This is a genomic window from Streptomyces sp. NPDC006739, from assembly GCF_042869815.1.
Taxonomy (GTDB): Bacteria; Actinomycetota; Actinomycetes; order Streptomycetales; family Streptomycetaceae; genus Streptomyces.
The window spans coordinates 56,300-110,682 of sequence record NZ_JBIAGM010000014.1; the positions used below are offsets into that span (position 1 = coordinate 56,300).

General features: G+C 69.7%; 55 protein-coding genes and 1 pseudogene (2 of these 56 running past the window's edge). 28 read left to right on the plus strand and 28 right to left on the minus strand.

The genetic code is table 11. The features are described from left to right. The 3 genes in view from ACFYMM_RS26410 to ACFYMM_RS26420 are tightly spaced (at most 15 nt apart) and all read right to left on the minus strand, a layout consistent with a single transcriptional unit that may run on beyond the window. Nucleotides 1-583, minus strand: the 5' portion of a protein-coding gene (locus tag ACFYMM_RS26410; RefSeq protein WP_388390650.1) for a threonine aldolase family protein. It extends 563 nt beyond the left edge of the window; 583 of the gene's 1,146 nt are visible here — the first part of the coding sequence; its start codon is at nt 581-583; the stop codon falls past the left edge of the window. Nucleotides 584-598: 15 nt separating this feature from the next. Continuing rightward, nucleotides 599-1,171: a helix-turn-helix domain-containing protein gene (locus tag ACFYMM_RS26415; protein WP_388390652.1), complete on the minus strand. Its 573-nt coding sequence runs from the start codon at nt 1,169-1,171 to the stop codon at nt 599-601. Beyond that, the gene (locus ACFYMM_RS26420; RefSeq protein WP_388390654.1) at nt 1,168-1,353 is read right to left on the minus strand and encodes a hypothetical protein; all 186 of its coding nucleotides are present in this window, start codon (nt 1,351-1,353) and stop codon (nt 1,168-1,170) included. Before ACFYMM_RS26420 ends, ACFYMM_RS26415 begins: the two co-directional genes overlap by 4 nt. A gap of 410 nt (nt 1,354-1,763) precedes the next feature. Here ACFYMM_RS26420 and ACFYMM_RS26425 point away from each other — a divergent pair, with 410 nt between their 5' ends. Next, on the plus strand, nt 1,764-2,261 hold the full coding sequence (locus tag ACFYMM_RS26425) for an SRPBCC family protein (RefSeq protein ID WP_388390656.1): 498 nt from the start codon (nt 1,764-1,766) through the stop codon (nt 2,259-2,261). Further along, entirely contained in the window at nt 2,258-2,767 is a 510-nt protein-coding gene (locus tag ACFYMM_RS26430; protein ID WP_388390658.1) for a DinB family protein, read from the plus strand. Before ACFYMM_RS26425 ends, ACFYMM_RS26430 begins: the two co-directional genes overlap by 4 nt. A 256-nt stretch (nt 2,768-3,023) precedes the next feature. Here ACFYMM_RS26430 and ACFYMM_RS26435 read toward each other — a convergent pair whose 3' ends face one another. Beyond that, nucleotides 3,024-3,770, minus strand: coding sequence for a phosphotransferase family protein (locus ACFYMM_RS26435; protein WP_388390660.1), 747 nt, complete (start codon nt 3,768-3,770; stop codon nt 3,024-3,026). 508 nt (nt 3,771-4,278) lie between these two features. Here ACFYMM_RS26435 and ACFYMM_RS26440 point away from each other — a divergent pair. Together ACFYMM_RS26440 and ACFYMM_RS26445 are read left to right on the plus strand one after the other, a co-directional pair. Continuing rightward, nucleotides 4,279-4,677 (plus strand): YrdB family protein, encoded by a 399-nt coding sequence (locus ACFYMM_RS26440; protein WP_388390662.1) that lies wholly within the window; start codon nt 4,279-4,281, stop codon nt 4,675-4,677. After that, nucleotides 4,652-8,167 carry a trypsin-like peptidase domain-containing protein gene (locus tag ACFYMM_RS26445; protein ID WP_388390664.1) on the plus strand — a complete coding sequence of 1,172 codons (3,516 nt, stop codon included), beginning with the start codon at nt 4,652-4,654 and terminating at the stop codon, nt 8,165-8,167. Before ACFYMM_RS26440 ends, ACFYMM_RS26445 begins: the two co-directional genes overlap by 26 nt. Before the next feature lie 47 nt (nt 8,168-8,214). Here the strand turns inward: ACFYMM_RS26445 and ACFYMM_RS26450 are convergent, their stop codons facing one another. Beyond that, nucleotides 8,215-8,514: a trypco2 family protein gene (locus tag ACFYMM_RS26450; protein WP_388390665.1), complete on the minus strand. Its 300-nt coding sequence runs from the start codon at nt 8,512-8,514 to the stop codon at nt 8,215-8,217. A gap of 359 nt (nt 8,515-8,873) precedes the next feature. On the opposite strand from ACFYMM_RS26450, the gene ACFYMM_RS26455 reads away from it, so the two are divergent. After that, nucleotides 8,874-8,996, plus strand: a complete 123-nt coding sequence (locus tag ACFYMM_RS26455) for a hypothetical protein (RefSeq protein WP_388390667.1) — start codon at nt 8,874-8,876, stop codon at nt 8,994-8,996. Nucleotides 8,997-9,114: 118 nt separating this feature from the next. Further along, nucleotides 9,115-10,914 (plus strand): ABC transporter ATP-binding protein, encoded by a 1,800-nt coding sequence (locus tag ACFYMM_RS26460; RefSeq protein WP_388390669.1) that lies wholly within the window; start codon nt 9,115-9,117, stop codon nt 10,912-10,914. 27 nt (nt 10,915-10,941) lie between these two features. On the opposite strand, the gene ACFYMM_RS26465 is transcribed toward ACFYMM_RS26460, so the two are convergent. Then, the gene (locus ACFYMM_RS26465; RefSeq protein ID WP_388390671.1) at nt 10,942-11,655 is read right to left on the minus strand and encodes a hypothetical protein; all 714 of its coding nucleotides are present in this window, start codon (nt 11,653-11,655) and stop codon (nt 10,942-10,944) included. 312 nt (nt 11,656-11,967) lie between these two features. Between ACFYMM_RS26465 and ACFYMM_RS26470 the strand changes: the two genes are divergently transcribed. The 4 genes from ACFYMM_RS26470 (at nt 11,968) to ACFYMM_RS26485 (ending at nt 17,150) form a co-directional block, all read left to right on the plus strand. Then, on the plus strand, nt 11,968-12,120 hold the full coding sequence (locus ACFYMM_RS26470; RefSeq protein ID WP_388390673.1) for an FDLD family class I lanthipeptide: 153 nt from the start codon (nt 11,968-11,970) through the stop codon (nt 12,118-12,120). Between the two features lie 97 nt (nt 12,121-12,217). Continuing rightward, nucleotides 12,218-12,385, plus strand: a complete 168-nt coding sequence (locus tag ACFYMM_RS26475) for an FDLD family class I lanthipeptide (protein WP_388390675.1) — start codon at nt 12,218-12,220, stop codon at nt 12,383-12,385. A gap of 170 nt (nt 12,386-12,555) precedes the next feature. Next, the gene (locus ACFYMM_RS26480) at nt 12,556-15,798 is read left to right on the plus strand and encodes a lantibiotic dehydratase (RefSeq protein ID WP_388390677.1); all 3,243 of its coding nucleotides are present in this window, start codon (nt 12,556-12,558) and stop codon (nt 15,796-15,798) included. Further along, entirely contained in the window at nt 15,795-17,150 is a 1,356-nt protein-coding gene (locus tag ACFYMM_RS26485) for a lanthionine synthetase C family protein (RefSeq protein ID WP_388390679.1), read from the plus strand. The genes ACFYMM_RS26480 and ACFYMM_RS26485 overlap by 4 nt, the downstream gene beginning before the upstream one ends. 204 nt (nt 17,151-17,354) lie before the next feature. On the opposite strand, the gene ACFYMM_RS26490 is transcribed toward ACFYMM_RS26485, so the two are convergent. From ACFYMM_RS26490 to ACFYMM_RS26505, 4 genes are all read right to left on the minus strand, one after another. Next, nucleotides 17,355-18,122, minus strand: a complete 768-nt coding sequence (locus tag ACFYMM_RS26490) for an alpha/beta hydrolase (RefSeq protein ID WP_388390681.1) — start codon at nt 18,120-18,122, stop codon at nt 17,355-17,357. Between the two features lie 171 nt (nt 18,123-18,293). Then, nucleotides 18,294-18,497 (minus strand): hypothetical protein, encoded by a 204-nt coding sequence (locus ACFYMM_RS26495; protein ID WP_388390683.1) that lies wholly within the window; start codon nt 18,495-18,497, stop codon nt 18,294-18,296. A 187-nt stretch (nt 18,498-18,684) separates the two neighbouring features. Then, a complete protein-coding gene (locus ACFYMM_RS26500; protein WP_388390685.1) occupies nt 18,685-19,242 on the minus strand; it encodes an SMI1/KNR4 family protein in 558 nt (185 codons plus the stop codon). Between the two features lie 13 nt (nt 19,243-19,255). After that, entirely contained in the window at nt 19,256-20,782 is a 1,527-nt protein-coding gene (locus tag ACFYMM_RS26505; protein WP_388390687.1) for a ricin-type beta-trefoil lectin domain protein, read from the minus strand. 1,051 nt (nt 20,783-21,833) lie between these two features. On the opposite strand from ACFYMM_RS26505, the gene ACFYMM_RS26510 reads away from it, so the two are divergent. Both ACFYMM_RS26510 and ACFYMM_RS26515 read left to right on the plus strand, forming a co-directional pair. Further along, the gene (locus ACFYMM_RS26510) at nt 21,834-24,200 is read left to right on the plus strand and encodes a ricin-type beta-trefoil lectin domain protein (protein ID WP_388390688.1); all 2,367 of its coding nucleotides are present in this window, start codon (nt 21,834-21,836) and stop codon (nt 24,198-24,200) included. Between the two features lie 37 nt (nt 24,201-24,237). Further along, nucleotides 24,238-27,882, plus strand: coding sequence for a glycoside hydrolase family 3 C-terminal domain-containing protein (locus ACFYMM_RS26515; RefSeq protein ID WP_388390690.1), 3,645 nt, complete (start codon nt 24,238-24,240; stop codon nt 27,880-27,882). A 167-nt stretch (nt 27,883-28,049) separates the two neighbouring features. On the opposite strand, the gene ACFYMM_RS26520 is transcribed toward ACFYMM_RS26515, so the two are convergent. Beyond that, on the minus strand, nt 28,050-28,544 hold the full coding sequence (locus ACFYMM_RS26520; RefSeq protein WP_388390691.1) for a cupin domain-containing protein: 495 nt from the start codon (nt 28,542-28,544) through the stop codon (nt 28,050-28,052). An 80-nt stretch (nt 28,545-28,624) separates the two neighbouring features. On the opposite strand from ACFYMM_RS26520, the gene ACFYMM_RS26525 reads away from it, so the two are divergent. Continuing rightward, entirely contained in the window at nt 28,625-29,476 is an 852-nt protein-coding gene (locus tag ACFYMM_RS26525; RefSeq protein WP_388390693.1) for a LysR family transcriptional regulator, read from the plus strand. A 44-nt stretch (nt 29,477-29,520) separates the two neighbouring features. Here ACFYMM_RS26525 and ACFYMM_RS26530 read toward each other — a convergent pair whose 3' ends face one another. Further along, on the minus strand, nt 29,521-30,501 hold the full coding sequence (locus ACFYMM_RS26530) for a hypothetical protein (protein WP_388390695.1): 981 nt from the start codon (nt 30,499-30,501) through the stop codon (nt 29,521-29,523). 618 nt (nt 30,502-31,119) lie between these two features. On the opposite strand from ACFYMM_RS26530, the gene ACFYMM_RS26535 reads away from it, so the two are divergent. Then, the gene (locus ACFYMM_RS26535; RefSeq protein ID WP_388390697.1) at nt 31,120-31,557 is read left to right on the plus strand and encodes a glutaredoxin domain-containing protein; all 438 of its coding nucleotides are present in this window, start codon (nt 31,120-31,122) and stop codon (nt 31,555-31,557) included. A gap of 540 nt (nt 31,558-32,097) precedes the next feature. Further along, nucleotides 32,098-32,685 carry a GNAT family N-acetyltransferase gene (locus ACFYMM_RS26540; RefSeq protein WP_388390992.1) on the plus strand — a complete coding sequence of 196 codons (588 nt, stop codon included), beginning with the start codon at nt 32,098-32,100 and terminating at the stop codon, nt 32,683-32,685. Here ACFYMM_RS26540 and ACFYMM_RS26545 read toward each other — a convergent pair. The 3 genes from ACFYMM_RS26545 to ACFYMM_RS26555 are packed head-to-tail and all read right to left on the minus strand — an operon-like array spanning nt 32,624 to nt 34,266. Next, on the minus strand, nt 32,624-33,088 hold the full coding sequence (locus ACFYMM_RS26545) for a hypothetical protein (RefSeq protein WP_388390698.1): 465 nt from the start codon (nt 33,086-33,088) through the stop codon (nt 32,624-32,626). The genes ACFYMM_RS26540 and ACFYMM_RS26545 overlap by 62 nt on opposite strands. Before the next feature lie 56 nt (nt 33,089-33,144). Further along, nucleotides 33,145-33,303: a hypothetical protein gene (locus ACFYMM_RS26550; protein ID WP_388390699.1), complete on the minus strand. Its 159-nt coding sequence runs from the start codon at nt 33,301-33,303 to the stop codon at nt 33,145-33,147. Nucleotides 33,304-33,327: 24 nt separating this feature from the next. Next, a complete protein-coding gene (locus ACFYMM_RS26555; RefSeq protein WP_388390701.1) occupies nt 33,328-34,266 on the minus strand; it encodes a zinc-binding alcohol dehydrogenase family protein in 939 nt (312 codons plus the stop codon). A gap of 82 nt (nt 34,267-34,348) precedes the next feature. Here ACFYMM_RS26555 and ACFYMM_RS26560 point away from each other — a divergent pair, with 82 nt between their 5' ends. Beyond that, the gene (locus tag ACFYMM_RS26560; protein WP_388390702.1) at nt 34,349-34,822 is read left to right on the plus strand and encodes a MarR family winged helix-turn-helix transcriptional regulator; all 474 of its coding nucleotides are present in this window, start codon (nt 34,349-34,351) and stop codon (nt 34,820-34,822) included. A gap of 104 nt (nt 34,823-34,926) precedes the next feature. Here ACFYMM_RS26560 and ACFYMM_RS26565 read toward each other — a convergent pair whose 3' ends face one another. Then, nucleotides 34,927-35,838: an ADP-ribosylglycohydrolase family protein gene (locus ACFYMM_RS26565; protein WP_388390704.1), complete on the minus strand. Its 912-nt coding sequence runs from the start codon at nt 35,836-35,838 to the stop codon at nt 34,927-34,929. A gap of 237 nt (nt 35,839-36,075) precedes the next feature. Further along, nucleotides 36,076-36,723 (minus strand): NAD(P)-dependent oxidoreductase, encoded by a 648-nt coding sequence (locus ACFYMM_RS26570; protein WP_388390706.1) that lies wholly within the window; start codon nt 36,721-36,723, stop codon nt 36,076-36,078. A gap of 78 nt (nt 36,724-36,801) precedes the next feature. Here ACFYMM_RS26570 and ACFYMM_RS26575 point away from each other — a divergent pair, with 78 nt between their 5' ends. Both ACFYMM_RS26575 and ACFYMM_RS26580 read left to right on the plus strand, forming a co-directional pair. Beyond that, on the plus strand, nt 36,802-37,368 hold the full coding sequence (locus ACFYMM_RS26575) for a TetR/AcrR family transcriptional regulator (RefSeq protein ID WP_388390708.1): 567 nt from the start codon (nt 36,802-36,804) through the stop codon (nt 37,366-37,368). A 387-nt stretch (nt 37,369-37,755) separates the two neighbouring features. After that, entirely contained in the window at nt 37,756-37,869 is a 114-nt protein-coding gene (locus ACFYMM_RS26580) for a helix-turn-helix transcriptional regulator (RefSeq protein ID WP_388390710.1), read from the plus strand. 58 nt (nt 37,870-37,927) lie between these two features. Here ACFYMM_RS26580 and ACFYMM_RS26585 read toward each other — a convergent pair whose 3' ends face one another. Further along, nucleotides 37,928-38,848 (minus strand): undecaprenyl-diphosphate phosphatase, encoded by a 921-nt coding sequence (locus ACFYMM_RS26585; RefSeq protein WP_388390712.1) that lies wholly within the window; start codon nt 38,846-38,848, stop codon nt 37,928-37,930. Between the two features lie 745 nt (nt 38,849-39,593). Between ACFYMM_RS26585 and ACFYMM_RS26590 the strand changes: the two genes are divergently transcribed. Both ACFYMM_RS26590 and ACFYMM_RS26595 read left to right on the plus strand, forming a co-directional pair. Continuing rightward, nucleotides 39,594-40,778 carry a glutamate--cysteine ligase gene (locus ACFYMM_RS26590; RefSeq protein ID WP_388390714.1) on the plus strand — a complete coding sequence of 395 codons (1,185 nt, stop codon included), beginning with the start codon at nt 39,594-39,596 and terminating at the stop codon, nt 40,776-40,778. A 111-nt stretch (nt 40,779-40,889) separates the two neighbouring features. Continuing rightward, nucleotides 40,890-41,195, plus strand: a complete 306-nt coding sequence (locus ACFYMM_RS26595) for a hypothetical protein (RefSeq protein WP_388390716.1) — start codon at nt 40,890-40,892, stop codon at nt 41,193-41,195. A 123-nt stretch (nt 41,196-41,318) separates the two neighbouring features. On the opposite strand, the pseudogene ACFYMM_RS26600 reads toward ACFYMM_RS26595, so the two are convergent. Then, nucleotides 41,319-41,576 (minus strand): annotated as a pseudogene (locus ACFYMM_RS26600) (phosphotransferase); the annotation flags it as partial. Nucleotides 41,577-41,837: 261 nt separating this feature from the next. On the opposite strand from ACFYMM_RS26600, the gene ACFYMM_RS26605 reads away from it, so the two are divergent. Further along, nucleotides 41,838-42,482 (plus strand): GNAT family N-acetyltransferase, encoded by a 645-nt coding sequence (locus tag ACFYMM_RS26605; RefSeq protein ID WP_388390717.1) that lies wholly within the window; start codon nt 41,838-41,840, stop codon nt 42,480-42,482. Here ACFYMM_RS26605 and ACFYMM_RS26610 read toward each other — a convergent pair. After that, complete coding sequence (locus ACFYMM_RS26610) at nt 42,369-42,902, minus strand: AAA family ATPase (protein WP_388390994.1); 534 nt, start codon at nt 42,900-42,902, stop codon at nt 42,369-42,371. The genes ACFYMM_RS26605 and ACFYMM_RS26610 overlap by 114 nt on opposite strands. Nucleotides 42,903-43,078: 176 nt before the next feature. Here ACFYMM_RS26610 and ACFYMM_RS26615 point away from each other — a divergent pair, with 176 nt between their 5' ends. After that, on the plus strand, nt 43,079-43,630 hold the full coding sequence (locus tag ACFYMM_RS26615; RefSeq protein WP_388390719.1) for a GNAT family N-acetyltransferase: 552 nt from the start codon (nt 43,079-43,081) through the stop codon (nt 43,628-43,630). Nucleotides 43,631-43,663: 33 nt separating this feature from the next. Here ACFYMM_RS26615 and ACFYMM_RS26620 read toward each other — a convergent pair whose 3' ends face one another. Continuing rightward, a complete protein-coding gene (locus ACFYMM_RS26620) occupies nt 43,664-43,903 on the minus strand; it encodes a hypothetical protein (protein ID WP_388390721.1) in 240 nt (79 codons plus the stop codon). Nucleotides 43,904-44,160: 257 nt separating this feature from the next. Next, nucleotides 44,161-44,877: an SDR family oxidoreductase gene (locus ACFYMM_RS26625; RefSeq protein ID WP_388390722.1), complete on the minus strand. Its 717-nt coding sequence runs from the start codon at nt 44,875-44,877 to the stop codon at nt 44,161-44,163. A 72-nt stretch (nt 44,878-44,949) separates the two neighbouring features. On the opposite strand from ACFYMM_RS26625, the gene ACFYMM_RS26630 reads away from it, so the two are divergent. Then, nucleotides 44,950-45,765, plus strand: a complete 816-nt coding sequence (locus ACFYMM_RS26630; RefSeq protein WP_388390724.1) for a helix-turn-helix transcriptional regulator — start codon at nt 44,950-44,952, stop codon at nt 45,763-45,765. 480 nt (nt 45,766-46,245) lie between these two features. Here the strand turns inward: ACFYMM_RS26630 and ACFYMM_RS26635 are convergent, their stop codons facing one another. After that, complete coding sequence (locus tag ACFYMM_RS26635) at nt 46,246-46,656, minus strand: SgcJ/EcaC family oxidoreductase (protein WP_388390726.1); 411 nt, start codon at nt 46,654-46,656, stop codon at nt 46,246-46,248. 217 nt (nt 46,657-46,873) lie between these two features. Further along, nucleotides 46,874-47,863: a sigma-70 family RNA polymerase sigma factor gene (locus ACFYMM_RS26640; protein WP_388390728.1), complete on the minus strand. Its 990-nt coding sequence runs from the start codon at nt 47,861-47,863 to the stop codon at nt 46,874-46,876. A gap of 157 nt (nt 47,864-48,020) precedes the next feature. On the opposite strand from ACFYMM_RS26640, the gene ACFYMM_RS26645 reads away from it, so the two are divergent. Beyond that, nucleotides 48,021-48,659 carry a DUF6518 family protein gene (locus ACFYMM_RS26645; RefSeq protein ID WP_388390730.1) on the plus strand — a complete coding sequence of 213 codons (639 nt, stop codon included), beginning with the start codon at nt 48,021-48,023 and terminating at the stop codon, nt 48,657-48,659. Nucleotides 48,660-48,841: 182 nt separating this feature from the next. On the opposite strand, the gene ACFYMM_RS26650 is transcribed toward ACFYMM_RS26645, so the two are convergent. Both ACFYMM_RS26650 and ACFYMM_RS26655 read right to left on the minus strand, forming a co-directional pair. Further along, nucleotides 48,842-50,008 (minus strand): AI-2E family transporter, encoded by a 1,167-nt coding sequence (locus ACFYMM_RS26650; RefSeq protein ID WP_388390732.1) that lies wholly within the window; start codon nt 50,006-50,008, stop codon nt 48,842-48,844. A gap of 167 nt (nt 50,009-50,175) precedes the next feature. Beyond that, nucleotides 50,176-50,352, minus strand: a complete 177-nt coding sequence (locus ACFYMM_RS26655; protein ID WP_388390734.1) for a hypothetical protein — start codon at nt 50,350-50,352, stop codon at nt 50,176-50,178. A gap of 417 nt (nt 50,353-50,769) precedes the next feature. On the opposite strand from ACFYMM_RS26655, the gene ACFYMM_RS26660 reads away from it, so the two are divergent. Continuing rightward, the gene (locus tag ACFYMM_RS26660; protein WP_388390995.1) at nt 50,770-50,943 is read left to right on the plus strand and encodes a CsbD family protein; all 174 of its coding nucleotides are present in this window, start codon (nt 50,770-50,772) and stop codon (nt 50,941-50,943) included. Nucleotides 50,944-51,092: 149 nt separating this feature from the next. Next, a complete protein-coding gene (locus ACFYMM_RS26665) occupies nt 51,093-51,845 on the plus strand; it encodes an SDR family NAD(P)-dependent oxidoreductase (RefSeq protein ID WP_388390736.1) in 753 nt (250 codons plus the stop codon). 331 nt (nt 51,846-52,176) lie between these two features. On the opposite strand, the gene ACFYMM_RS26670 is transcribed toward ACFYMM_RS26665, so the two are convergent. Both ACFYMM_RS26670 and ACFYMM_RS26675 read right to left on the minus strand, forming a co-directional pair. Beyond that, nucleotides 52,177-52,746: a GNAT family N-acetyltransferase gene (locus ACFYMM_RS26670; RefSeq protein ID WP_324783286.1), complete on the minus strand. Its 570-nt coding sequence runs from the start codon at nt 52,744-52,746 to the stop codon at nt 52,177-52,179. Nucleotides 52,747-52,881: 135 nt separating this feature from the next. Beyond that, nucleotides 52,882-53,367, minus strand: a complete 486-nt coding sequence (locus tag ACFYMM_RS26675) for an ATP-binding protein (RefSeq protein ID WP_388390738.1) — start codon at nt 53,365-53,367, stop codon at nt 52,882-52,884. A 153-nt stretch (nt 53,368-53,520) separates the two neighbouring features. Between ACFYMM_RS26675 and ACFYMM_RS26680 the strand changes: the two genes are divergently transcribed. Together ACFYMM_RS26680 and ACFYMM_RS26685 are read left to right on the plus strand one after the other, a co-directional pair. Beyond that, nucleotides 53,521-53,898, plus strand: coding sequence for an STAS domain-containing protein (locus ACFYMM_RS26680; protein WP_388390740.1), 378 nt, complete (start codon nt 53,521-53,523; stop codon nt 53,896-53,898). Nucleotides 53,899-54,282: 384 nt separating this feature from the next. Next, nucleotides 54,283-54,383 carry the start of a hypothetical protein gene (locus tag ACFYMM_RS26685; protein WP_388390997.1) on the plus strand. Its footprint extends 223 nt past the window's final position, so the window shows 101 of its 324 coding nt (coding positions 1-101); it begins with the start codon at nt 54,283-54,285; the stop codon falls past the right edge of the window.

The window sequence follows — 54,383 nt, forward strand, 5'->3', positions numbered from 1 at the left end:
AGCCCAGCGCGGCGACCGCGTTGGCGAAGCGAGCCCCGTCCATGTGGACGCGCAGGCCCGCGTCCTTTGCGACACGGCCAAGGCTGCGGATCTCGTCAAGGTTGTAGAGGGCGCCGGTCTCGGTCGCCTGGCTGATGCTGACGACCGAGGGCTGCACGCTGTGCACATCCCCCACCTTCCGGGTGGCGGCTGCGTGCAGCCGATCAACGCCGATCTTGGCGTTGCCGCCGGGCAGAGGGACGAGCTTGGCCCCGCTGGTGAAGAACTCGGGGGCGCCGCACTCGTCGGTGTTGATGTGGCTGTCGCGGTGGCACAGCACGCCGCCCCAGGGCGGGGCGAGGGCCGCCAGGCTCAGGGCGTTTGCCGCGGACCCGGTGGAGACGGGCAGGACGTCGACGTCGCGTTCGAAGATCTCGGCGAAGCGGGCGCGCATGCTGCTCGTGTGACGGTCGGCGCCGTAGGGCAGGTCCTGGCCGACGGCCGCGGCGGTGACGGCCCGGACGATCTCGGGCGAGGCGCCGGCGGTGTTGTCACTGGTGAATATCCGCTGGGTGCCGGGCCCGGTGGAGTCGGTGACGGTCATGTTCAGGGGTGTCTTTCAGCTGATGATGGGGGAGGCGATGACGACGGTGACGTCGGCCGCCTCGTGGCCGGTGCGGTAGATGTGCGGGGCGTCTCCGGCGAAGGCGAGCAGGTCGCCGGAGTGCAGGTCGGTGGGGGCGTCGGCGGGCCCGGCGATGAGGTGGCCGGAGGAGACGAGCAGGTGCTCGATGGTGCCGGTGGCGTGCGGCACGCCGTCCAGGTGTGTTCCCGGGGGCATGCGCAGCCGCCAGATCTCCAGGCTGTTGCCGCTGCTGATGCGGCGCAGCAGCTCGCGTCCCACTTCGCCGTCGGCCAGGTCGGTGCCGGGCACGAACACTGGTCCGGGGTCGATGTCGCGGGCGAGCAGGTCGGTCAGCGGGATGCGCAGGGCGATCGCGAGCGCGTCGAGGGTCTCGATGGTCGGGTTGCCCCGCCCGGCCTCCAGCTGCGAGAGCGTCGCCTTGCTCAGACCCGCCCGGCGGGCAAGCTCGGCACTGCTCATGCCGCGCTGTTCCCGGCGCTGGCGGATCTGGGCCCCGACCGCGATCGCGGTGCTGCTGGCGGGCCGACGCTCCCCCGGCGGCGTCATGGCCGCTCCCGGTGGGCGGCGCTGTAGGAGACGCGGATCCGGCCCTTCTTGACCTTCAGTGTCGGCAGCACGACCTCGGCGAGGTCGCCGAGGCTGCGCACGTGGGTCCCCCCGCACGGAGCCGAGTGCAGATGGGCCAAGTGCACCATGCGGCGCCCCTCGGCATCGTTCTCCCAGGTCACGGGCCAATTGTGACCGGCGGGGGGCGCGACAACGGCATGACATTCCATTGCCGTTTTGAGCCGCTACCCCTGGCTTTCCCTTTGGCGGACGGTCAGGACGCCTGGCTGGATAGTCTGCAGGCATGAGCGCCGCACATCCTGCCGGGGCGGCGGCGCCCCCGTGATCGGGTCGAGGCGGCCGAAGACCTACGCCCCGGGACCCGCGTGGCGATCGTGGCCACAGCAACCAGCATGCTGACCCGCCCCGACACCCCGACTTCTGGCGGCGAGCCTCCGGAGTGTGCGTCCTCCAGTTGATCGCCGTCCGAACGACGGCGTGTGGTACATCCTCGGCGAGGCGTTGCCGTACCCCCGGTGTAGCGTCCGGACCGGAGTGGGGTTCATGCTCTGCGGTCAACGGAGGCGCGCGGATGACGAGTACGGCAGGCGAGGCCGTGGTGGTTGCGTCCCGGCGCATCGGAGCCCCGGCGGAGGCGATCTTCCGGATCCTGGCCGACCCCGGACGGCATCCGGATTTCGACGGCTCGGGGATGTTGCGCAGTGGCGCCTCCCCCGCCGTGGTCTCGGAGGTCGGGGACGTCTTCGTGATGCGGATGCACTACGAACGGTACGGCGACTATGAGATGAACAACCATGTCGTCGAGTACGAGCCGGGCCGCCGCATCGGCTGGGCGCCCAGGCCCGGTCGCGGGCACCCGGACGCCACCGCGCCCGGGGGCGCATGGGGCCATCGGTGGATCTTCGATCTGCTCCCGGACGGAGCCGAGGCGACGGTCGTGATCGAGACCTTCGACGGTTCGCGCATGCCGGAGGACAAACGCGCGGAAGTGGACAGCGGGCGCGCCTGGTGGCAGAGGCAGATGGCGAGCACCCTGGAACGCCTCGCCGCACTGTGCGCCGCCCGGTGAACGCCGAACTCGGCGCCCTCAAGAACGCCCTGGACCGTCAGCGCGAGCACGTCCTCGGAGTCCTCAAAGGACTCTCGGAGGAGGACCTGCGGCGGCCTGTGCTGCCCAGCGGCTGGAGCTGCCTGGCACTGCTGCGTCACCTCACCCTGGATGTCGAACGCTTCTGGTTCCCCGGGGTGATCGCGGGCGAACCGGATGTGGCCGGACAGCTCGTGGCCGGCGCGGAGGCGCACTGGTGCGTACCCGAGGGGATGAGCAGCGGGGAGGTCTTCGCCGACTATCGGGCGGCCATCACGCGTGCGGACGCCGTGCTCGTCGTCGCCGAGCCCGCGCAGGAGCCCGCCGCCTGGCCCGTGGAGATCTGGCCGACCTGGCGGCTGCCTGACGTCCGGCACATCCTGATCCATGTGCTCACCGAAGACGCTTGCCACAGCGGCCACTTGGACGCGGTGCGCGAACTGATCGATGGCAGCACCTGGCTCGGCGGCCATCCCTACGCCGGATAGTTCTGTCCCCCGTACGAGGTTCGTCGAGTTCCTCGGGCCGCTGTGGTGAGAGGGCATCCACTGGGGCGGACGTCCCTTCAAGATCGACCACCGCCACCTGACCGCGCTCCGGGAGTGCGGTGTATCAGTGGGAAGACCGCTGTCAGGCGACCTGCGGGCGACGGCTGCGGGACTGGAACGAGGCCGGGGGCTGGCAGCCCTGGCACGAACTGCTGCGTCAGATCGCATAACCAGCAGTCCGGTCGGCGGACCAGCCTCACATCCGGGATCTCAGCACGTCGACCTCACAGCCCGGCGCGAAGGGGTCGAAGCCGTGCTCGATCAACCAGCGAACTGCCAGCAGGCTTCGCAACGACCACCACGCGTGGATCACGTCGAGGTCGATGTCGGTGCCGTAGCCGGCGATGACGTCGTCCAGGTGCTCCTCATGGCCGAGCGTGAAGGTGGCGAGATCGTAGAGGGCATCACCCTGGCCTGCCTCGGACCAGTCGATGATGCCCGTGATCTCGTCGCCGTCGACGAAGACGTGCGCGATCTGCAGGTCGCCGTGCGTGAACGCCGCGGTCCACGGCCGGAGCGCGGCCTCGGCGACCTCGCGGTTGCGGGTGACCAGGTCGGCGGGCAGGACGCCGTTCGTCACGAGCAACTCGCACTCGTCGTCGAGTTCCGCCGCCAGCGCGGCGGTGCTCCGGCCGGCCCGGCCCGGCCAGGGTGGCAGCGGCGCGTCGTGCAGCTCCCGGATGGCGGCGCCCGCCGCGGCCCACGCCGTCGGCGAGCCGGTCGACGGGCCGCCGAGGCGCCCAAGCGTCGTGCCCGGGAGGGCGGCGATCGCGAGCACGGGCGGCTTGCGCCACAGGACCTCCGGCGTCGGGACCGGCGCGAGCGACATCGCCTCGACCTCGGCCTCGATGCGGGCCTGATCGCCGTCCACCTTCAGGAACACGTCACCGACGCGCAGAGTCGCGCGCTCGGAATGGGCGACGACGACTTTGACCTCATCCATGGGCGACCACTATCCCGGGGGTGGTCGCCGATGTCGCCGGGTTTATCACGTGCGATTACGCGGCTTCCTCCGACCAGGTCAGGCCCACTACTCTTTGAGGAGCCATTCCGAGCCGCCGCTGAGAGCGCCGACCAGCTGTGGCGCCACGTCGAACTGCTTGCCGCGCCCGCGCGGCCCGGCCCGGTCCGGCCCCAGGGCAGTTCGGGCAGTTCCTTGCCCCAGTCCTGGACCCCGTCCGCGTGGTCCATGTGGTCTCGTCAGCTCGCCGGGCTCGCCGATCATGTGCTCGCCCTCCCTCATTCGTAGCACTTGACGGTGTCTCTGATGCCGGCCGCGTCGCCGGTGCGCCCGTGCACCTTCCCGTCGCGGATCCGGTCGGATGCGCGCCGCCCAGAACGGCGTTGGCCGCGGTTCCGCGAAAGTGCACCCCAGGTGCCCCCGCGTTGGCATGCTGGATGCCCCGGCACAGCGAGAGGACTCCATGCCAACACGCCCTGACGCCGCGGTCGTGACAGACGAGCGGCTCTGGTACACCGCGAACGAACTCCTGGCGTTCCTGGTGGAGCTTGCCGCTCTGGCGTGCCTGAGCTGGTGGGGATTCACCGTCAGCCGTGACGAGGCCCTTCGTGTCCTGTTCGGTGCCGGAACGTCCCTGCTGGCGATGGTGCTGTGGTCCTTGTTCGCGGCGCCCAGGGCCCGGCTGCGACCCAGCCTGCCGCTCGTGCTCGTCGTCAAGGCGGTAGTGCTGGGCGGTGGAGCAGCGGCTTTGTACGACGTCGGGCATCCTGGTGCCGCCATGGCCATGGCGGTCGTCGTCCTCGCGAACACTGCTGTGGCCGAGTTCTTTCGCCGCAGGCCCCATTTCCCGGCCGGTGTCGTAGGTGGAGCCGGTGCAGACGAGGAGTGAACCGGACCCGGCCGAGGAACACCGGGACGTGGCGAGCAGATTCGAAGCCGGCCGGGCCGTACAGATCATCGCCCGGCCGGCTCAGAGCGTCGTCGCCGGCCGAGCGGACGGGGCGGTCTTGTCCGGGAGGCGCGGTTCGGGGTATCAAGTCGCCGAAGGCACGGTGCTGACCGCCGCGCACGTCGTACGTGACGCAGGGGAGATCGCCGTGCGCTTCGTGCTTGACGACGGCTCCGTGCGCACGTCGCACGGGACCGTGGTCTTCTGCGACCGGGAAATCGATGTGGCCGTCCTGCGTATCCCAGAGGGCGATTCCCCCGTAGGCCGGACCGCGGACCGGCTCCCACGCGCCGCGTTCGGCCGGATCGACGAGCCCGCTCCCTGCGTTGCCGTGGGTTTTCCCCGGTTCAAAATGCGCCGGACCGTGCATGCCGACGACTCGGTGACGGAGTACCGCGACAGCCGCTACGCGGACGGCACCGCCGTCCCGGGCTCCAACCTCCGCGACGGAGGACTTGAACTACGTGTGGCTGCTCCGGAGTCGGATCCCGACCCGGCGCGTTCGCCGTGGGAGGGCATGTCCGGAGCCGCGGTCTGGAGCCGTGGAAGGATCATCGGCGTGGTCAGCGAGCACCGGCGCGCCGACGGGCTGGGAACGTTGACCGCCAGCCGTGTGGACCGTTGGCAGGCGCGGTTGACGCCGCCGCAAGCCGCCATGCTCCGCACACTGATCGGCTTTCCCGATGTGACCGCCCGGCCGCTGACGCTGGGCCCTCACGCTGATGTCCTGCAGGACTATCTGGCGGCTGCCGAGCGTGCGGTCGCGGCTCAGCCCTACTTCGGCTCATCCGCCGGTTTCGCTCCGCCGTTGGCCGCCGTCTACCTGCGACAGCTCGCCCGCCGCCTCGACGACGCGGCCGCGACGGGGCCGGTTGGCCCAGAGCATGAGCTGGTTGTCCCCGGCAGGCGGCTCGAGGCAGCCGACATCCTCGGTCTGGCCGGTAGCTGTGCCGTCGTCGCGGGGCCGGGCGGGGGGAAGTCGAGCCTGTTGCGGACGGTGGCCGCCGCCTCCTTCGCCCGCTGGCGCCGTGATGCCGCGGACACCGCGGTGCCGGTCCTCGTCCGGGCCGCGGACCTGGTCGGCGGCGGGACTCTGCTCGACGCAGCAGCGCAGGCGGTCACTGCCGAACTCAGGTGGCACGGACTTGCCGCCGCTCTCCCCGCACAGTTGTTCCGGAGTCCCCCGGGGCCGCAGGTGCCCTGGCTGTTCCTGGTCGACGGCCTCGACGAGATCACCGATCCGGCTGCTCGTCGACGCTTGCTGACCGCTCTGTCCGCCCTGGCCGGAGGGCCGCAGGGGGCGCACGTGCGCTTCGCCGTGGCCACTCGGCCGCTGCCGTCGGGGGAGCTGGAACAACTCGGCCCAACCGTACCCTGGTACGGCTTGCAACCGTTCACCTCCCAGGACGTGCGGGACGTCGCCGCGTCCTGGTTCAGCGCGAACGGCCGACCTGATGCGCAGGAGGCGGCAGACCGGTTCGCGGCGGCCCTAGCCCGGCGCACTCGGCTCGCCGAAGTGGGCTCCACACCGCTGCTCACCGCGATGCTGTGCCGCCTCGCCGCAGACCAGCACGGCCTCGGCGCGCAGCAGGACATCGAACTACCGGAAAGCCGCGGCGAGATCTACGCGCGGTTCACCGACCTGCTCTTTGCGCGGCTTGCCGACGAGGGCCGATCCGGCATTCTGGCCCAGGCCGACCACAGCCTGCGGCGGCACAACCCGGCGGTGACCGACCATGTGCACAAACTCCTGCTCAGCGTGGGTCGGCTGCTCGGCGAGCTGGCCCGGCTGCGCCGAAACGGATCCTGCGGGGCTCGCACGGCCGTCGACATCATCGCAGCGCTGCCCGGTGGCGAGGGTCCGGCCAGAGTCCCCGCAGCGCACTGGCGCGACTTCCTCGACTCCTTGCTGCGGCGCAGTGGCCTGATGACCCCACGCGGTACGGATCATGATTTCCTGCACCTGACGATCCGGGACTACCTGGCCGCGCGCCAAGCTGTCACGGACCCGCAACAGCGCGTCCGCATCCTGCACCAGGCTCTGCGGGTCCGCCGCACGATCCCGTCCGTGCAAGCCCGCTGGACCGCGCCGGACGCGCAGGACCTGTCCTATTTCGGGTTCATCCTCGACCCTGGCGGGTGTGACACGGCAGACACGACGACGGATCTCCTTCGGCTCCTCGGCACCCGGCGCACTCAACTCGATACGTGTCAGATGCTGGCGGAGCTCCAGAAGTTGGGCGTCGGGCTGCCGGACGCGGTGCGGCAGGAGGCGCTCACCCGGCTGGCAGCCGCCGCCAACCAGGTCAGAAAGAACGACGAAAGCGGCCGGCAGCGGTTCGAGGCCGCGCGGATCCTGGCCAGGATGGACCGCGATACCGGACTGGCGGCGCTCGAAGCCCTCGCCACACAGCAGACATACATGGGTCACCGGTTTGAGGCCGTTCGCGAGCTGACCTCCTACGACCTGACCAGGACGGCGAACGCGCTGACCGCTATCGCCGAACAGCAGGCCATACGCGAGTACGACCGTTTCAGAGCCGCGCGACTCCTCTACCAACTGGACCCGGCGCGCGGACTGGCCTGGTTCAGTCAGCGTTTCGGTGAGCGATCCCTGGACGATCCCCTGCGAGAACGCCTCAGACACTCAGACGTCCAGAAGTCCGTCGCCCGCAACCTCGCCCTGGTGGACCGTGACGCGGCCATCGGCCTGCTCGAATCAGCTCTGCGGGCCGCAGGCACCCGGTTCACCCCTGTCGAACAGCGCCTGGCCGAGGTCCTCGGTGAAATCGACCGCGATCGGGCCCAGGCTCTGCTGCGGGAACTGCGTCAAGCAGCCGACCTGCCGGGCATCGCCCGCATCTACATCGTCAGCGCGCTCGCCGCTCTGGACGAGGTCCCCGACGCCGACACACCCGAAACCCACGTCCGCGGCGACGACGACGGCTGGCTGACAGTTCAGATCGCTCACCTGCTGCCTGAGATGACGAGTGACACATGGTCGATCGCCTCCGCACCTGAACCTGCCGTCCGGCTGAACGACGCGCCCGGAACGACGCTGCCCGAGGGGCTCATCAACAGTCTGGACGATCCAGCCGCAGCGAACCTCCTGTTCGAGGTCGCCAGCGGCGCGCGACATCGACGTGAGTACCGTGACCTGTGGCGGGTCACCGCGGCCTGGCAGCTCGCGCGGCTGGGCGTCCCACGCGCAGAGGAGATCCTCGAGAGGTTCGCCACGGACCCGGCGGTGGACTTCCGCTATCGACGCTACGCTGTCAGGGCTCTGACGCTCGTCGACTGCGACCGCGCGCTCACCCTCGTGGACCAGATGACCCTCGAACCCGGGCGGAGCCGCTCCGAACGCCGGAACCTGGCCAGAGTGCGTGCCTGGGTCCACAGGCGTTCGCTCGAACAGGACACTCGTCCCTGACCGGCGGTGATCAACTGCCGCTGTGCAGGGCCGGCCCGGCGGACGGGCTACTCCTCGTCGGCTCCGGCGTGGCCCGAGATCTGCGGTGCCTGGTGAGTTCCGGCCAGTCTCGGGGTGAGGGAGAGCTTGATCCTCTGGGTGTTCGACACGCCCTTCTTGTGCTCGCCCCCCAGATCGACCACCCAGAAGCGGACCCTGCCCGCGCCGCTGTCAGACCGTTCCACAGCGACTGAAGCCTCGAGCTCGATCGGCCCGAGCTCGAAGCGAAGGTTCTCGTCCTTGCCCGCCTCGATCGCGGCCTGCAACTCCGAGCGCAGGTCCTTGATGACGCTTCCCAATTCGATCACGAGTCGTCCCCCTCTGGAACCGCTGGCGCAACTGCCGTCAAGCGTAGGGCTCGCCACCTGACGGCCGGGGGCAAATCGGGTCGCGGTCTTCGAACACCCCTGCTGTTCGCCCAAGAGGCGAGAAGGTCGAGCCTCCCTGGCTGCCGTGCGACCGGGCCGACCTGCCAAGAACAGCGGGCAGGAAACCTGGCAACCGCTTCGCCCGCATTCCCCACGTGGATTTGGTAAGGGAATATAGGCCAACGCTCACCTTCCGAATTGAATGGGGGAGCGGCCGCCCCTCGTATTCACAGGCGTACCTCAGGATGAAGTCAGCGACGGGCAACGATGATTGACTGTCCGTCAGGAAGGGAGCCACGATGTCCTTCGCCAAGATCATGCTGGCCAAGAAGGCCAAGAAGAAGGAAGCCGGTGCCGGCGTCAAGGCCAAGCACCACAAGAAGAAGCACCACCGCAAGCACAAGAAGGCCGCCGCCAAGTAGTACGGGCCGCAAGAGAACCCGTCAACACAGGCAGGGCGCCGGGGTCCGTTCGCGCAGCACGATACGCGACGGGCCCCGGCACTTCGTCGGATCGGGCAGTGCCCAGGAAGCGTCGGCCATGTACCCCGCGACACCGATCACCATGTCCGTCGCCGGATCCGATGCGGGAGCCCCGGCCGGTACCAGCTCCCGGATGCGCCACGCGCGCATCTCGCCGCTTGCCGCGTTCCGCACGTTCTGGCCGCTGGTCAGCGTCAACCGTGCGGTCGTGCTGATGTCCGCTGTGCTGCTGGTGGTCTCCGCCGGGTGCGACGCGGGCGCGATCGGCATCGTCGGCGTCCTCACCGACGACGTGCTCACACCCGGGGACCTCGGCGCGTTTTGGGGGCCCGCCGCCCTCTGGCTGGGGCTCGCCTCGGCGGGCGCGGTCGCCTCGGCGACAGGCGGCTATCTCGCCGGCTGGACCAGCGAGCACTTCCTGCTCGGCCTGCGCGACCGGATCTTCGACCATGTGCAACGGGTGCCTCCGGACACCCTCGACCGCTTCGGAACCGGCGACCTGGTCTCCCGGCTGACCGGCGACATCGAAACCGTCGAATCGCTGGTGGCCTCCGCGCCCGTGGAACTGATCACCTCCGCCGTCGGGGCGCTGGTGTTCGCCATCGCGGCCTTCTGGACCAGCTGGCAACTGGCCCTGATCACCCTCGCCGTTGCCCCGTTGATCTGGTTCGGCGCCCGGTGGTTCGGCACCCTGATGCGCTCCGCCACCCGCGCCGAGCGCGACAGCAACGGACGGATCGCCTCCTTGCTGGAAGAGAGCCTGGCCAACATGCCCCTGGTGCAGGCCTACGGCCGACAGCAGGCCGAACACACCAAGGTCCACCGCGAAGGTCGCAACTGGATGCGCGCGGGACTGCGACAGATCCGGCTGTCGTCGCTGTACGGGCCGACAGGCGAGCTGCTGGAGACGCTCAGCGTGCTGGCCGTGATCGGCGCCGGCGCCTGGCAGATCTCCCAGCACCATCTCAGCGTCGGCGGCCTGCTCTCCTTCGCCGCCTTCCTCGGCTACCTCCACCCCAAACTGGAGGAACTCGGCGAACTCGTCGTCAACGCCTCCTCCGCAACGGCCGCCTGCGAACGCCTCATCGAGGTGCTACGCACCGGCACGGTCCCCGAGACCGCCCCGCGGCCCGACGTCCCACCACTCGCCGAGCCGGTGCGCGGCGCCATCACCCTCGAGGACGTCAGCTTCTCCTACCCCGGCAACGGCCACCCCGTCCTGCACCGCGTGCACGTGGACGTCGTCCCCGGTCAGCTGGTCGCGGTCACTGGCCCGAGCGGCACCGGCAAGTCCACCCTCGGCAAGCTGCTGTTGCGCTTCAACGAGCCGTCGCACGGCCGCATCCTGCTCGACGGCCGCGACATCGCCGAACTCCCCGTCGACGAGGTGCGCCGACACATCACCCTGCTCCCCCAGGACAGCATGCTCTTCGACGGCACCGTCCGCGACAACATCACCTACGGCCGACCCGACGCCGCCGAAGCCGAGATACTCGCCGCCGCAATCGCCGCCGACGCCCACGATTTCGTCAGTGCGCTGCCCGACGCCTACGACAGCCCCGTCGGCAAACGAGGCAACAACCTCTCCGGCGGTCAGCGCCGCAGAATTGCCCTCGCGCGGGCCATGCTCCGCACCGCGCCCGTGCTGATCCTCGACGAACCCACCGCCGGACTCGACGACGAATCGACACAACGCATCATGGCCCCACTTCGCAGCCTCACCGCCGGCCGCACCACCTTCCTCATCACCCACGACCTACGCCTGACCGCCCAGGCCGACCTCGTACTCCACCTCACCGACGGCACCGCACTCACCACGGCCCCCACCCGGTCACCGACAACGGCAGCGCAGATCTGACGGCGGACTCCAGCACCCACCGACGGGTCAAGGCAGTGGAGATTCGACGGGCACCGATCGATCGGGCCGGTCCTCCCTGACGGCGGTTTCGTCCGCGTACAGATGCAGCTGATCGCTCTCCAGCCGCACGAACGGATTCGTCCATGTCTCCGAGGCATCCGGGACGAATACGCGTGTCGTCCCCCGCCAGGCGTCGTGGATCACGAGCGAGAGAATCGTGTAGCCGAGCAGACCAAGCGCGATCTGCTGGTCGGGATGGTCTTCCGGGCCCGCCGCCTGCAGCACGTAAAACCGATCGCCCACCCAGTAGCCGGACTGATCCAGCCAGGCATCCGCCATCAGCCGCACGCCGTCCACCCACACGCCGACCTCGTCCCAGCGGTTCCGGTCCGTCATGTGCACGGCTCGGTGGCGGTCGTCGGCGGTGAATTCCACTCGCAGTTTCACATCGCTCCAGCAGTCCACGAATGAACCGCAGGCCCCCGGCACGGGGCCCACACGATGCGCAGCGGCACCGTGGGGGCTGAGACCGATGGGGTCCTGGCCGCAGGTCTCCGGCTCCCGGCACGACCGGTCGACACGGCGAGTGCAGCCCAGGCCCATCGCGGCGCAGTCCCGAGGCGAGGCCCGGGACAGCAGGTCGACAAGGCGCTCCTGATACGGCAGGTCACCGATACGGCTGCGTATGTCACCGCCGTCCCACCACGCGACCAGGTCGACGCCGACCCGTGAACGCCGCAACCACTCACGCCAGCGCTCATCCCGGACACCCCACGCATGCGAGACCGTCTGCGAAGAGGACGCCCCCTCATAGGGCCCACGGCCGTCCCCGTTCCCGTCCCGGCGACGGCCTGCCTTCCTGCCAGGTCTCCAACGCACGCTGGACCTCCCTCAGCCAACTGGATGATCTGTTCCAAGGTGGCACGTTCTGAAGGGCCACCGGTTCCTTCGGCTTCCGCACGCGGCCAGGCAGCTCAAGCGCCGCTCAGGCCGCCGTGACTAGCCTCCCACAGCACGGCTCACCGCCCCGACAACCAGTCCGAGGAGATCGACATGAGCACTGCCACCCTTCCCGCCCCCGCCGACACCCAGCTCGAAGACCTCTTCGACCTGGACGTCCGCATCGAGCTGGACGACACCCACTCGGCGGAGGCCGCGTTCACCTCCATCACCTGCTCCTCCTGCTGGGCCACCTGGTGCTGCTGAGCACGGCTGCCGACCGGCGCCCGCACCGCTCCCGGCGCTCCCGTAAGACCGACAGCGCACGGCTCACCGCCCCAACAACCAGTCCGAGGAGACAGGCATGAGCACTGCCACCCTTCCCGCCCCCGCCGACATGCAGCTCGAAGACCTCTTCGACCTGGACGTCCGTATCGAGCTGGACGAGGCCGACTCCGTCGAGGCCGCGTTCACCTCCGTCACCTGCAGCTTCACCTGTTGGTCCACCTTCCCCACCCAGTGCGGCTGCTGAACAAGGCCGCGGGCCGGCTCCGTCCAGGGCGTACGCCCGGCAGAGCCGGCAGCTGAGGGCCCACGGACCGGCGCCCCGAAGCTGTCGGCCCCGGCCCACCCGCGCGTCCGGCCACCACCGCGCCCGACGCGCCGACCACGCCAGGGACCGCCACCGAGGGACTGCCACCGATGCCGTTGCCGCCCGCCCCCCAGCCGCTCTTCCGCACCGCCCCGGTCGCCCTCCTGCGAGCCCCGAGCCGCAGCTACGAGCACCGCGCCGCCTGGGCCGCCGCCTCCCCCACCGACCGTGCGGCCTGCGAGCGACTCCTGAGCGGTGCGGCCGGCGACGGCGTCTTCATGGACGCCCTACGGGTCGCCAGCCCCAGCCTGGCGAACCTCGTGGCCGCGAGCACCGACCCCACCTGGCTCGCCGGTCGCACCGACGCCCAGCTGCGCCGGGCCGTGGTCTCCGTGCTGCGTTACGAGATCCGGCTGCGCTCCCGCTGTACCCCGTTCGGACGCTTCGCCGGCGTCGCCCCGGTCCGCTTCGCCGCCGTTGCGGACGGCCCGGCGGCGAAGGTGTCCTGGTCCGGCCCGGCCCGCAGCCGTACCCGGGTCGATCTGGACTGGCTGCTGCGCGTGGTCCAGCAGCTTGAGCAGGACCGCGACCTGCTCCCGCACCTGAGCCTGCACGTCCATGCCGGGACCATCCCGCGCGGCGGCCGGCTGGTGGCGGCCGCGCCCTCCAACCCCGGTGCCACGGCGGGCGACAGCACCCGCAGCGAGGTCTCGGTCAGGCTCACGCCGGTGGTCGCCGCCGCGCTGGAACTGGCCGCCGTCGGCACGACCGGCAAGGAGGCCGCCGCCGAGCTGGAGCGGCGCTACCCCACCGCGCCACCCGGCGCGGCCGCCGCCCTGCTGGCCACGCTGGTCCGCCAGGAGTTCCTGATCACCGGGCTGCGTCCGGTGCTGGACGGCGGTGACCCGCTCAGCCGGGTGATCGACGTACTGACCGCCGCGGAGCGGTCCGCCGGCCGGCCGCTGCCGCTGCTGGCGGCCCTGCGCGCGATATCCGCCGACCGCGACCGCTACGACGCCGCCGTCACCCCGGGCGAGCGCGGCGCGGTGCTGGCCGCGCTGGAGGAGAGGATGCGTCAGCTGGCCGACGCCGACCGGCTGGTCCACGTCGATCTGGCGCTGGATGCCGAGGTGCGGCTGCCGCACACGGTCGCCGAGGAGGCGGCCCGCGGGCTCGGCGTGCTGTGGCGGCTGTCCGTGCCCGCCCCGGCGCCGCTGCGCGGGTACCACCGGGACTTCCTGGAGCGCTACGGCCCCGATCGGGTCGTTCCGGTGCTGGAGGTCCTGGACGACACGGTCGGCCTCGGCGCGCCGGCCGGCTACACCTGGCCGCCCTCGTCCCGCACCGAGGACCCGGCACCGCGGCCGGCCCGTGAGCTGGAGTTGCTGCTGGGCCGACTGGCCGCCGAGGCGATGCGCGACGGCGCCCGGGAGGTGGTGCTGGACGACGACCTGGTGGCGCGACTGGCCCCCGGGGAGCCGGACCGCGAGCTGCTGCAGCGCTCCTGCGAGCTGTTCTGCACGCTGGTCGCTGCCGACGGACAGGCGCTGGCCGAGGGGGACTTCCTGCTGGTCGGCGGTGGCGGACCGGGTGCGCTGGAGGCCGGCGCCACCTACGGCCGGTTCGCCGGACTGGCCGGCTCGGTCAACGAGGAGCTGGCCGCCTTCGCCTTCCCCGAGCAGCCGGACGCGATCCACCTCGCTGTCGCCTACCAGCCACGGCTCACCCGGGCGCTGAACGTCGCCAACAGCCCGCGCACCGCGGAGCACGAGGTGACCATCGGGCTGCCGCCGGACCCCGCCGCGACCGCCGTACGGCTGGACGAGATCGGCGTGGCCGCCACCTTCGAACACCTGTATTTGGTGCACCTGCCGACCGGGCGCCGGCTGCTGCCGCACGCCCACCACGCGATGGACGTGCGCGGCCAGGCCCCGAACGCCGCCCGCTTCCTGATCGAGGTCGGCCGGGACGCTCACCGCTCGTACGCACCCTGGAACTGGGGACCGGCCACCAGCGCGCCGTTCCTGCCCCGGGTGCGCTACGGCCGGGTGGTGCTCGCCCCCGCCACCTGGCGCCTGGACGAGCTGCGCGAGCACACCGGGCTCGATCCGGCCGGCTGGGCCGAGGCGGTTCGGCACTGGCGGGAACGCTGGCGGGCGCCGCAGCAGTTGGTGCTGACCCGCGCCGACCTCCGGCTGCCGGTGGACCTGTCCGAGTCCTGGCACCGCGAGCTGCTGCGCGACGCGCTCTCGAAGGACCCCCATCTGCTCGCCGTCGAGCTGCCCGGCGGGGAGGAGCGGGCCGACGGCTGGCTGCGGGACGCCCAGGACGGGGCGCACCACTGCGAACTGGCGCTGGCCTTCGTCCGGGAGCCGACGGCCGCGGCGCCCGCCCCCGCCGCACCCAGGGTCCCGGCGGTGCGCCCGGCCGAGCCGCGGCTGGCCGAGCCGCGGCTGGCCGAGCCCGGCGGCGAATGGCTGTACGCCAAGCTCTACCTCGCGGGCCGGCAGGCGGACTCCTTCCTGACCGAGCGACTCGACCCGTTCTTGGCCGAACTCCCGGAATCAGCACGTGAGTTGATCGACCGGTGGTTCTTCATCCGGTACCGGGATCCCGACGACCACCTCCGGCTGCGGTTCCACGGGCCCGCCGACGGCCTGTGGCGGGAACTGCTGCCGCCGCTGCGCACCGCGGTCAGGCAGTGGACGGCCCAGGGACTCGTCGGACGGTTCACGCTGGACGGCTACGACCCCGAGTGGGAGCGCTACGGCGGCCCCGAGGCCCAGGCGGCCGCCGAGCGCTTCTTCGCCGCCGACAGCCGAACCGCGCTCACCTTGCTGGGGATCGCCCGCCAGGCCGAGGGCGGGAGCGGTGACGTGCCGTGGAACAAGGAGACGCTGGCCGCGCTGTCCCTCGCCGCCATCGCGCACGCCTTCGGCCCGCCGCCCGCGGTGGACGCGCCGACCCGCTACCGGGAGCCGGGCGCGGCCTGGCTGGTGGGCAGCGCCGCCGGCGAACAGCCGCCCGCAGGATTCCGGACCCACCGGGCTCAGTGGCTGCGACTGATCGACCCGGCCGGCGGCTGGCCCGCTCTGGCCGAGCATCCGCTGGGCGACCGGCTGACGCAGGCCCTGGCCGACCAGGCCGGACATCTGCGCGCCTACCGCGAGCAGTTGGACGCGCTCGCCGCCCGCGGCGCCGACTGGTCGCCGCTGCCCGGGGTGCTGGCGAGCCTGCTCCACATGTCCTGCAACCGGCTGCTCGGACCCGACCGGAAGGCCGAGCTGCGCGTACACGCCCTCGCCCGCGCCTGCGTGACCGGAAACGCCGACCGAAGGAAGCACCAGCGGTGACCACAGCAGCAGTGCCCGGCAGCACCGAGCGGATCGCGGCGGTCGTCGACCGGGTGGCCGCCGCCCTCACCGACGAGCCGCGCCCGACCGGCCCCGCGGTCGCACTGGAGGGCGGTTCCGGCGTCGCCCTGCTCCTCGCCGAGCTGGCCCGCCGCGATCCGGGCCGGCTGCCCGCCGCGCACAGCCGGCTGGCGGTGGCGGCCAAAGCCCTGACCCGGACGGCCTCGTTCGGCGTGCATCACGGGCCGGCCGCGGTACTGACGGCCGTTCAGGCGGCTGCCCGGGTCGGCGGTCACTATCCGGGCCTGCGCCACACCCTGACGGCACACGTCGCGGCCGAGCAACTCGCCCGCCTCGCGGCCGAGCCCGACGGACCAGGGGTGTCCTGGTCCAGTTACGACGCCATCACCGGCACCGCCGGCGTCGGCCGGGTGCTGCTCGGTGCGGTCACCGACGGCGACGCCGAGGAGCGGGCCGCGGCCGAGCCCGCGCTGCGCGCCACCCTCGCCCACCTCGTCGCGATCAGCCGGCCTGTGCTGGTGGACGGCCGTGAGGTGCCCGGCTGGTGGGTGCCCGGGCACCGCCAGGTGACCGAGGCGGACCGGGCCCGCTTCCCCCGGGGTGACCTCAACCTCGGGACGGCGCACGGCATCGCGGGCCCGCTGGCGCTGCTCGCCCGCAGTGCCGAGCTCGGCGTGGCGGTCGACGGGCAGTCGGAGGCCCTGCGGCGGATCGGCGGCTGGCTGGCCGAGCGGGCCGACCGGGACGCCTACGGGCCGTACTGGGAGCGGCGGCTCCCGCTGGACGAGGAGTTGGCCCGGACCCGAGGCGAGCGCCCCGTGCCCTCCTCGCCCCGCTCGGCCGCGGGGGCGGCCTGGTGCTACGGCACGGTCGGCATCGCCAACGGCCTGCTGCGCGCGGCCCGGGTGACCGGCGAGGAGACCTGGAGCCGGCTCGCGCTGGCGAGTACCCACGCGGTGCTGGCCCGGCCCGGGAGCCTGGACGATTTGAGGGGCCCCACCGTCTGCCACGGCGAGGCGGGCTTCCTGCAGACCTTGTGGAGACTCGGGCAGCAGGCCGCCGACCAGGCGCTGCTCGACCACTGCGACCGGCTGGCCGACCGGCTGGCCGCGGCCTGGGACGAGCGGGCCGACTACGGCTACCGGCACCTGGCGGGGCCCCGCGACGCCACGGGCCCGCGGCACGGCCGGCCACCGACCGAGGACAACCCCGGGATTCTGGAAGGGGCGGCGGGTGTGGCCGCCGCACTGCTCTCGGTGCTGCCGGGTCGGGGCGGGCCGGGAGGCGAACAGCACGAGCCCGTCTGGGACCGCGTGCTGCTCCTGTCCTGATCGTGGACCGCGCCGTGCGGGCACCCCGGGGCGCCTGCGCCGCTCGTCCGGGATACGGGTACGGCTCCGCACCGGGTGATCCGTCGGCGGGCTGAAGAACGACTCTCGAAGTGCTGGAGGAGTTCAGGCATCTGAATGCGCAGCCTCACGCCGGGACGCGGTCGCGGCGCCCGTCCGACGAGCCGGACGCCGCAACCGCGCACGTCAGGCCGGCGAGACGATCGGCCGGCCGAAGTGCCGGGCGAAGAACCGGACGGCGCTGTCGGCCTCGAACCTGGGCAGTTCCTTGTGCTTGCCCGAGTTCACATGCAACGACTTCTCCTTTGAGGCGAAGGCGTCGAACAGCGCGAGACCCTCCTCGCGCGAGATGTGCTCGTCGTCCCACTGCAGGGCGAACTCGATCGGGATGGTGATCTGCTTCGCCTTCTCGGCCAGGACCTCGGGCCAGTGCTGGCCGAAGACCGCGGCGGTGATCCTGGGTTCGTCGGCCACGAACGGTATGCCGATCGCGGTGCCCATGTTGAGGCCCCAGAAGCCGACCGGCCCGTCCGTGCCGATCTCCGGGAGTTCCTGGAGGGCGTCCAGGGTCGCCTGATACTCGGGCACGGCGATGTCCGCCAGGTGCGCGTTGTAGCGGACGACGATCGGGCCTTCCGGCTCACCGGCCGCCCGCGCCCGGAACAGCTCGGCGATTTCCGCCTCGTCGTGCGTGGTGCGCGGACGGTCGCCGTGACCAGGCGCGTCGATGACGGCGACGTGCAAGCCGCAGCCGGTCACGAGGAGACGGGCGCGGCCGGACATCGCCGGATGCTTCTTGTGGTTGCCGCCGCCATGGGCCATCAGGACCAGCGGTGCGCGGTCGGCTGCGCCGGAGACCGGCGACCAGAGAACGCCGGGGACGCCGCCCACGATGAAATCGCGTTCGACCATGCCGTTCGACGACGACTCGTCCGTGAATCGCAGAGAGCGCATAGGTGTTGCCTTTCGGGAGTGCCTTGTTGTCGAGGCGCTCCCGGCGACATCTACGTCAGTCGCCGGCCGTGAGGTAAAGGGGGAGCACCCACGTTGATACAGCGTTCATGGGTCTCACCTCCTTGGGCGGTGTCACGGTCGACTGAAAGCTATCAGCCGGGTGGTCACCACTCAACCCATCAGGAACGCCCAGTCGCCTGCCTGCCCGAAGCAGACGCTCTCCCAGGCGATGTCCCAGGAGTCGCGGCCGGCTGCGTCCATGTCGCGCTGGTCCAACAGGCGTGTCCCAGTGGCGACCTGGTCGGGGTCGGTCCCGTGGAGCAGGGCGATTTGTTCGGCGCTGACGCCCCCGCCGCGTGGTCCTGCTCGCGCCATTCGCCAACTGTCCAGGCGAGGCGTTCCAGGGGGTCGCGTCCGCACGGTTGTGCGGTCTGTGCAGGGTCCGTGCCGCCGTTGCGGAACCGGTCGGCTTCCTGGAACGGGTGCGTCGCCGGCATGCCGGCGACGCACCGGTGGGGCTGGTGCCTTGTGCACGTGAGATTCGACGCCGCGTGACGCGTGGTCAGGGGCTCTCCAACCAATCGGTGTACCAGGTGCGAAAATCGGGGCTCGCCGGTACGAAGCCGCCCCAGTCCGGATCGATCTGCCAGATCTGGCCGGCTCGCGGGCCGTTCAGGACCAGCCGGGTGAAGATGCCGCAGCCCTGTTCAGCCAGCATGAGCGTGCCTCGGGTCAGCACGTCGACCGCTGCGCCTGCGCCGATCCGGCCGGGCAGTGCTTCGGTGAGAGGGAACGGCTCGGCGAGCCGGCCCGGCAGTCGGTCTTCCCGCCACTCGCCGTCCACGGCCCACTCCTCATCGGCCTCCGGGCGAGCGACGGTCAACGGCATCAAGCCGTGGGAGGGCCCGGCGGGGCCGTTGCCCACTTCCGCGACGAAAGACCGGTATTCCACCGGCACATGGATACCATGCGATTCCTCGAAGGCTCGGATCTCCGCCTCCGGCAGCCGCGGTGCCAACACATACCCGTGCGTGTCCGCCCCGAAGCGCTCCCGCCCCGGGTCCCGTGCTGCCATCTCAAGTATCCGTGCGCGTACGCCGTACCCCTCCCAGCTCTCCACCTAGCGACCCTAACTACCGGCGGGCCCACTTCTGGTTGGCGCCGCCGGTGCAGGTCCACAACTCGACGAGGGCACCGTCGGCGGTGGAGGCGCCTGTCACGTCCAAGCACAGGCCGGACTGGGCGCTGGTGACAGTGCCGTCGTCATTGACGTTCCACTTCTGGTTGGCGCCGCCGTTGCAGTCCCAGATGACGGCCTTGGTGCCCGGCGAGTTCCCGGAGCCGTACGCGTCCAGGCATTTGCTTCCGTAGACGCGCAGTTCCTTGGCGGAGGTGAGCGTCCATTGCTGGTTGGCGCCGCCGTTGCAGTCCCATATCTCGGTCTGCGTGCCGTTGGCGGTACTGGCGTTGGGTACGTCCAGACAGCGGTTGGAGCCGGCACCGCGCACTACCGCGCCGTTGCCCGCGCCACCTCCGCCGCCCGGATTGCTACCGGTGCCCCATCCCCACTGGAGGCGGTCGAGGCCGGACTGGTTGGTGACGGCCAGGGACAGATCGGTGCCGCTGCCCTTCAGGGTCGTGATGGCGCAGGAGGCGTTCTCGCACGGGCCCGGACCCTGCGTCTGGGCCGTCTCCTTGACACCTGTCCACAGTACGGAGCCCATGCCGAGGCTGCGTACGGTGTCGGTGATGGCGTAGAGGTAGGACAGGTCGTTGTTGCCGTCCTTGGGGCCGTTGTAGTCGGCCCCGGTGTTCATGGGCACGCCGAACTCGGTCAGTACGGCGCGGTCGGCGTAGCCGCACAGAGCGCCGGTGAAGTCGTTGACCCAGGCGGCTTCGGTGGTGTGGGAGTCGCCGAACATGCCGTAGATGTGGATCGACAGGAGGGTGCCGGACAGCCGGGAGTCGGCGCCGACGGAGCAGAGATTGGTGTCGGACCACAGGCCCGGCACGATCACGTGACCACGGGGCAGGCTGGGGTAGCGTGCCAGCCAGGAGGCCTCGAAATTGGTCAGGTCGGTGGCGCTGTAGCCGTACGGCTCGTTCATGATGTCGAAGTAGAAGTTGCTCTTCGTACCGTACTTGTTGATCATCGTGTCCCACATCCGGTTGAACGATGCGGTGTCACTGACTTTCCCGTTCTGCAGCCACGGTGCGACGATGACGTTCATGCCCAGCGCGGTGGCGGAGTCCAGTGCCGCGGTATAGCTGTTCCACCAGGTTCCGGACGTGGTCGCCGCGTTGAAGCCGAGGCGGACGGTGTTGGCGCCGAGCGCCTGGAACCCCTTGAGGATCGCCGTGGACTTCGTGTAGGTCGTCGCGTAGTTGTCCGATGTCGACAGGCCCACCGGCACGTTCGGGCCGGTGATGAAGTTGTCGTTGGGGTCGGCCCAGTTCACACCGTGGAACTGACTGGTGGCCGATGCTGCCAGGGCTGTCCGCACCGGCGAGGCGGCCCGCGCCGTGCCGGCGGTCAGCAGCCCGGACAGGGCCAGGGCCGAGACCGCCAGGCCGGAGATCAGGCGCCGGAGGGTACGCGGGCGGCTGCGTCCTGCCGGCTCGTACGGGTGAGGTAACAGGCGCGATGTCGTGCTGTCCATGCGGTCTCCTTGCCAGAGTCGGCGGAAGAGGCGATCCAGCTGCTTGTGAGCGCTAACAACACCGGATACGAATACCCGTCAGAGCACGGTGGCGAGCGGGATTCCGGAGGCGGCAGCAGCGTGCCCCCCTCCATGCGAGGTGTCAACACCACCTAACGCGATCATCGGTACATAGCGGGATGAACGCGGATGATCCGCAACTCGGCAACTCTGTCCGCGCACGCTTCTTGAGCATGCACCGCAAGATGTGACAGTCTTATTACGACTGATGGTCGGCACATATGTCGACGAGATGTCATGCACCCGTCCACCCCTAGTCGTGATGTGAGCGCTCACCGCAGCTTTCTGCGATCACGTCTCCCTCCCAGGAGTGCCATCGTGCAGCCATCAACGCCCCGCGCCACTCCGGGCTGACCCAAGTCCCCGCCGTCGCGAAATCGGGGAGATGTGTATGAGTACTACTCATCAAGCAGTCAGAGCCACCCCGCTCGGATGACCCGCACTGACCGAGGCGGTTCCCGGCACCGCTCCCGGTGCTGGTCGCCGTCCGCTGCTCGCGCCCAGTCCCCCGCCCCCTTTTCCCAAGGGCCTTCGACGATTACCTCGCCGAGGAGTCAGATATGCCCACCTTCTTAGCCAAGGTGCGCCATGCAAGACCATTCGCGAAGCTGATGCTCACGCCGGTCGCGGTCGCCTCCGAAAGCCAGGGAGCAGACGGCCCAGCGCCGGTAGCTCCTCCCGCCGGCACCGGCCACCGGCCACCGCGCCGGCCGGGCCCCACCGCGTCGCCACCCTGCGAGACCCGCGAGATCTGCCACGAGCTGACCGTCCACTCGGGCAGCTCCCAGCTGCGCCTGGACGGCTTCGACGCCCAGACCACCGCGGGCACCAAGGTGCCGGCCCGGCCCGGCCCGGCGACTGCGACGCCAACCATCAGTGGAACCTCCACCGACCGCACCCTTCCCCAGGGCGGTCCTGCCGGAATCCCCGCCTCCCGAAGAAGGCAGACGATGACCTCCTCCCCTCCCCCGCACACCGGCGGTGGCCGGCCATGAGAGCAGCTCTCACAGCCGCCTTGGCCCTCGGCGCCGTCCTGGCCGTGCCGGCCGCGGCCTCGCAGGCAGCGACAACAACCACCTTGTACGTCTCCCCGAACGGGAGCGGCACGGCCTGCTCGGTGTCGCAACCGTGCTCCGTCGCTCAGGCCAAATCCTCGGTGGAAACCCTGAACAGCGGTATGAGCGGCGACATCGTCGTCCAGTTGAGCGGCGGCACGTACCGGATGTCGGCACCACTGGTGCTCGGCGCCGCGGACTCGGGCAGCAACGGCCACAGCGTGATCTGGCAGGCCGCGCCCGGCCAGAGCCCGGTCCTGTCCGGCGGGCAGCAGGTGACCGGTTGGTCGCCGTACGACCAGGCGGCGAACATCTACGCCGCGGCGATCCCCGCCGGCACCGACTCCCGGCAGTTGTACGTCGACGGCGCGCTCGCTCCCCGGGCCTCGATCACCATTTCGCGCGGCGACGTCAAGGTCACCCCCAACGGGATGACCATCGTGAACTCCGGGCTGAACTACTTGGCGACCCTGCCACAGCAGAACCGCATCGAGCTGGAGAGCCAGAACTCCTGGACCGACCGGTATGCACCGGTGCAGAGCATCAATGGCACCAGCATCACGATGCAGCAGCCCGCCTGGCAGAACAACAACTGGGGCTACGACACGATCGCCAGCCCCTTCGCCGGGGGACAACTGCTGCTGGAGAACTCGTACGCGTTCCTGAAGACCACCGGGCAGTGGTACATCGACCCGCAGGCCGGCCGGATCTACTACAAGGCACCCGCGGGCTGGAACCCCGCGGGTCACGACATCGAACTGCCGCGCCTGACGTCCCTGCTCCAGATCGGCGGCAGCTACAGCAGCCCCGCACACGACATCGCGTTCCAGGGCATCGGCTTCCAGCACACCACCTGGCTGACCCCGGGCACGTCGATCGGTTACGCCGACCAGCAGAGCGGCGCGTTCATCCCCCGCGTCTACACCCAGCCGACGGACTATCCGAGCTCCTGTCAGTCGGGCTGCCAGCTCTTCGAGGCGACACGCAACGGCTGGAACCAGGCCCCGGCCGCCGTCCAGGTCTCCGCCGCCCACCGCATCTCGTTCACCGCGGACACCTTCACCCATCTCGGGCAGGTCGCGCTCGGCATCGGCAACGACGCCGACGCGAACGCCTCCGGCACGGGGCTCGGCGCCTCCGACGTCACCGTCTCCGACAACACCTTCGCCGACGACTCCGGTTCCGGCATCGTCGTCGGCGGTGTGCAGCCCGACGCCCACCATCCGTCCGATCCGGCGATGGTCGACCAGAACATCACCATCCAGAACAACCTGATCACCGGCGTCGCCGAGGACTACAAGGACATGGCCGGGATTCTGTCCACCTACGTCACACACGCCGTCATCACCCACAACGAGGTGACCAACCTCGCCTACGACGGTATCGACGTCGGCTGGGGCTGGGGCGCCAACGACCCCGGCGGCAGTCAGGACTACCGCAACCGCGGGCTCTACAACTACCAACCGGTCTACTCCACACCGACCACTCTCAAGAACACGGTCGTCAGCTACAACCGGGTGCACGGCACCAAGAAGGTGTTCCACGACGGCGGGAGCATCTACCACCTGTCCTCGGACCCCGGCGCCAGCGTCGACCACAACTACGTGTACGACAACCAGCACACGGTGGGCCTCTACCTGGATGAAGGTTCCCGTTACCTGACGCTCGGCGACAACGTGGTCCAGGACAGCGGCGTCTGGGCCTTCACCAACGCGAACTCCACCAACAACACCAACGACAGCACTTTCTCCCACAACTGGTACAACTCGGGGGCCACCAACGTCGCCACCGGTTCCCCGCACAACAACGTCCTGACCGGCAACGTCCAGGTGTCCAACACCAACTGGCCGTCCGACGCCCAGCAGGTCATCGCCCAGGCCGGCGTGACGACCGGCGGCGGCAGCAACACCGGCACCGCCCTTCGCGCGGTGGGCGCGGGCAAGTGCCTGGACGTTCCCAACGCGTCGAGCACGGCGGGCACCCAACTGCAGATCTGGGACTGCTCGGGCGGCTCCGGCCAAACGTTCACCCGGACCGCCGATGGGCGGTTGACGGTGTTCGACGGCAACAGCCAACTGTGCCTCGACGCCGCCAACCAGGGCACCAGTCCGGGTACCAAGGTCATCGTCTGGTCCTGCAACGGCGCCGCCAACCAGCGGTGGAACGTCAATGCCGACGGCACGGTGACCGGCGTGCAGTCCGGACTGTGCCTGGACGTGACCGGCGCCTCCACCGCCGACGGCGCCCTGGTGGAGCTGTGGACCTGCAACGGCGGCAGCAACCAGAAGTGGGCCCTCGGATGAAGACCCCACTCCACCCCGTGACGCGCAAGGAGCCGTGATGCCCAGAACCACCCCTCCATTACTGCGCGCGGCCGTGGCGGCCGTGTGTTCACTCGGCCTGCTCGGTACGGTCGGCGGCACGGCTCATGCCGCACCCCGGTCCCCGGTCAGGGCGTCCCCGCCCATCTATCTCGACACCTCCTATTCGTTCCCCGAGCGGGCCGCGGACCTGATCTCGCGGATGTCGCTGGACGAGAAGATCCAGCAGCTGCACACCAACAGCGCGCCGGCCATTCCGCGCCTGGGCGTGCAGCAGTACACCTACTGGAGCGAGGGACAGCACGGCATCAACACGCTGTTCGCCGACACCAACCCGGGCTCGGTGACCGGTGGCGTCCACGCCACCAGCTTCCCCACCAACTTCGCCGCGTCCATGTCCTGGGACAAGGACCTGATGTACAAGGAGACGACGGCGATCTCCGACGAGGCCCGAGGGCTGCTGGACAAGTCGCTGTGGGGCACCGGGCAGAACAACCTCGGGCCCTCGAAGGACGACTACGGGATGCTCACCTACTGGGCGCCGACGGTCAACCTGGACCGTGACCCGCGGTGGGGGCGCACCGACGAGGCGTTCGGCGAAGACCCCTATTTCACCGGGCAGATGGCGGGCGCGTTCGTCAACGGCTACCAGGGCCAGAATCCCGACGGCAGCCGGCAGGGCAAGTACCTGAAGGTCGCCTCGACCGCCAAGCACTACGCGCTCAACAACGTCGAGCAGGACCGCACCGGCATCAGTTCGAACGTCTCGGACGACGACCTGTACGACTACTACACCGCGCAGTTCAAGAGCCTGATCGAGAAGGCCCATGTCGCGGGCCTGATGACGTCGTACAACGCGATCAACGGCACACCGTCGGCGGCCAACACGTACACCACCAACCAGATCGCGCAGCGCACCTACGGATTCGGCGGATACATCACCTCGGACTGCGGCGCGGTCGGCACCACTTACCAGTCCTTCCCGGCCGGCCACGACTGGGCGCCACCCGGCTGGACCACCGACCACAAGGGCGCCAACGCGACCTGGACCAACACCGCCACGGGCCAGAAGGTGTCCGGGGCCGGCGGCGGTCAGGCCTATGCACTGCGCGCGGGCACCAACGTCAACTGCACGGGTGCGGAAGCCACTTCACCCAACCTCGAGCAGGCGATCAAGGCCGGCGCCCTCAGCGAAGGCGTCATCGACAACGCGCTGGTGCACCTGTTCACCATCCGGATGCGGACCGGTGAGTTCGACCCGGTGAACCAGCAGCCGTACACGAAGATCACCAAGGATGTCATCGAGTCCCCGGCGCACCAGGACCTGGCCCGCACCGTCGCCGACAACGCGCTCGTCCTGCTCCAGAACAACAAAGTGACGGGCACCGGCAGGCCACTGCTGCCGGCCGACCCGGCCAAGCTCGGCAAGGTCGTCATCGTCGGCGACCAGGCCGGGAAGGTCACGCTCGGCGGCTACTCGGGCGACCCCACCAAGAAGGTGGACGCCGTCCAGGGCATCACCGCCCAGGTCAAGGCGGCCAACCCCGACGCGAAGGTCATCCACGACGCGGCCGGCACCTCCAGCACCGCGACCGGCGAGGCGACGCTGAGCGCCCAGACCCAGGCCGACATCAAAAGCGCGGACCTGGTGGTCGTCGCGGTCGGCACCGACGATGCCACGGCAGGCGAGGGCAAGGACCGCAGCGGGCTGGCCCTGCCCGGCAACTACGGCAGCCTCATCGACCAGGTCACCGCCCTGGGCAACCCCAGGACGGTGCTGGACATCCAGTCCGACGGACCTGTCGCCGTCGAGCCCTACCGCACCAAGGTGGCCTCGATCGTCTTCGCCGGCTACAACGGCGAAAGCCAGGGCGACGCCGTCGCCGACGTCCTGTTCGGCAAGCAGAACCCCGGCGGGCACCTCAACTTCACCTGGTACAAGGACGACTCCCAGCTGCCCGCCATCTCCGACTACGGCCTCGCACCCAGCGCGACCGGCGGTCTGGGCCGCACCTACCAGTACTTCACCGGTACACCGACCTACCCCTTCGGCTACGGTCTGAGCTACACCACCTTCGCCTACTCCCACGTCCGCGCCGACCGCTCCTCGGTGCAGGCCGACGGCACGGTGAACGTCCGCTTCGACGTCACCAACACCGGCACCGCGCCCGGAACCACCGTCGCCCAGCTCTATGCGGCCACCGACTTCACGGCCAAGGACCGCGCGCTGCCGAAGAAGCGGCTCGTCGGCTTCCAGAAGACCCGGGTCCTGAAGCCCGGCACCACACAGCACATCGCCCTGCGCGTCCGGATCCCCGACCTCGCCTTCCACGACGGACAGAAGGCCAGGCAGGTCGTCCACGACGGCACGTACCGCTTCCAGGTCGGGCCCGACTCCGCCACCACCGCCGGATCCGCCCGGGTCAGCGTGCACGGCAGCCTCACCCCGCACGTGAAATACGTGACCGTACAGCCCGAAGCCGTGGTCTACCGCGCGGGCGACACCGTCGACCTCACCGCCCGCAACCAGTGGATCAAGGACGACACCGATCCCACGGCCCAGCCCGGCCGCAACCTGAACGTCACCGCCGACCACGTCGTGGAGGCGGTCAACGACGACGGCTCCTTCGTGAACCTGTCCAAGGCCCAGGTCCGTTACCGCAGCAGCGACCCCTCCGTCGCCACTGTCAGCAGCAAGGGGCTGGTCACCGCGGTGGGCAACGGCGTGACCACCATCAGCGCGACCGTGCGCGGCGTCACCGGCTCCGCGGCCATCCGCGTCCACCACCCCCTGACCCTGTCCGCCGACCCGATCGTCAAGCCCGGTTCCCCCGTCACAGCGACCACCACCTACACCAACACCGGCCACAACGCCCTGCCGAACGCCTCGGTCACTCTCGGCGTGCCCGAGGGCTGGAAGGCCACCGCGACCACGCCGGCCACCTTCCCGCGCATCCCGGCCGGCGCCTCGGTGAAGACCACGTGGACGGTCACTCCCCCGGCCGGCGTCAAGCCCGGCACCTACGCCCTCGCCGCCTCGGCCACCTACCGGGCCGCACGGGCCAGCGACGACGCGGCAGGCCAACTGTTGGTCCCGTACGGCTCCATCAAGGACATCACCACCAACACCGGCATCAGCGATGACGCCACTCCCGGCACCGGCAATCTCGACGGCGGCGGTCAGAGCCTGTCCCAGCAAGCCCTCGCCGCCCGGGGGATCACTTCCGGCGGCACCGTCACCCACGACGGACTGGCCTTCACCTGGCCCACCACCGGCACCGGCAAACCCGACAACATCGTGGCCGGCGGCCAGACCGTACCGTTCACCGGAAGCGGCACCAAGCTCGGCTTCCTCGGCACCGCCGACTACGGCAACGCCTCCGGCACCGGTCTGATCACCTACACCGACGGCACCACCCAGAGTTACACCCTGTCCTTCGCCGACTGGTGGAGCAACAGTGCCGTGGACGGCAGCGACATCCTCGCCACGACCGACTACATCAACGGCGGCAGCGGCAAGGTCCAGCAGAAGGTCAGCGTGTACGGCGCCACCGTGCCGCTCCAGGCAGGCAAGACCGTCGCCTACCTGACCCTGCCGAACGTCGGCTCCGGCGCGGTGTCAGGCCAAGTGGCCCTGCACATCTTCGCCACAGCGATCGGCTGACCACCCGCCCGGGCGCCGCACCCAGCGGCGCCCGCCGCGCGATCCGGCGGCGCGCGGCGCTCGTACGGCCGTTCAGCGGTAAATGTACGGCTGCTTCGCGCGTCCTGGCTTCGCCGATCCTCATCCGCGCCGTCGAAGCTCGGCATCGTCCTGGTGGGCCGTCGGCTTCAGGCGAGGCCGGTGGCGGGCTCGGTCGCGTAGCGGCTCATCGCGTCGACGTTGGCCTGTGGCGTCAGCGGCCGGCCGCCGGCGAGTACTTCCTGGAGGTCCCGGAAGTACTGCACGTACAGGTCGGGGGTGAATGTGCTGAGCATGACGGCGGGTTGGTCGGTGAGGTTGGCGAAGGTGTGCGGGGTACCGGGCGGAACCATCACGAGCGTGCCCGTGGCGGCGTCGTAGTCCTCGTCCCCGACGGTGAACCGCACGGTGCCGGACAGGACGTAGAAGCCTTCGTCGTGTCGGGCGTGGCGGTGCTGCGGCGGTCCCTGGGTGTGCGGAGCGAGGACGGACTCCGCGATCGCGAGGCGGTGCCCGGTGTGGCTGCCGTCCTCCAGGACGCGCATGTGGGTGGCGCCGAGAACGATCGTCTCGCCGTCGCCGGGACCCACCACCGATACAGCGGGGTCGGTCTGCGGCTCGCTGGTCTTCGCTTCTTCGGTCATGCTCACGAGTTCACCGCCGGGCGCCGGCGCTGTCCAAGACCTGTTCCGCGGCGCCGATACCTCGTGGGTATCGTGGCAGCGTGGAGCTACGGACCTTGCGCTACTTCGTGGCGGTCGCCGAGGAACTCCACTTCGGCCGGGCCGCCACCCGACTGCACATGAGTCAGCCGCCGTTGAGCCGGGCGATCAAGCGGTTGGAGGCGGATGTCGGAGCCCGGCTCTTCGCCCGCTCGCCTGCCGGCGTCACCCTCACTCCGGTGGGCACGGTGCTGCTCGACGAGGCGCGGGCCCTGCTCGACCATTTCGATCGCGTCCGGGTACGCGTGAGCGCGGCGGCCGGCGTCGCGACCCTCACCATCGGCATCCTGGGCGACGGCACCGACCCGGGAGTGGTCAAGCTGGCCGCCGCCTACCGCCGACACCACCCCGGCATCGACATACGCGTCCGCGACACCGATCTGACCGACCCGACCTGCGGGCTGCGCACAGGACTGGTCGACGTCGCGCTGACTCGGGCGCCGTTCGACGAGACTGCCCTGGCGGTGCGTGCGCTGCGGACCGATCCGGTCGGCGTGGTCCTGCGGGCCGACGATCCGCTGGCCCGCCGCGAAGGGCTGCGGCTGGCCGAGCTGAGCGACCGCCGCTGGTTCCAGTTCCCGCAGGGCACCGACCCGATCTGGCAGTCGTACTGGAACGGTGGCAGTCCGCGCGAGGGCCCAGTGGTGCGCGTCGTCCAGGAATGCCTGCAGGCCGTGCTGTGGAACGGCACGGTCGGCCTGGCCCCGCTCGGACACGACCTGCCCGCGGAGCTGGCCGTGGTGCCGCTGATCGACATGCCGCCGAGCCGAATGGTGGCGGTGTGGAACGAGGGTGACACCAACCCGCTGGTCCGGTCCTTCATCGACATCGCGGCAAGCGCGTACCGCCACTGAGCACCGGCAACAGGTGCTGCCGCAACTCGTGAACAGTTCGAACATCACGTTCCAGGGACTGTTTTCCCCACTGATGGGGCAGGTGGCTTTGCGCTGGAGGCCCTGCCGGCGAGGAGGGCGCGCAGGGGGGCGGTGTCGGGTGTGTCGGCGACGGCCGCGTCGAGCGCGTCGTCCATGGCCTTTTCCCACTCCTCGGGCAGGGCGAGTCCGGGGTGCCCCGACCACGCCATGTCGGGAGCGGCGTGTCCGGCCTCGGCGAGGCGCAGATGGATCATGCCCGCGAGCCCATCGAAGACCTTGGGCCGGATGAAATTGCGGGCCGACTGCCCAACCAGCCGCGCCGCTTGCGGGGGTTTGGGTAGACGGTCGGCCACCGCCATCCACAACAGGCCCCGGTCGAATGCGTCGAGCACCTCCTCCAGACCGGGCGATTCGGCGTGCTCCTTCTCGCCCGGAGTGCCTTGGCCCGCGGGCGCCGTCTCGCCGGCGCCACGTGCCTCGGAACGCAGCGCTCTGGCCACGGCGAGCCGCAGTGGCCGGGACCAGCCCTCGGCATCGAGGACGGCACGGGCCATGACGAGGTCGTCCCAGCTCAGGCGACGCAGCTGTGCCGCCTCGTGCGGCAACGTGCGCGCCTCCAGCGCGGTGAACAGCCGGGCAGGATCGCGCAGCAGGGTGAGCGCAGGCGGGCCCTCGGCCGACGTGTCGGCCGGCTTCTCAGCGGGGAGTTTCTCGATCAGGGCGATCGGTTCCGCAGTCGGCGGGTGCGAGTCGTACCGGTGCGGCCTCGACGGACGCTGCCCGGCGGAGAGGGCGGCGAGGCACTCCCCCGGCCGGGCGGCGAGCAGCCGCAAGAAACCGCCGTGCACTTCGCCGACCGGCGGCAAAGCCCCCAGCGGCCTTCCCATCTCGGCGTACGTCCGCACGTAGTGGTCATGAGCGGCGTCGAGGACCCGGAAATGCGCGCAGCGCTGCGATCGTCGCGTCGCGGCCCGCGTACCGGGCGGCCATCCGGTCGGCAGCACGTTCCTGGTGGCGGGCCAGGGACTGCGAGGTCCGCATGAACATGCGGGCGTGGGCCACAGTGGTGGGAGCTGGGGGCCAGATGGCCTCGTCGAGAAGCTGGTTGCGGCGCGACCCTTGTGCCAGCGACCTTCGGTCGCCTTCAGCGGCGTTCCCCCGAGGTGGCATGAGCCGGCGTTTCCCGGACACGTCAACGGGTGGATGCTCGGCGCCGACGGCTGCGGTACATCTGCGGTGCACCTGGGCGCGACACCCGTACGCTTCGACATGCCGATCCCCCGTGATCTCCTGGCCAGGTCGGGGTGCCGGTAAGCGCCGTACCATCAGCCGCAATCCAACCGCCGTCGGTATGCGCGGCCTCCTGTTCGGCTTGTGTTTTGTTCAGGCAGTCCAGCGCACCACGGAGCAATTCGTAGTCATTCTCGCAAAGGCGTGGACCAGTTGCACCTCGACCGATTCTTGCGACAACGCATTACTTGCATACGGGACTTGAACTGATTCAAAGCCAGGAGAAGATCGCCGGTTGCGGCTGGTGGCACGATTCTTGGGCAGCACCCCGGGTCGGCGACTGAGCGGCCTGGTTCGCGGAGCATTTCGAGCTCTCGATAGCCTGCGTCACCATGATGCGTGTTTGGATCTTGCCAATGCTGTTCGTGTTCTGCGGCTCAGCCATCGCGATCGGGCTGCTCTTCGAGGGGAGCCCGGGCAGAGCCGCAACACTCCTGCTGGCGTTCCTGGCTCTCGCGGGCCTGAACTCGCCGCTGATCTTTCCGAAGTCGATCGGTGCGGGGGAGGCCCAACACCGCAGCACGATCGACGGCCGACCAGTCGTCTTCTGGCGTCCCGGCTGCACGTACTGCATACGCCTGCGCATCCGACTGGGCCGCAGCGCCGGCCAGTTGTACTGGGTCAACATCTGGCGTGACCCGGCAGGAGCTGCAAGGGTCAGGGAAGCCAACGACGGTAACGAGACCGTGCCGACCGTCGTCGTGGCAGGCCAGCCGCACACCAACCCCGATCCCCGTTGGGTGCGCGAACAACTCTCCCCTTCCGCCTGATCAGAAAGCGCGCCCTACGGAGAGGCGCGCGCAGAACCGAGCGGGCTGAGCGGGGTGGCCGGCTCGCGCCGTTCAGATGACTCCGAGCAGTCGGTTGCCGCCCAGGAGGGTGCGGTCCTTCTGCGGGAAGGCGACGAACGGGGCGGTGATCATGCTGCTGCCCTTGGCGGTGACGCCGTCGCTGCGCGTCCTCGGCCTCGCCTGCTCCGAGGATCACCGCCACCGGCCCGGCGTCGCGCTTGTCCGTGTCCTCCAGCGACGAGCCGACCACGATGTCCGCCAGACCGTCAGGTTCGGGTCTGCCACCGCGAGGACACCACCGAACCGCCACGGTGTGCTTCGTCATAGCCAAGCCCGCTGCCTGCTCAGCCCAACCGAAGGCCAAGCCGGGCCTCGCCTCGGGTGCCGCCCTCCGGGAGCGCTCGGTCGCGCCGGTGGGCGGACACCTCGTAGTGCCAGCCCACCGAGAAAACCCGTTGCGACTGACCCGCATCGGATGTCTGATTGGTCGGCCACCGATCGAGGAAGGGAAACATGAGGATGCCGCTCCCCACCCCCTCCTTGCACACCGCTCGCCTTCGGCTGCGTGCCTTCGAAGACGCGGATGCCAACGACCTCTTCGCGCTGCACACTAATGCCTACGTGCTGCGCTACTGGGACTCGCCACCCTGGAGCGAACGCGTGCGGGCCGAGAAGTTCATCACGGACTGCCGGCAGATGGCACAGGAGGGCACCGGGGCGCGGCTGGCCGTAGCTCGTGTCTCCGACGGGGCGTTCATCGGCTGGTGCAGCCTGAACAGGTGGAATCCGGACTACCGCAGCGCGTCTCTTGGCTATTGTTTCGACGATGCAGCGTGGGGCCACGGCTACGCGACCGAGGCCGCGCGCGCTCTGCTGCGGTGGGCATTCGACGCACTGGACCTGAATCGCGTTCAAGCCGAGACCGATACGCGCAACCTGGCTTCTGCCCGCGTGCTGGAGAAGCTCGGCTTCGTGCGTGAAGGCACGTTGCGGGAGGACTGTGTCGTCAACGGCGAGGTCTCTGACTCGTGGGTGTACGGGCTGGTCAGACGGGAGTGGCAGCCGTCGTCGCCCGGGACCGGGAGCAGGAGAAGGAGTCGGGCATGAGGGTCGGTGACACCGACGACGCCGGCCGGTGCCTCCAGGAGGGCGGCGAGCTCGGCCGGCACAGGCCCGGGCCGATGCGGTCCTGATCGTCGCCGGCCAGGGCGAGATCCCTGCTCCAGTCGGGGTGGGTGAGGACATAGTCCGTGCTCGTGAACTCCTCACCACTGTTGTAGTGCACGACGATCGTGAAGCCGCCGGCCGACACCGTGAACACGGGCCACGCCGACGGGTCGTGGAGCTTGTCCAGCATGGCGTTCGCGTCGCCCGCGTCGGCACCGAACGCCTCCGGCGGGAAGCCCTCAATCAGGTCCGCCAAGTGCGCGGGCCAGAAACCTGGCTCGTACAGGAGCGGAACCCCGTCCACGACGGGCGACGAGGAGTACCAGTGCCGTGCCATCACCATGGGTGGATTCTCCCCCTGCCCAGTCATGGCGGTCGCAGACGTCACCGAGGCGGCGTTCAGACCTCGTTGAAGACGTGCTCCGCAGCACCTGGATCGGCGAGGTCCGCGTCCACGGCCGCCGTCTCGGCGCCCCGTTCCGCCAGGGTCTTGGCGATGGTGTTCGCCGCATACGCCTCGATGCCCCAAGCCGATCGGCGCTCCGTCCGGCTGGGCAACACGCCTCCCGATGCGACTCGGCTTCACGGCAGCAGGACGACCTTGCCGAGGTTGGCACGGGCTTCGATGATCTCGTGCGCGCGTGCCGCCTCGGCAAGCGGGATCCGGGCGTGGACGACCGGCTGCAACTGTCCGGACATGGTCAGCTTCCACAGCTCGTCACGGTGCTGGTCGTAGAGTTCGCGCTGGGTGTTCGCAAACCTCGCCATGGTGAGCCCGGTGATGGTTTTCGATCCTGCCAGGAGCTCGAAGGCGGGGACAGTGCCGCCGCCCGAGTTGAAGAAGACGAGCCGCCCGCCGGGTGCAAGGGCCGAGACGGCGCGCGGGAGTAGGTCTCCGCCGACTCCGTCCAGGACGACGTCGACTGGTTCCCCCCAGTCCTCGCTGTCATAGGTCACGATCTCGTCGGCGCCCAGACCGCGGAGGAACTCGGCTTTGGTGGGCGAACTCACGGCCGCGACGACCCGTCCAATTCCCTGAAGCTTGGCCAATTGGACCGCGAGATGCCCCACTCCGCTCGCGGCGCCTGTAATCAGGACGGACTCGCTCACGAGGGGACGGGCCGTGGCGAGGGCGGCGAGGGCGACGTGTCCGCTGCGCACCAGCGCGACGGCCTGGCCGGCGCTCGCTCCGTCCGGTATGCGGCTCGCCATGAAGCCGGGGGCGATTGCCAGTTCGGAATAGGAGCCGCCACGGAAAGTGAGCGACGTGATGCGGTCACCGACCTCGAAATCCACTACGTCCGGACCGAGTGCGATCACCGTTCCGGCGACCTCCCCTCCAAGGACCCCTGGTAGCGGTGTCCTGCCACCTTCTCCGCGAACCTTGCGCACGGAGGGAAGGGTCACGCCGATGGCTTCCGTGCGAACCAGCAGTTCCCCAGGGCCGGGCTGGGGGTCCTCCGCGTCTTCGACACGGAGCACTTCCGGACCGCCGTACTCATGGAAACGAACGCGCCGCATGCACACCTCCAGGTCATTGGGATCCCCAACGATAACGAAAGGTCGTAGGGAATCCCAATGATTTTGTGGTTAGTCTGGCCCCATGTCCGAGACCACCCGCGCTCCCGCCCGTATTCGCTCTCTCCCCAGCTGGCTCCTGGGCCGTGCCGCGGCTCGGGGGCACCGGCTCGTCGCCGAGGCCCTCGCTCAGGTGGGCATGCGGATGATGCACCACGCCGTCCTGTCGGCCGTCGCCGAACTGGGCCCCGTCTCGCAGGCCGAGCTGGGCCGCAGCCTGAGCATCGACCCCAAGGACATGGTCGCGATCCTCAACGACCTCCAGGACGACGGCCTCGTGACCCGCACGCCGGACGCCAGGGACCGTCGCAAGAACGCCATCGCCCTTTCGCCGAGCGGGAAACGTCGCCTGCTCCAGACGGAGAAACTGGGTCGTGAGGCGAACGATGAGCTGACCGCAGTCCTGACGCCGGACGAGCGGGCCCAGCTGATGGGTCTCCTCGCGCGCATAGTCCAGCAGGAAGAGCCCTGCGCCGAGACCGGTCCAGGTGGCGTATAGCGGCTCGTACGCATAGAGCACGCAGCCTTGCGCCGCGGCCAGTGTGGATGGCGCAGGACGCCGGCCAGCCCCCTGGAGCCGCCTTCCTCACGGATCGGGAGTTCTTACCCCGTCACGACCTGGGGCAGCGGTTCGCAGGCTGCGTGCCAGGCGGGAGGGAGGGCAGCCACACCCGTGCGCGCGGCGATCACCCCGCCCGCAATGGCGCAGGTGGTGTCGATGTCGCCGCGCCCAGCGACCGTGAACCACAAACCCTCGTGCAGATCGTCGAGGTGCCCCGCCGCGCACCACAGGGCGTACGGGACGGTGTCGGGCCCCGACATCCGGTAGCCGGAGCCCAGGACCTCCGCCGCGTGCCGAACCGAGGTGCGCTCCGGCATCCGGGCCGCGACCCGCACTCCCGACCGGACGTCGCTGTCGGGGAGTCGTTCGGCGACTGCCTGAAGGAAGTCCGACCTGGCCGGGGCGTGCCCGCCCCGGCTGCGGGTGGCCAGCGCCGCGGCAAGAGCGACCGCCACCGCTGCGGTGATCGCCTCCGGGTGATGATGGGAGACGGCGCCCTGGCGGGCGGCCTGCTCTGCGACCGCGTCGAGGTCGCCGGCGTGCCAGGCGCCGAGCGGGGCGGCGCGCATGGCTGCGCCGTTGCCCCAGGAGCCCTGGCCACCGAACTGTCCGACGACCACTTCCTGCCAGGGCTCGCCCGCGCCGATCCGGCGGAGCACGTCGTGCATCGAGGCTCCGTACCCGCGGTGCGTGTCGTCGGCGTAGGCCGCCGCGAAGCGTAGGGCGAGGCGGTCCTGGTCGACGGTGCCGCCGCCCTCGGCGAGTTCCCGGACGAGAACGAGCGCTTGGGCGGTGTCGTCACTCCACCGCCACAGCGGCTCCGGGGGCAGCGTCCGCGCCTCCAGGCCTGCCGGACCGTCCCGGCGCAGGATGCCGAACCATCGGTCACCGAAGGCGTCGCCGAAGGCGAGCCCGGACAACGAATCCAGAACGGCAGTAGGCACGTTGATCATCGGGACAGTTTCGCAGCGCGACGGCGCTTCCACGCACCGTTTTTGGAGCGGACAGGCTTCTGATCCGCGCTGGGAGATTCCCGTCGGCTGGCCGGGCGGGTTCCCGACCAGGCGTGGAACGGCCGGCCGGAACGTGGTTCCAGCCATGAACGCATGACCAGAACTCATTGCCGTCGGGATCGTGCATCGGTGATGAGGAGGAGCCTGCGCGACCGTGCTCCACGGGCATCGCCGGGGTCAGTTGCCGACGGAGACGACGTGTCCGGCGCAACCGGGGTCGGCGGCGGCGTCCAGCATCGCCGTGGCGAAGTCGGCCCTGGTTATCTGGAAGCCGCCGAGGACATTGCGGTCGACTCCGCGACGGTAACCGCCCTTGCTCTCGCGGTCGGTCAGCCGTCCGGCCCTGACGATCGTCCAAGGTACGCCGGAGGCGCGGACGATCTGTTCCGCCTGGTGCATGTCTTCGATCATGTGCCGGAGCAAGGGGGCCAGGACGACCGGCTTGACGAAGAAGCGGGTGAGCGGGTCGTCGCCGGGGCCTGGGGCCATCGCGCTGTTGCTCGCGAGGACGAGCCGCGGTCCGTGGTGACCACTGGACCGGATCGCAGCGGTGAGGAGGCCTGCCGTGTCGGCGCACACGCGGGTGGGGTGCTTGAGATCGCGGGTGCCGATCGCGCTGATGACGGCGTCGCGTCCAGCGATGGCCGCCTTGACGGCGGTGTCGTCCGCCGAGTTCGTCTCGACAATGGCGATTTGTTCCCGCAGGTCGGGGGGCAACCTGGCCGCGTCACGTACAGCGGCGGTCACCTCGTGTCCCGCGTCGAGGGCCTGGCGGACGATCTGGCGGCCGGTTCCGCCGGTCCCGCCGAAGACGGTGAGTTTCATTGAGAACCCCCTGGGGTTAGTAAATATTCACTCACCCATAGAGTGGGTAAGCACTCACTCACCTGTCAAGGGGGAATCATGAACGCGCGGGAGCGGATCCTGGACGCGGCTGCCTCGGTGATGCGGGAACATGGCGTCGCCCACGCGACGACCAAGCAGATCGCGCGTGCGGCGGGTTACTCCGAGGCGCTGCTGTACAAGCACTTCCGCGACAAGGAGGAGATCCTCCTGCACGTCCTGCAGGAACGGATGCCCACTTTCCCTGGCGGGGCCGTTCCCGGCGAGGAGACCGTGGAGGCCAACCTGGTCGCGGTGGCCCACGGCGCGCTGCGGTTCTACCTCCACGCATTCCCGATGATGGCGTCCATGGTGGCTCAGCCCCGACTGATGGCGGCGGCCCGCGAAACCCTGACCCGTTACGGCGCCGGCCCACAACGCCCGGTCCGCATGCTGGCCGACTACCTCCAGGCCGAGCAGAACCTTGGCCGCGTCTCGACTGACAGCACTCCCGAGGCCGCCGCGGCACTCCTCATGGGCGCCTGCTTCCAACAGGCCTTCCTGCGCTACTTCGGCGGCGGGCCCGACTTCACCGAATCCGCCGCCGCCGACCTCGTACGCGGCCTGCTCCCCGCCCTGCTGCCCTGACCGACCAACCCCGCACCAACAGGATCGCCACCTGACCACTCAAAACGAAGCCAAGACTCGGCGGACTGCCCATCCTGCCCGCAGCGACTCACAGCGCTTCACCACCCGCGCTGGGTCCTCGCCGAGTCCTGGCTGAGTCCTGGCTGAGTCCTGCGGTCTCACCGATGAGCACGCCCATCTCTCCCGGGGCGACAGCGCCCGGCTCGGCGCCACCTCGGTCGATCTCGCAGCGGGCCGCCTCGCACGGCATGCCGACCGGCAGACCCTACGCGTGGCCACCTCACGGCAGCACGCGCGGTTCCACCAGATCGCGACGTCGTCCGGCAGCAGCGCCCCGCCCGCTGCCGACGGGACCCGGCCGACCCCGCTCAGCGCACGATCCCCATCGTGCGCCATCGGAAATGCGCTGGGCGTACCCGAGGCCATCCATCCCACTTCACCCGCGCCTTCCGCGCCTCCACAGGCATGAGTCCCAGCGAGTACCGCGCCGCCGAAGGCTGAACACCGCAACGACGGGGCCGGCGCTCATGCAGCATCGCTGCGATGCCGCACAGCGAAGTCAGGCGATGGTGAAGTAGGCCAGGCTGCCGAGCCCGGCCAGCGTGCAGTAGACGGCGAACGGGATCAGGGTTCGGTTCTCGAAGTACCGGACCAGGAAGCGGGTGGCGAGGTAGGCCGCGACGAAGGCCGCGACACTGCCCGCCAGCAGCGGACCGCGCAGGCCGTTGCCCTGGGGACCGAGGAGCGGGGGCAGCTTGAGCAGCGCCGCTCCGCCGATCACGGGGGTGGCGAGCAGGAACGCGAAACGGGCGGAGTCCTCGTGGTTGAGGCCCTTGAAGATGCCCGCGCTGATGGTCGAGCCGGAGCGGCTGATGCCAGGGAGGAGGGCGAGGATCTGGGCCGCGCCGATCGCCACGGCCTGGCGCATGGTCATCCGGGTGATCCGACGGTCCGACAGCTCGTCCGGCGCCAGGTGTTCCTCGTCCGCGGAGACGGCGTCCTCCGCCCGCCGCCGGCCGGTGCCGCCGCGCCGCAGTTGTTCGGTGACGAAGAGGACGATGCCGTTGAGGGCCAGGAAGATCGCGGTCGGAACAGGCCGCCCCAGTGTCGTACGGAAGACCTTGTCGAGGGCGACGCCGGCGATGCCCACGGGAATGCAGGCAGTGATGATCAGCCAGGCGAGTCGCTGGTCCACGGTCTGGATGCGGCGTTGCGTGATCGACGTCGTCAGCCCGCGGATGATTCGGACCCAGTCGCGCCAGAAGAAGACCACCAGCGCCAGTGCGGTGGTCAGGTGGAGGCCCACGAGTTCATTGAGGTACAGGGATCCGTCGGCGGAGACGTCCAAGTCGTGCTTCCAGTGTCCGCCCAGTAGAGCGGGTATCAGGATGCTGTGCCCGAGGCTGGAGACCGGGAACAGCTCGGTGACGCCTTGCAGCAGGCCGACGCCAATGGCTTCGGGGTAGGTCAGGAGGGACATGGATGGCTTTCGGCTCGGAATGCAGGGGTGAGGTTTGGGGCAACGCTCGCGGCGGCTCCGACCAGCCAGAAAGCTACTACATCTTGTAAAATTTGATGTCCTGAGTGCGAGGTGTTCATGTCGGCGCCCCGCAAGGTTCACCTTCACCGGTCGACTGTGGCTTCGGCAGCTGTGACCAGCGCGTGTGCCTGTCGCCGGTTCGGCGGCCCTGGTCGGGGAGGGGATCAACCCGGTGCGCCCGACGGCGTACTACGGCGCCGGCCACCGGCGCCGTTCTGCTGCAGCCGCCCGCCCGCCCACAGATCCGCGTCTTGATCGTCAGACAGCAAACCTTCGGCTCCCCCAGGACTTGAGACCGGCCCGCGCCAAGATGCCCCGTCGCGCCAGCGCGACCGACGCCTCCGGCTGACCGGCCAGGGAGACGAGCCCTCGCGAAGTTCCCACAGGCGGCGCGAGTACCGCGACCGGAAGACCGATGAGGAACTGGCGGTCGGCGTGCCGTCGGCTGCCCTCCCGCTGTGCCAGGTGCCCTGCGAAATCCGACGTCCGGCCGGTCGAGTTGTGCCTCCGGGAGAGATCGGGCCTGAAACTCGCGGCCCCGTGGCTCGCGGCGGCGCGGCAGGTTTCACTTCCACAACCAGCATGCTCATGGTGCGCACTCGTGGGCGTTCGCATGGTTGTGAATCGGACGAGTACACCTTTTTACCGCGTGCCCGGCAGAGTCCTCTGTCACAGTGCACAGACCATGACAAGTCAGCCGGAGCAGCAGTCACCGCCGGACGACGCCCCCGCCATCGGCCCCGGCGCCCCTGTGGGGGTGACCGCTCCGCTGACGGTGGGGGTGGAGGAGGAGTTCCTCCTCGTCGATCCCATCACCAGGGCCGTCAGCCCTCACGGCCCGCAAGTGGCCACCACGGCTGCCGGTGAACTCGGCCACCGCGTCGGCACTGAACTGACCCGCTACCAGGTCGAAGGACGCACCGAGCCGCACACCCGCCTGGCCGAGGCAGCCGAAGAACTCCGCGCCACCCGAGCGGCTCTGTCACGCGCGGCCGCCGGGCGTGGTCTTCGCATCGCCTCCAGCGGATCCCCGATCATCGGCCTGGCCACCCCCGTACCCCTCACGCCAGGCCCGCGGTACGCGGAGAGCCTGTCCCTCTTCCGCGCGCTGGACGACGAGCAGAGCGCGTGCGCGTGTCACGTGCACGTTGGCGTGGCCGATCCCCGTGAGGCGATCGAAGTGAGCAACCACCTTCGTCCCTGGCTGCCCACACTGACCACGCTCACGGCGAACTCGCCGTACTGGGCTGGCCGCGACACCGGTTATGCCAGCTGGCGCACCATCAACTGGGGGCGATGGCCGGTAGCCGGACCACCGCCCTACTTCGAGTCCCCCGCCCATTTCCAGGACCTGGTAGAAGAACTCATCCTCACCCGCACCGTAATGGACCGCGGAGGCCTCTACTGGGACATCCGCCCCTCCCACCACCTGCCCACCGTCGAGGTGCGCGTCGCCGACGCAGGACTCACCACCGAGGACACCATCCTGCTCGCCGCCGTCATCCGCGCCCTCGTCACCACCGCCCTCGCCGCCGTCCGCGCCGGCGAGGAGGCACCCCGCCCCGCCCCCGAGCTGCTGCGCGCGGCCTGCTGGCGGGCAGCGCGCGACGGTCTCACCGGGCACGCCCTCGACCCCATCACCCGCCGACTGATCCCTCAGACCACGCAGGCCGAACGCATGCTGCGTATCCTCTCCCCCGCGCTGCGCCGCAACGGCGATCTCGACCTCGTACGCACCCAATGGGGCCGCCTGCGCACCCACGGAAGCGGAGCTGACCGGCAGCGCGCCGCCTACCGCCGCCGCTCCAGCCTCCACGACGTCGTGGACCATGTCATCGACGCCACCTACACCCCGCCAACCCCCTGGTGAATGCATCCCTACGGGCCCCGCGAGCGGTCCGACGACTTGCCGTCGCTTCCGCTCGCAGTCGAACCTCAGCACCTCCCGCTGCTGAACCGTCGCGGCGCCTGAAGGAGTCGGATGGGGCATGCGCTGCTCATGCAGACGGGTCAGCCAGAGGCTTCATCAAAGAACTCCGCTCCGAACGCGGTCAGCTTCGAGCCGCTATGCGGTAGCACCTCGGGCATCGGCTCGACCGGATCAGCAACCGGAGCCCTGACCGAGCGAATCTATGAACTCACCGGAGTCAGCAGGAAGTTCGAACCCGAGATGGCCCAGCTCCGGCCACTCGCAGATCACGTCCAAGAACTTCAGCAGGACCTGGCAGCGGCTCGCACAGGCCTGCGTCAGATGATCCGGGACGGCAATCAGCGCGACTTCACCTGAAGGAGACCGCTTGCCTCTGTCACGACGCGGAGGCGCTGTGGAAACTCCCCAGGGCCTGCTCGATTCCCCGCTTGGTTGAGCAGTAAGCGATGAAGTCGAGGTCGCGCCCCGGACCGCCTTGGCTCAGCCCAGCGCGTCCATCAGGGCGGTGACATAGGCATCCAGCCGCTCGGCCGCGGCCGCGGCCGGCGTCCCGCCGGCCTCCTGGTACGCCTCGGTGAAGCGCAGGCCCCAAGCCGGGCCGTGCAGCAGCGCGAGACTGGTGGAGCAGTGCGCCACGTCGAGGTCCGCCGGGCCCCACGAGGCCGCGGCCCAGTCGACGACGCCGGTGATCCGGGCACCGACGGCACCGGCCGGGTTCCCGGGCGGCAGGTCGCCGTGGTCGTGACTGCCCACAACGGCGCGCTCGCGGGCCGCATCGGCGACCTTCACATCGACGCGCTCCACGTCGGCCAGGGACACGAACAGACCGCCCGTGACTGGGCAGAGGCGTGGTGCGCACAGCGCGGTGCGCGCCGACTGGACGTACGACTCACCGAGCCCGCCGGTGAACTGTTCAACGGTTACGACGTCCGGGGCCAACTCAGGGCACGGCGCGCCAGTTCCCCGCCGGAACCACTCGACGGCGTCACCGCACGACCGATGACACCCGCCGAATATCCCGAGTGGCTCACCTCCAAGAAGGCGGCATACGTCGGCGACATCGTCCGGGCAGGAGCCCTGAGCCCGGAGGAGGCCGTACGCAAGTCCGACCAGGACTTCGCGAAGCTGATCCCCAACGGCCTGGCGACGCCCGGCAACACGTTCCTGGTGCTCGAAGCGGCGGGCGAACAGATCGGCACCGGCTGGCTGAAGCACGGGTACCTTCCGGAGGTCACCTACGGCTACTCGCTGTACATCGAGGACCAGCACCGCGGCAAAGGCTACGGGCGGGCCGCGATGACGGTCGGCGAACAGGCAACGCTCGCAGCCGGCGACTCGACGCTGATGGTCACCGTGGGGCGGCAACGAGGTGGCGATGAACCTCTACACGAGCGCCGGCTACCGAGTCGTGGTGGACAACCGGTCCGTCGACCTTCCCCGCTCCGTGGCCTGACACGACTCACCACGGACGGCAGAACCGCCGTGCGGCCGGCTTGTCATGCGCAAGAGACAGGCGCAACGGCGCCCCGCTCAGCAGTCCAGTGGGGGCAGGTGGGCCAGGCCGGTGTCGAGCATGATCCGGTCGATGGTCTCGTGCAAGGCGCTCTGGGCGCCGATGACGGTTTCGATGCCGCCGGGCAGTAGATCGCGCGGCCCGTACCAGTCGCGCAGTTGCGCCTCGTTGACGTCGTCGCCGATCGGCTTGGTGGCGTGCCGGGCGAGGGTTTCGCCGAACGGCACGTCCAGGTAGTAGCCGTGGGTCGGGCCCCGGTGGTCGACACGCAGCCGGGTGAGCATGTCGCCGTAGTGGTCGGCGTGGAGGATGCCTTCGACCACGACGTGATAGCCGGCGTTCAGGGCGTAGCGGGCCGTCAGGTCGATCAGTCCGATGTTCGCCGCCCGGGGCCGGTCGTGCTCGCGCAGCACGATGCGGCGGAGGTTGTCCTGGCTGACCAGGGCGAGGCCGCGGCCGAACCTCTCACGGAGACCGGCCGCGACCGAGGATTTCCCTGAGGCGCTGTTGCCGCGCAGCACGACCAGCCGGGTTTCGTCAGTGCCCACCATCACGACGGTCACGTTATCGACCACCGGTGACAGCGCCTGGGGCTGCGGGGCACCGTCGACACCTACGCCCGGACAAGCGCAGGCCGGGGCACCGCACGATCCGGTTGCCTCGGGCCGGTGGCTTGATCGGTTCGCGCGTCTTGATCGCTGTGAACCTGCTGGCTAGGTTGGCCGACATGACCGATCCGAGACCCCTCGCCTGGCCACCTGCCCCGATCAAGACCGAGCGGCTCGTACTGCGCGATTTCGAGGCCCGGGACCGCGCGACGGTCATCGAGCTGAACGCCTCGCCAGAGGTGGGCACCTACCTCGGCGGCCCCCGACCGCGCGACGAGCTCGAACGCACGGTGCCTCAAGTACCCGGTAGGCGCCCTGGCTGGTTCGCGGTCGAGCTCGACGGAGCGATGATCGGCACGATCCAGCTCAAACCGCATGCCCCTGAGCTGCCCGGCAGCAACCACCGTCGGGAGGCCGCGGGAACCGAGCTCGGCTACTTGTTCCTGCCGGAGGCGTGGGGGCACGGGTACGCCGCGGAGGCGTGCACAGCGGCACTCGGCTGGTTCGCCGGCGCGCTGCCCGATGAGCCGGTGGTGCTCTACACCCAGACCGCCAACGTCCGCTCGATGCGCCTCGCGGCGAAGCTCGGATTCGTCGAGCTGGAACGCTTCGAGGCGTACGACGCCGAGCAGTGGCTCGGCTTGTGGTCTTCGGTCACTCAGCCCGCTTGAGCTCGTGCTCGACCGAAGCATCGGCACGGGCCCCTACTCCGCCGGATCCTCCTCGGCGTGCCGAACCGCCTTCTTCACCGCCTGCTCCAGCTCGTACCGATCACTCCCGGTCTCCTCGGCATGAGCGGTGATCGCAGCCTGCACCGCTTGCGACGCCGTACGCCAGCGCCGCCACTGCGCGTCGTACTCCTCACCCGACAGGCCGGCCAGGCGGGCACGCTCCGTCTCGGCGACGCGTTCCAGCTCGATCAGATTTTCGGGGACGTCTGCCACGTGCACGGATCCTAAGCGGCTCGTGCGGTATGCCGACCTTCAGACTTGCCGCCCAAACGGGTACAACCACCGTCGGATCCGGCAGGTCATGGGGCAGCCACAAACCGCAGCTCCGGAGGTTGATGGCTCGGCCAGGATGACGACGGTGGCCGACTGCTCGCCGGCTGATCGACCCACTGCGCAGCCTCATCCGCAGAGCCTGGACCACCGACCGTGTGCGACACACGTCCCCGGCGCCGCCCATGACTGATGACCGATCACCAGGGCACGGGCGTTCCGTCCCAGGAGAAGAAACCGCCGGTGGGACCGTCGTCCGGCAGCAGGGCCAGGTGGAGGGCACCCTGCGCGGCCTCGGCCGGGTCGCCGCCGGCAGCGGCGGCCCGGGGGTTCAGATCGGTGGCCCGCAGGCCCGGGGCGAGCGCGTTGACCTTGAAGCCGTCCTCGGCCAGCGTCTGGGCGTAGAAAACGGTGAGTGCGTTCAGGGCGGCTTTGGACGACCGGTAGGCGGCGGCGCCACCGCTTCCCGGGGTGAATTGCGGGTTGGGGCTTGTGCTCCAGGCCAGCGACGCGGTGCCACTGGAGACGTTGACGATGCGCGGGTGCGGGGACCGGCGCAGGGCGGGCAGGAAGGCATTGGTCACCGCTACCACCCCGAACACGTTGGTCTCGTACGTGCGCCGGTACGCCTCGAGGGAGGTGTCGGCCGGCGGGGCCAGTGACGGTGAGATGCCGGCGTTGTTGACCAGCACGTCCAGGCGGTTCACCTGAGTCGCGGCTCGTGCGATGCCGTCGGGATCCGTCACGTCGAGGACCAGCAGCCGGGCTCCGGCACCGATCTCCTCGACAGCCCGCTGTCCGCGCCCCGGGTCGCGGGCGCCCACGTACACGGTGAGGCCCTCGGCCGCGAGCAGCCGGGCGATGTGCTTGCCGATGCCCTTGCTGGCACCGGTGACCAAAGCTGTGCGATCGTTCATGGAGACCACGATCCCCTGGCGGTGGGTGCCCTGCCAGGGACAGCCTGTACCAGGCAAGAGCCAGGAGGTGGCATGGCGAGGCAGGAGTTGGCCCGCTTCCTTCGGGACCGTCGGGCGGGCCTGCGTCCGCACGAGGTCGGGCTGACGACGACGGGGACCGCCCGCCGTACGCCGGGCCTGCGCCGCGAGGAGGTGGCGGAGCTCGCCCACATGTCGGTCGACTACTACACGCGGCTGGAGCAGGCCCGGGGAGCGCGGCCATCGGCCCGGATCCTGGACGCGCTGGCCCAGGCGCTGCGGCTCACGACGGCCGAGCGCAGCCACCTGTTCCGCCTCGCGGGATCGCACCCGCCGCCCGGCAGCAACGCCGTGCGACGGGTACGCCCGCATGTGGCCCGGATGCTGGAGCGGCTGCCGGAGACCGCTGCCATCGTCACTGACGCGGCGTACGGCGTCGTCGCCTGGAACCCCCTGGCCCACATGCTGCTCGGCGGCGACCCCGGAGGCGGGACGACAAACCTGGCCCGGCGCCGCTTCCTGGGCGAGGGACGGACGTACGAGAGTTCCAGCGCCGAGGAGTTCGGTCACATCGTGGTGGCGCGGCTGCGCCGGGCCGCTGACCGCTACCCGCACGACCCCCAGCTCACCGCTCTGCTGGCCGAACTGCACGCCGGCAGCGAGGAGTTCCGGCAGATCTGGCAGACGCGTCCGGTCCACGCTCCCGGGCACCGCAGCAAAATCCTGGACCACCCGGAAGCCGGCACGCTGCGGTTGAACTGTGACGTCCTGCTCGTGCCAGAGGACGACCAGGAGGTTGTTCTGATCACGGCCGACCCCGGATCCCCTGCCATGCGGGCCCTGCACGAGCTGGCCAGGCAGGTGACCTGAAACGTCGCGGAGGACTCCGGAAACTGCTCACTGGGTCAGTGGTTCCCCCGAGGGGTGCCGGGGAGGAGGGGTGTGGGGTCGGCCCGCTCCTCCCCGGGGATCCGGGTCTCGTCGCCCCGCTCCATTCGGTGCTCGCGACGGCGAGCGGCGGCATCGCCTCGGCGCCGCGCTCGGAGCAGGTCCGGGGCATGGGATCGGTGAGGCCCCAGCGGGTCCAGCCCCCGCACGGTCTGCGGCGTACTGGGCACGCGCCTGAAGTTCCTCGTCGCCGAGCGGAGGGGGCACGGGGTCTGTGGCCGGCGCGCGCCAGAGCTGGACCAGGTGGCGTTCTCCGTGATCGCCGATGCCGGGGGTTTCGTCGTCGGCATGGCGGTACAGGCGCATGCGTACTCACTCGCCGCCCGCGCCGGGAGACGGCACCTCCAGAGGTGCTTCCTCGTCCCGGCACCGCGCTCCATCACTGCCGGCGCGGGGAAGGGCTTACCGCACAGGCGCCAGCACGGGGCTGTTGTGATAGGCGGCTATCAGCCATCGGCCGTCCCGCTTCTCGAAAACCCAGGTCGCGTTCACTTTGCCTGTGTCCGGGACCTCGGCCTGGCCGGTGAACAGGATGCCGGATTCGCTGACGACGATCGCGGCGTCCCTGCCGACGAAGCGGAGGCTGAGCTGCTTGTTGTAGGTCGAGCTGCCCTTGAGTGGCCCCGCGAAGGCCAGGGCCATGTTCTCGCGGATGACGTCACGGCTGTCGCGGAGCGAGCCCGTCATGATGGCGGTCGCATCCGCGGTGTAGTTGGCGACCATGCCCTCGGCGTCGCCGGCCTCCCACGCCTTGTAGGAGTCGACCAGCACGGCCTGGATGGCGGCCTCGTCTTCCGCACGACTGTCTGACATCGGGTTCTCCCTGGTGATCGGTTCGCCGGGTATTCCGGCGAAGTCGTGACTACATACCGGCGGTGAGGTCGGAACTCATCGCGCCCGAGGCAGAGAGTCGCTGCGAAGTGCTCGACAGGGCTGCGGTCGGCCGGTCGATCCGGTCCGGATGTGGCCGGACGGGGAACGCGTCATGACCGGTGAACCGCCCGGTCAGTGCGTCCGGCAAAGCGCCGGATCAGCCGACGACGTCGACAAGTCCCTGGGCGTCGAGTCTCGGCGCCAGACCGAAGGACGAGAAGACGTCGGGATCCTGGAATACGGAATTACGGCTGGTGCCCTCGGCGGAGACGGTGAAGATCTGGAGTGTGTGCAGCTCGTATCCGGTACCGACACGTCGATAGGCGGCGAACCCGGGCTGGCCGCCGTTGGCCGCGACCGACTTCAGACACCAGTGCGTTCCCGCATGCTCGAAGACCCACTCCATGAACAGGGCGTAGTTGTCGGGGCCGGTGAACCAGTTGAGCATCGGCGGCATCTCCATCAGCACGTCCTCGGTGAGGAGTCGCTTGAGACCCTCGACGTCGGCACGCTCGAACGCCTGCATGTAGCGATCGACCCAGGCTCGCTGCTCGCCTGCGGACGGCTCGCTGAGACGTTCCTGCCGCAGCCCGACTTCCTTCATACGGCTACGCGCCCGCTGCAGGGAACTGTTCACCGATACGACGGTGGTGCCGAGGATTTCCGCTGCCTCTGACGCGGAGAAGCTGAGCACGTCACGCAGGATCAGCGCACCACGCTGACGCGCCGACAGGTGCTGCAGGGCGCCGACGAACGCCAAGCGCAGACTGCTGCGATCCACCACGGCTCTGCCCGGATCGCCCGCCTCCAGCAACGAGTCCGGCAACGGCTGGAGCCAGGAGACGTTCTCACCCCGGGCGAACGGGTCGAGCGGGCCGGACTCGGCCACCAGCCCCGACGGCAGCGGCCGGCGGGCGCGCACCTCCAAGGCGGTCAGACAGGTGTTCGTCGCGATCCGGTAGAGCCAGGTGCGCAGTGAGCTGCGAGTACCGTCGTACTGCTCACGGGCCCGCCACGCCCTCAGGTACGTGTCCTGGACCAGGTCCTCTGCGTCGTGAGCCGAGCCGAGCATGCGGTAGCAGTGCGCCAGCAACTCCGTCCGGAACGGCTCGATCAGGCGATCGAAACCCTCTGCCTTCGTCGTCACGCCCCGCCCCTTCTCTCATCGAGAGCACCGTATCCGAGGGGAGCGACATCCATGGCGATTCCCCGCCGACGGCGGTGGAGGATGCCGGTTGACCGGTGACCGATGTGACTCGGGGCGGCTATACATCACATGTATACACTCTGTGTATAGTACGGGAATGGCTATCGGAACCACATCCCGTCGCGACACCCCCGCCACCGTCCTCGCCGCGATCGCGACCTTCGGGCTGCTGCTCGGCTGGGCCACGTACGGCCTGCACGGGACGACACCCCTGGTGGAGCGAGCGACCAACTCGGTGTCCGCCTGGATCATCTGGACTGCCGTTGCCGGTGCGCTGATACGTGTCCGGCAGCTCGCCGTTCGGGGCGGGGCATTGATGATGCTCGCTGCCTGCGGTGCCTACTACGTGACGTCCGCACTCGGGGACACATTCGGGGCCGGAGGGCTCGGAACCGCCGCCGTATGGTCGGTGGCGGGGCTGGCGGGAGGTCCGCTGCTGGGGTGGGCCGGTTGGACGGTACGGCGCGGGCGGGGGGACGTGCGGGCGGCGGCCGGGGCGGCCATCGCGACGGTGGTGCTGGGGGAGGCACTCTGGCTGGGCCTGACGCTCCACTACAGGGGTGAGGCGGTCGCCTTCCTGGCCGTCGGCGCGCTGCTCACCGCTCTCCTGACCGTCTACCTGGCGCGCGCCGGGGTGCATCGTTACTGGCTGTGCACCGCACTCGCCCCCGTGGGCGGCTTCGCCTTCTACCTCGCCGAGGAGGGCATCCTCGACGGCCTGCTCGGATCGCTGTAACGGTCCAACTCGTCACTCGATCCAGTGTGTTGTTCACGGCCATTCGTCGACGGCCGGGGTCGCACGTCACACCGGTCACGGGCACGTCCGGCAGTGGACGCCGTCGCCGGGCTCGTCCAGGTCGCACAGCGCGTCGTCGTCGCAGTCGAGGTCGAGGAGCGTCCGCGGTCCGGGGCAGCCCGTCACGCGGCGTCGGTGCTGGGGAAGACGTACTCGTCGAGCAGGATGCCGATGGCCACGGCGGCCGGTACGGCGACCAAGGCACCGATGATTCCCAGCAGCGCGCCCCCGACGAGGACGCCCACGACGGTGACCACGGGGTGTACGTCGACGGCGTACTTCATCGCGCGAGGCATGATCAGGTAGTCCTCTGCGAGGCGGAAGCCCACATAGAAGCCGGCCGTGGCACCCGCGATCGCCAGGGAGACCGACAGGGCGACCAGGCTCACGGCCACTCCGGCGACCGTTGAGCCGACGACCGGGATCAGATCCATCAGCGCGACGAAGAAGCCCAGGGCAGCCGGGTACGGTACGCCGATGGCCGCGCACCAGGCGAAGGTCGCGAGCCCCGCGATGCCCGACGTCGCGAGGTTGGCCAGCATGAACCGGCCCGTCCGGGTCAGGATCTCGTCCGTCACCGCCTCGACCCGCGCGCGCTTGCTCGCGGCGACGAAGCGGAACCCGAACTGCTTGATCTCGGGCAGGGCGACCATCAGGTAAATGGTCACGACTACGACGATGACCGCCGACGTAACCAGGTTCAGCACCATCTTTCCCGCTCCCAGCAGCCCGCCCAGGACACCCGAGCCGCCGGAGGCAAGAGTGCCGCGGACCTTGGAAATCAGGTGATAGCGGTCTTCCAGGTGGCCGAGGTAGGTGTGCCGGTCGTGAAGCTGGGTGAGCCACTTCGGAATCGCCTTGGCCAAGGAGTCGACCTCGTCCGTGACCGGCTGGGCGATCAGCGCGACGAATCCCGCCATACACAGCACGAACACGAGAAGCACGATCAGAACCGCCCAGCCACGACGTACGCGGTGTCTGGTCAAGAGGGCGACCAGCGGCTCCAGGCCGATCGCAATGAAGACGGCCGCCAAGAACAGTGACAGCAGTTGCCCGATCTGCAGAACGGTGTGCACCAGCACCCAGGCCACAGTCGCACCGAGTCCCAGGGCGAAGCCGGCCCGCAGCCACGACCCTCTGCGTTCAACGGGTCGTGGCGGGATGAATCCGGGTTCTCTCCTCCCCCGCCCGCCGCTTCTTGGCCCCCCGGCCGCAGCCTGGGTTCCCCGCACCGCTCCATTCGCCGCCCGCGCACGCCGACGTGCGCGGGCGGCGTAGCCGCGTGCCATGAGCAGCCCTCCTCGGGGCGGGTCGGGTGGTTGTCCAGACCGAAGTGGCGAGCCGCTGTCCGTGCCAGGCAGTGTTCCCCCCTTCCCGATCTTCTGTCCCTCAGTTCTTGCAGGTGCTGCCACATCCGCAGCAAGCCGACGGAGATGCCGAGGTCCCCGAAACGCCTTCAGCGTCTGCGGCCGCGGACGGTCCAGCCGCCTCCCAGGCCCGCGAGGTGCAGGGCCAGAGCCGTGAGACCGAGAAGCATGACGTTGGTCGAGGTGAAGGTGTGGTTGGTCGCGATATCTGCCGCGTTGATCAAAAAGGCGATGAAGAACAGGACAGCGGAAACGATCGCCAGCATGGTTTTCGGCCTCCTCGTCGGGTGACGTCCGTGTTGCACTCCCCTGCGAATTCCCGCCGCCCGGCAACTCACACCGGCAGCGTCACGCAGGTCGGCCGAGTCTCGCCGACCGATGTCGGCCGGGAGGACAGAGGACATTCAGGGCGGGCACTCGCCAACGGCTGCTGCCCGTGCGCCGTGGAGGAATGGCGGAAAAGGCTGATATCGATTTCCTTCTCCCCGGCTCGCAGTATTTTCGTACGCACCGGCGCCACGGGGCCTGGTGTGCCTCCAGGCATCCCCCAGACCGGGTGATCGGCCGACTTCCCGGAGAGCCGTGGTCGCCGTACCGCTGTTTGCGAGAGGCGGTCTCGGGCATATCAGACTTATCCTGTCAACTAGGACAGCTAGGTGACCACGGCAGGAGGCGTATCTGTCATGTCGGCTGGTGAGAAGGCCAGGGCCAAGGCCGAACAGGCCAAGGGGAAGCTCAAGAGGGCTACGGGACGAGCCGCCGTCGATGACCCGATGGTCGCCGAGGGCCAGGCGGAAAAGTCCAAGGGCGATGCACGTCAGGCCAAGGAGAAAATCAAGGACATGTTCAAGCGCTGACCGCTGAAGCGCTCACGAGTACGGGCCTTCACCTCCCACCAAGGGGGTGAAGGCCTTCCTGCTACGGGAGCCGAGCCCCCTTTTGGTGCTTCGGGCGCGAGCCGAAAGCCAGGTCGGATTCTCGCCAGCTTCCGGCGCTGGTGCCCGCAATGCTCGACGTCATGAACCGACTTGAAGGAAACGTGGCCTTGATCACGGGCGGCAGCCGGGGCATCGGTGCCGCTGTGGCGTTACGGCTGGCCGAAGAAGGCGCCGACGTCGTCCTGACCTATGAGAACAGTACGGAACGCGCCGCCCAGGTGGTGGAGCAGATCAAGGCCAGTGGGCGCCGGGCGCTGGCAGTCCAGGCCGACAGCGCCATCCCGGAGGCGCTCACCGCCGCGGTGGACGAGGCCGTCGCGACGTTCGGCAGACTCGACATCCTGGTCAACAACGCCGGTGTCTTCCTCGTCGGCCCACTCGAAGACCTGGGGCCGGCAGAGATCGATCGGACCCTGGCGGTGAACGTCCGGGCGCCGTTCGCAGCGACCCAGGCGGCCGTACGTCACATGGGCCGGGGCGGCCGCATCATCAGCATCGGCAGCAATGTCGCCGAGCGTGCGGTCTTCCCGGGACTGGCGCTGTACTCGATGAGCAAGACGGCTCTGATCGGAATGACGAAGGGACTGGCCCGAGAACTCGGTCCGCGTGGAATCACCGTCAACTTGGTTCATCCCGGCCCCACCGACACGGATACCAACCCCGCTGACGGGCCGAACGCCGAGGTGATCGCCGGCTTCACGGCTGTGGGCCGCTATGCGGAAGCGGCCGAGATCGCGGCCACCGTCGCCCACCTGGCGAGTGTGGACGGCGCGTACATCACAGGAGCCTCGATCCACGTCGACGGCGGCTTCACCGCCTGACGAGCGAGCTGTGTTCGATCAGGTCACGGGACGAATCGCGGGCAGGTTCGGGCGGGTTGAACTCCGGGCCGCAGCCCGCGGCCCGCGCTTACCTGCTCGGGCTGTTATCGAGCGTCGGACGAGACCGGCTTCCTGCAGCCCTGGCCACCAGCCGGCGACGGACCCTGATCGACCGGCGGCTCTACCTCCCGGAACACTCCTGATCCGATGATCCCGAACGCCGTGACACAGCCGGGATACCCGAGACGGTGCGCTTCGCCACCACGTCCCGTCTGGCCCAGGAGATGATCGGGGCCGTGTGGAAGATCACGGACAGGAGGCGGCGTCGGGCTCAATCGCCTGATCGACTGCCTAGATCCGCGGACAGCGCCGCGTAGATGTACTCGCTGCCCCAGCGATCCCCGTCAAGGTCGTTCTCGACCAGGTGCGCCTCCCGGCGCATCCCGAGGCGCTCACAGACTCGTACAGACCCGGTGTTCTCGACATCCAGCCGTGCGTAGAGCCGGTGCACGCCCAGCGTGTCGAAGGCAAACCCGGCCAGCGCCGCGGCCGCCTCGGTCGCGTAGCCGTGCCCCTGGTGGCCTGGGTCGAGAGTCCAGCCGATCTCGGCCTGGGCGGCGCGGGCATCGGCCAGGGCTAGGCTCACCTCGCCCAGGACACCGGGCTCATCGCGTCGGCAGACAGCGAGCGCCAGCTTGTCCCCGTCGGCGCGCCAGGCCGTCTGCGCCGCGCGCTCGGCGGCAACCTGCTCGCTGCGCTCACGCGTGTGCGCCGGCCGGTACAAGTAACGCGCCACGCTCGGCAGGCTCTGGTAGGCGTACAGGTCGTCGGCGTCGCCGGGAGTGAACAGACGCAGCGATAACCGGGCCGTGGTCAACGGCAGCAGTGAGGCAACGTCCATGCAGACCTCCGGGACACGGATGTGGATCAAGTTGCGGACCGATTTTCGCATCACGACTGCCCGCCAGCCACGCCTTTTCACGAGCAGCCCTCGGCAGCCGCCCTTCACCACGAGGCGCGGCATTCCAGGAGTTGTTCACTGACCCACGCTTCTCGTGCGCGGCGCTGCCCGATGTTCGTCGTCCAGGAGGGCGATGCGAGCGGTGATGCGCTTACCGACCGGCTCCCGCTGCGCCTCGAAGCCCTGGGCGACGGCCAGGACGATCTCCAGGCCGTGCTGGCCCACCCGTCCGACGTCCGCGGCCCGGGCCACCGGCAGCACCGGATCACAGTCCCAGACCGCGATCTCGACCATGCCGCCGGTGATGCGCAGGTCCATCAGCACCGGCCCCGGCGCGTACTTGAGGGCGTTGGTGACCAGCTCGCTGACCACCAGCTGGGTGAGGTCCATGGCGCGCTGCGAGACAGGCAGGCCATGCTCGGTCTGGGCGCGCGTGACGAAGCCGGCGGCGAGGTGGCGGGCGCGGGCGATGGACGTTCCGTCGCCTCCCAGCGCCACCGTGGTCTGCACGGCCTGCTCCTCCGGTACCGCACTGTCCTCACCCACCGGGGCTGGTTCCATCGCGGATCGCGGCTCGCTTCTCCTCCCCGTTCACACCCCCGCGCGTACCCGCGCATGCCGGGTACACGCTTTACGCCTTCGACAGGAAGGCATTACCCGCACTGTGCAGGGAAGCACTGCAGGTGAGGGTCTTGGCATGCCAGTATCACCGACATGGCTGAGGGAGAGATGGCGGACACCGAACAGACAGCGCAGCCGGGCCCGCTGACGGTCGTCTCCACCACCACCGACGGCATACGGGTAGTGACCGTCGCGGGAGAGATCGACCATCACACCGGCCAGGCGCTCGGCCAAGCCCTGGACGTCTCCGGCACTCCCCGCCCCCGCATCGTGGTCGACCTGAGCCAGGTCACCTTCCTGGACTCAAGCGGCATCAACCTCTTCATCGCCGCCCACCACGCCGTCGCCGAGGCCGACGGCTGGATCCGCCTGGCCGCACCGACCGAGGCCGTGATGCGCACCCTGCGGATCGTCGGCGTCGATGCCGTCATCGACTGCCGCGAGAGCCTCCGCCAAGCCCTCGGCAACTGACTGATCCACCTGCCCGCCATGCGCTGACCCAGTCGCCTTGAGTAGCCGTACACAAGGTCTTCGGCCTCCCGCACCGCGCTGAGCACATGGCGCGTCCGCCGGCGGGCGCTGCCCGGCCCGGGCCGCGACGGAGCCCGTACACCCGGCGGAGCGCCTCCTGCGGCACACTGCGTGCGACGGACCGTCAGTACGGTAAGGGCTTGCCAAACTTGCCCCGAAGGACTGTCGGTCACGGCCGTGCATACAGCATGCCGGGGAGGGGGTTTCTTGACGCGGTCGGGGAGATGAACGTCGCGGCGGCCGGGGCACAGGGAAGCTCCGTCCGGTTCACCATCGCAGGAGTCTGGGCGGAATACGGCCGGGATCGCCGTCTTCCTCGTGCTGATGGTCGACTCGGTGGTGAACGGTCTCTTCGTCCCGTTGTCCATGCTCTATCTGTCGGCGAGTTCGGGCACCTCCCTGGTACAGGTCGGGACCCTGCTGAG

Excerpts from the sequence above, each read along its gene's own strand:
- ACFYMM_RS26415 (WP_388390652.1), bottom strand. The coding sequence starts at position 1,171 with ATGACGCCGCCGGGGGAGCGTCGGCCCGCCAGCAGCACCGCGATCGCG.
- ACFYMM_RS26425 (WP_388390656.1), top strand. The coding sequence starts at position 1,764 with ATGACGAGTACGGCAGGCGAGGCCGTGGTGGTTGCGTCCCGGCGCATC.
- ACFYMM_RS26435 (WP_388390660.1), bottom strand. The coding sequence starts at position 3,770 with ATGGATGAGGTCAAAGTCGTCGTCGCCCATTCCGAGCGCGCGACTCTG.
- ACFYMM_RS26455 (WP_388390667.1), top strand. The coding sequence starts at position 8,874 with ATGTCCTTCGCCAAGATCATGCTGGCCAAGAAGGCCAAGAAGAAGGAA.
- ACFYMM_RS26460 (WP_388390669.1), top strand. The coding sequence starts at position 9,115 with ATGTACCCCGCGACACCGATCACCATGTCCGTCGCCGGATCCGATGCG.
- ACFYMM_RS26470 (WP_388390673.1), top strand. The coding sequence starts at position 11,968 with ATGAGCACTGCCACCCTTCCCGCCCCCGCCGACACCCAGCTCGAAGAC.
- ACFYMM_RS26475 (WP_388390675.1), top strand. The coding sequence starts at position 12,218 with ATGAGCACTGCCACCCTTCCCGCCCCCGCCGACATGCAGCTCGAAGAC.
- ACFYMM_RS26480 (WP_388390677.1), top strand. The coding sequence starts at position 12,556 with ATGCCGTTGCCGCCCGCCCCCCAGCCGCTCTTCCGCACCGCCCCGGTC.
- ACFYMM_RS26490 (WP_388390681.1), bottom strand. The coding sequence starts at position 18,122 with ATGCGCTCTCTGCGATTCACGGACGAGTCGTCGTCGAACGGCATGGTC.
- ACFYMM_RS26495 (WP_388390683.1), bottom strand. The coding sequence starts at position 18,497 with ATGGCGCGAGCAGGACCACGCGGCGGGGGCGTCAGCGCCGAACAAATC.
- ACFYMM_RS26505 (WP_388390687.1), bottom strand. The coding sequence starts at position 20,782 with ATGGACAGCACGACATCGCGCCTGTTACCTCACCCGTACGAGCCGGCA.
- ACFYMM_RS26510 (WP_388390688.1), top strand. The coding sequence starts at position 21,834 with ATGAGAGCAGCTCTCACAGCCGCCTTGGCCCTCGGCGCCGTCCTGGCC.
- ACFYMM_RS26515 (WP_388390690.1), top strand. The coding sequence starts at position 24,238 with ATGCCCAGAACCACCCCTCCATTACTGCGCGCGGCCGTGGCGGCCGTG.
- ACFYMM_RS26520 (WP_388390691.1), bottom strand. The coding sequence starts at position 28,544 with ATGACCGAAGAAGCGAAGACCAGCGAGCCGCAGACCGACCCCGCTGTA.
- ACFYMM_RS26535 (WP_388390697.1), top strand. The coding sequence starts at position 31,120 with ATGATGCGTGTTTGGATCTTGCCAATGCTGTTCGTGTTCTGCGGCTCA.
- ACFYMM_RS26540 (WP_388390992.1), top strand. The coding sequence starts at position 32,098 with ATGCCGCTCCCCACCCCCTCCTTGCACACCGCTCGCCTTCGGCTGCGT.
- ACFYMM_RS26545 (WP_388390698.1), bottom strand. The coding sequence starts at position 33,088 with ATGGTGATGGCACGGCACTGGTACTCCTCGTCGCCCGTCGTGGACGGG.
- ACFYMM_RS26555 (WP_388390701.1), bottom strand. The coding sequence starts at position 34,266 with ATGCGGCGCGTTCGTTTCCATGAGTACGGCGGTCCGGAAGTGCTCCGT.
- ACFYMM_RS26560 (WP_388390702.1), top strand. The coding sequence starts at position 34,349 with ATGTCCGAGACCACCCGCGCTCCCGCCCGTATTCGCTCTCTCCCCAGC.
- ACFYMM_RS26565 (WP_388390704.1), bottom strand. The coding sequence starts at position 35,838 with ATGATCAACGTGCCTACTGCCGTTCTGGATTCGTTGTCCGGGCTCGCC.
- ACFYMM_RS26570 (WP_388390706.1), bottom strand. The coding sequence starts at position 36,723 with ATGAAACTCACCGTCTTCGGCGGGACCGGCGGAACCGGCCGCCAGATC.
- ACFYMM_RS26575 (WP_388390708.1), top strand. The coding sequence starts at position 36,802 with ATGAACGCGCGGGAGCGGATCCTGGACGCGGCTGCCTCGGTGATGCGG.
- ACFYMM_RS26585 (WP_388390712.1), bottom strand. The coding sequence starts at position 38,848 with ATGTCCCTCCTGACCTACCCCGAAGCCATTGGCGTCGGCCTGCTGCAA.
- ACFYMM_RS26590 (WP_388390714.1), top strand. The coding sequence starts at position 39,594 with ATGACAAGTCAGCCGGAGCAGCAGTCACCGCCGGACGACGCCCCCGCC.
- ACFYMM_RS26595 (WP_388390716.1), top strand. The coding sequence starts at position 40,890 with ATGGGGCATGCGCTGCTCATGCAGACGGGTCAGCCAGAGGCTTCATCA.
- ACFYMM_RS26605 (WP_388390717.1), top strand. The coding sequence starts at position 41,838 with ATGACACCCGCCGAATATCCCGAGTGGCTCACCTCCAAGAAGGCGGCA.
- ACFYMM_RS26610 (WP_388390994.1), bottom strand. The coding sequence starts at position 42,902 with ATGGTGGGCACTGACGAAACCCGGCTGGTCGTGCTGCGCGGCAACAGC.
- ACFYMM_RS26615 (WP_388390719.1), top strand. The coding sequence starts at position 43,079 with ATGACCGATCCGAGACCCCTCGCCTGGCCACCTGCCCCGATCAAGACC.
- ACFYMM_RS26625 (WP_388390722.1), bottom strand. The coding sequence starts at position 44,877 with ATGAACGATCGCACAGCTTTGGTCACCGGTGCCAGCAAGGGCATCGGC.
- ACFYMM_RS26630 (WP_388390724.1), top strand. The coding sequence starts at position 44,950 with ATGGCGAGGCAGGAGTTGGCCCGCTTCCTTCGGGACCGTCGGGCGGGC.
- ACFYMM_RS26635 (WP_388390726.1), bottom strand. The coding sequence starts at position 46,656 with ATGTCAGACAGTCGTGCGGAAGACGAGGCCGCCATCCAGGCCGTGCTG.
- ACFYMM_RS26645 (WP_388390730.1), top strand. The coding sequence starts at position 48,021 with ATGGCTATCGGAACCACATCCCGTCGCGACACCCCCGCCACCGTCCTC.
- ACFYMM_RS26650 (WP_388390732.1), bottom strand. The coding sequence starts at position 50,008 with ATGGCACGCGGCTACGCCGCCCGCGCACGTCGGCGTGCGCGGGCGGCG.
- ACFYMM_RS26655 (WP_388390734.1), bottom strand. The coding sequence starts at position 50,352 with ATGCTGGCGATCGTTTCCGCTGTCCTGTTCTTCATCGCCTTTTTGATC.
- ACFYMM_RS26660 (WP_388390995.1), top strand. The coding sequence starts at position 50,770 with ATGTCGGCTGGTGAGAAGGCCAGGGCCAAGGCCGAACAGGCCAAGGGG.
- ACFYMM_RS26665 (WP_388390736.1), top strand. The coding sequence starts at position 51,093 with ATGCTCGACGTCATGAACCGACTTGAAGGAAACGTGGCCTTGATCACG.
- ACFYMM_RS26670 (WP_324783286.1), bottom strand. The coding sequence starts at position 52,746 with ATGGACGTTGCCTCACTGCTGCCGTTGACCACGGCCCGGTTATCGCTG.
- ACFYMM_RS26675 (WP_388390738.1), bottom strand. The coding sequence starts at position 53,367 with ATGGAACCAGCCCCGGTGGGTGAGGACAGTGCGGTACCGGAGGAGCAG.
- ACFYMM_RS26680 (WP_388390740.1), top strand. The coding sequence starts at position 53,521 with ATGGCTGAGGGAGAGATGGCGGACACCGAACAGACAGCGCAGCCGGGC.